Annotated in this window: 44 protein-coding genes (2 of these 44 running past the window's edge); 24 read left to right on the top strand and 20 right to left on the bottom strand. The window is 56.8% G+C overall.

Translation table 11 applies throughout. The features are described 5' to 3' along the window. The 4 genes from Pan97_RS16000 to Pan97_RS15985 all read left to right on the top strand — a co-directional run. A protein-coding gene (locus Pan97_RS16000; protein WP_144974238.1) for a phytoene desaturase family protein crosses the window boundary here: on the top strand, nucleotides 1-405 show its 3' portion. It extends 1,047 nt beyond the left edge of the window; the window shows 405 of its 1,452 coding nt (coding positions 1,048-1,452); its start codon lies off the left edge, out of view; it ends in the stop codon at nucleotides 403-405. Between the two features lie 13 nt (nucleotides 406-418). After that, entirely contained in the window at nucleotides 419-850 is a 432-nt protein-coding gene (locus Pan97_RS15995) for a 3-hydroxyacyl-ACP dehydratase FabZ family protein (protein ID WP_144974236.1), read from the top strand. A gap of 2 nt (nucleotides 851-852) precedes the next feature. Continuing rightward, nucleotides 853-1,662 (top strand): enoyl-ACP reductase FabI, encoded by an 810-nt coding sequence (locus Pan97_RS15990; protein ID WP_144974234.1) that lies wholly within the window; start codon nucleotides 853-855, stop codon nucleotides 1,660-1,662. A 1,088-nt stretch (nucleotides 1,663-2,750) separates the two neighbouring features. Beyond that, nucleotides 2,751-6,236 carry an Ig-like domain-containing protein gene (locus tag Pan97_RS15985; RefSeq protein WP_144974232.1) on the top strand — a complete coding sequence of 1,162 codons (3,486 nt, stop codon included), beginning with the start codon at nucleotides 2,751-2,753 and terminating at the stop codon, nucleotides 6,234-6,236. A 106-nt stretch (nucleotides 6,237-6,342) separates the two neighbouring features. On the opposite strand, the gene Pan97_RS15980 is transcribed toward Pan97_RS15985, so the two are convergent. Next, entirely contained in the window at nucleotides 6,343-7,245 is a 903-nt protein-coding gene (locus Pan97_RS15980; RefSeq protein WP_144974229.1) for an amidohydrolase family protein, read from the bottom strand. Between the two features lie 197 nt (nucleotides 7,246-7,442). Between Pan97_RS15980 and Pan97_RS15975 the strand changes: the two genes are divergently transcribed. From Pan97_RS15975 to Pan97_RS15965, 3 genes are all read left to right on the top strand, one after another. Continuing rightward, nucleotides 7,443-9,302, top strand: a complete 1,860-nt coding sequence (locus Pan97_RS15975; protein WP_241676311.1) for a sulfatase-like hydrolase/transferase — start codon at nucleotides 7,443-7,445, stop codon at nucleotides 9,300-9,302. Between the two features lie 90 nt (nucleotides 9,303-9,392). Continuing rightward, a complete protein-coding gene (locus tag Pan97_RS15970; protein WP_144974227.1) occupies nucleotides 9,393-10,730 on the top strand; it encodes an AI-2E family transporter in 1,338 nt (445 codons plus the stop codon). Between the two features lie 50 nt (nucleotides 10,731-10,780). Then, nucleotides 10,781-11,461: a DUF2293 domain-containing protein gene (locus Pan97_RS15965; protein ID WP_144974225.1), complete on the top strand. Its 681-nt coding sequence runs from the start codon at nucleotides 10,781-10,783 to the stop codon at nucleotides 11,459-11,461. Here the strand turns inward: Pan97_RS15965 and Pan97_RS15960 are convergent. Together Pan97_RS15960 and Pan97_RS15955 are read right to left on the bottom strand one after the other, a co-directional pair. Next, nucleotides 11,458-12,054, bottom strand: coding sequence for a zeta toxin family protein (locus tag Pan97_RS15960; RefSeq protein WP_144974223.1), 597 nt, complete (start codon nucleotides 12,052-12,054; stop codon nucleotides 11,458-11,460). The genes Pan97_RS15965 and Pan97_RS15960 overlap by 4 nt on opposite strands. Beyond that, a complete protein-coding gene (locus tag Pan97_RS15955) occupies nucleotides 12,051-12,449 on the bottom strand; it encodes a TA system antitoxin ParD family protein (protein ID WP_144974221.1) in 399 nt (132 codons plus the stop codon). The genes Pan97_RS15960 and Pan97_RS15955 overlap by 4 nt, the downstream gene beginning before the upstream one ends. Before the next feature lie 297 nt (nucleotides 12,450-12,746). Between Pan97_RS15955 and Pan97_RS26675 the strand changes: the two genes are divergently transcribed. Genes Pan97_RS26675 through Pan97_RS15940 form a run of 3 tightly spaced genes read left to right on the top strand, consistent with a single transcriptional unit; the run spans nucleotide 12,747 to nucleotide 14,285 of the window. Then, nucleotides 12,747-13,316, top strand: coding sequence for a DUF1559 family PulG-like putative transporter (locus tag Pan97_RS26675; RefSeq protein ID WP_144974219.1), 570 nt, complete (start codon nucleotides 12,747-12,749; stop codon nucleotides 13,314-13,316). Then, nucleotides 13,276-13,779 carry a DUF1559 family PulG-like putative transporter gene (locus Pan97_RS26670; protein ID WP_144974217.1) on the top strand — a complete coding sequence of 168 codons (504 nt, stop codon included), beginning with the start codon at nucleotides 13,276-13,278 and terminating at the stop codon, nucleotides 13,777-13,779. The genes Pan97_RS26675 and Pan97_RS26670 overlap by 41 nt, the downstream gene beginning before the upstream one ends. Nucleotides 13,780-13,808: 29 nt before the next feature. After that, nucleotides 13,809-14,285, top strand: a complete 477-nt coding sequence (locus Pan97_RS15940) for a carboxypeptidase-like regulatory domain-containing protein (protein ID WP_144974215.1) — start codon at nucleotides 13,809-13,811, stop codon at nucleotides 14,283-14,285. 94 nt (nucleotides 14,286-14,379) lie between these two features. Here Pan97_RS15940 and Pan97_RS15935 read toward each other — a convergent pair whose 3' ends face one another. Then, nucleotides 14,380-14,907, bottom strand: coding sequence for a CAP domain-containing protein (locus tag Pan97_RS15935; protein ID WP_165698795.1), 528 nt, complete (start codon nucleotides 14,905-14,907; stop codon nucleotides 14,380-14,382). 477 nt (nucleotides 14,908-15,384) lie between these two features. On the opposite strand from Pan97_RS15935, the gene Pan97_RS15930 reads away from it, so the two are divergent. Together Pan97_RS15930 and Pan97_RS15925 are read left to right on the top strand one after the other, a co-directional pair. Then, nucleotides 15,385-16,584, top strand: a complete 1,200-nt coding sequence (locus Pan97_RS15930; protein ID WP_144974210.1) for a trans-sulfuration enzyme family protein — start codon at nucleotides 15,385-15,387, stop codon at nucleotides 16,582-16,584. 15 nt (nucleotides 16,585-16,599) lie between these two features. Further along, nucleotides 16,600-17,745 (top strand): trans-sulfuration enzyme family protein, encoded by a 1,146-nt coding sequence (locus Pan97_RS15925; protein WP_144974208.1) that lies wholly within the window; start codon nucleotides 16,600-16,602, stop codon nucleotides 17,743-17,745. Between the two features lie 267 nt (nucleotides 17,746-18,012). Here the strand turns inward: Pan97_RS15925 and Pan97_RS15920 are convergent, their stop codons facing one another. After that, complete coding sequence (locus Pan97_RS15920; protein WP_144974206.1) at nucleotides 18,013-18,576, bottom strand: hypothetical protein; 564 nt, start codon at nucleotides 18,574-18,576, stop codon at nucleotides 18,013-18,015. A gap of 364 nt (nucleotides 18,577-18,940) precedes the next feature. On the opposite strand from Pan97_RS15920, the gene Pan97_RS15915 reads away from it, so the two are divergent. Together Pan97_RS15915 and Pan97_RS15910 are read left to right on the top strand one after the other, a co-directional pair. Continuing rightward, the gene (locus tag Pan97_RS15915; protein WP_144974204.1) at nucleotides 18,941-20,230 is read left to right on the top strand and encodes a DUF6666 family protein; all 1,290 of its coding nucleotides are present in this window, start codon (nucleotides 18,941-18,943) and stop codon (nucleotides 20,228-20,230) included. A gap of 333 nt (nucleotides 20,231-20,563) precedes the next feature. Then, nucleotides 20,564-22,000, top strand: a complete 1,437-nt coding sequence (locus Pan97_RS15910; RefSeq protein ID WP_144974202.1) for a hypothetical protein — start codon at nucleotides 20,564-20,566, stop codon at nucleotides 21,998-22,000. A 15-nt stretch (nucleotides 22,001-22,015) separates the two neighbouring features. On the opposite strand, the gene Pan97_RS15905 is transcribed toward Pan97_RS15910, so the two are convergent. From Pan97_RS15905 to Pan97_RS15855, 11 genes are all read right to left on the bottom strand, one after another. After that, nucleotides 22,016-22,501, bottom strand: a complete 486-nt coding sequence (locus Pan97_RS15905; RefSeq protein WP_144974200.1) for a hypothetical protein — start codon at nucleotides 22,499-22,501, stop codon at nucleotides 22,016-22,018. Nucleotides 22,502-22,666: 165 nt separating this feature from the next. After that, nucleotides 22,667-23,275: a Tll0287-like domain-containing protein gene (locus Pan97_RS15900; RefSeq protein WP_144974198.1), complete on the bottom strand. Its 609-nt coding sequence runs from the start codon at nucleotides 23,273-23,275 to the stop codon at nucleotides 22,667-22,669. A 69-nt stretch (nucleotides 23,276-23,344) separates the two neighbouring features. Then, nucleotides 23,345-24,700 carry a cytochrome c3 family protein gene (locus Pan97_RS15895; protein WP_144974196.1) on the bottom strand — a complete coding sequence of 452 codons (1,356 nt, stop codon included), beginning with the start codon at nucleotides 24,698-24,700 and terminating at the stop codon, nucleotides 23,345-23,347. Between the two features lie 4 nt (nucleotides 24,701-24,704). After that, a complete protein-coding gene (locus tag Pan97_RS15890; RefSeq protein WP_144974194.1) occupies nucleotides 24,705-26,705 on the bottom strand; it encodes an FAD-dependent oxidoreductase in 2,001 nt (666 codons plus the stop codon). Between the two features lie 230 nt (nucleotides 26,706-26,935). Next, a complete protein-coding gene (locus tag Pan97_RS15885) occupies nucleotides 26,936-29,161 on the bottom strand; it encodes a molybdopterin oxidoreductase family protein (protein WP_144974192.1) in 2,226 nt (741 codons plus the stop codon). Between the two features lie 12 nt (nucleotides 29,162-29,173). After that, a complete protein-coding gene (locus Pan97_RS15880; RefSeq protein ID WP_144974190.1) occupies nucleotides 29,174-30,784 on the bottom strand; it encodes a DmsC/YnfH family molybdoenzyme membrane anchor subunit in 1,611 nt (536 codons plus the stop codon). A 15-nt stretch (nucleotides 30,785-30,799) separates the two neighbouring features. Beyond that, the gene (locus tag Pan97_RS15875) at nucleotides 30,800-31,663 is read right to left on the bottom strand and encodes a GAF domain-containing protein (RefSeq protein ID WP_144974188.1); all 864 of its coding nucleotides are present in this window, start codon (nucleotides 31,661-31,663) and stop codon (nucleotides 30,800-30,802) included. A 24-nt stretch (nucleotides 31,664-31,687) separates the two neighbouring features. After that, the gene (locus Pan97_RS15870) at nucleotides 31,688-32,590 is read right to left on the bottom strand and encodes an ABC transporter ATP-binding protein (protein ID WP_144974186.1); all 903 of its coding nucleotides are present in this window, start codon (nucleotides 32,588-32,590) and stop codon (nucleotides 31,688-31,690) included. A gap of 20 nt (nucleotides 32,591-32,610) precedes the next feature. Further along, nucleotides 32,611-33,456 carry an ABC transporter ATP-binding protein gene (locus Pan97_RS15865; protein ID WP_144974184.1) on the bottom strand — a complete coding sequence of 282 codons (846 nt, stop codon included), beginning with the start codon at nucleotides 33,454-33,456 and terminating at the stop codon, nucleotides 32,611-32,613. A 39-nt stretch (nucleotides 33,457-33,495) separates the two neighbouring features. Continuing rightward, on the bottom strand, nucleotides 33,496-35,199 hold the full coding sequence (locus Pan97_RS26530) for an ABC transporter permease (protein ID WP_196782118.1): 1,704 nt from the start codon (nucleotides 35,197-35,199) through the stop codon (nucleotides 33,496-33,498). A gap of 107 nt (nucleotides 35,200-35,306) precedes the next feature. Then, entirely contained in the window at nucleotides 35,307-36,800 is a 1,494-nt protein-coding gene (locus tag Pan97_RS15855) for a CmpA/NrtA family ABC transporter substrate-binding protein (protein ID WP_144974182.1), read from the bottom strand. A gap of 461 nt (nucleotides 36,801-37,261) precedes the next feature. Between Pan97_RS15855 and Pan97_RS15850 the strand changes: the two genes are divergently transcribed. The 6 genes from Pan97_RS15850 to Pan97_RS15825 all read left to right on the top strand — a co-directional run bounded on the left by Pan97_RS15850 (nucleotide 37,262) and on the right by Pan97_RS15825 (nucleotide 47,856). Beyond that, a complete protein-coding gene (locus Pan97_RS15850; RefSeq protein ID WP_144974180.1) occupies nucleotides 37,262-38,845 on the top strand; it encodes an alginate export family protein in 1,584 nt (527 codons plus the stop codon). A 286-nt stretch (nucleotides 38,846-39,131) separates the two neighbouring features. Further along, a complete protein-coding gene (locus Pan97_RS15845; protein WP_144974178.1) occupies nucleotides 39,132-40,619 on the top strand; it encodes a sigma-54-dependent transcriptional regulator in 1,488 nt (495 codons plus the stop codon). Nucleotides 40,620-40,624: 5 nt separating this feature from the next. After that, the gene (locus Pan97_RS15840; protein ID WP_144974176.1) at nucleotides 40,625-42,895 is read left to right on the top strand and encodes an ATP-binding protein; all 2,271 of its coding nucleotides are present in this window, start codon (nucleotides 40,625-40,627) and stop codon (nucleotides 42,893-42,895) included. Between the two features lie 214 nt (nucleotides 42,896-43,109). Further along, nucleotides 43,110-45,842 carry a c-type cytochrome gene (locus Pan97_RS15835; protein ID WP_144974174.1) on the top strand — a complete coding sequence of 911 codons (2,733 nt, stop codon included), beginning with the start codon at nucleotides 43,110-43,112 and terminating at the stop codon, nucleotides 45,840-45,842. A 53-nt stretch (nucleotides 45,843-45,895) separates the two neighbouring features. Continuing rightward, nucleotides 45,896-47,362, top strand: coding sequence for a PQQ-dependent sugar dehydrogenase (locus Pan97_RS15830; protein WP_144974172.1), 1,467 nt, complete (start codon nucleotides 45,896-45,898; stop codon nucleotides 47,360-47,362). A 263-nt stretch (nucleotides 47,363-47,625) separates the two neighbouring features. Beyond that, the gene (locus Pan97_RS15825; protein ID WP_144974170.1) at nucleotides 47,626-47,856 is read left to right on the top strand and encodes a carbon storage regulator; all 231 of its coding nucleotides are present in this window, start codon (nucleotides 47,626-47,628) and stop codon (nucleotides 47,854-47,856) included. Between the two features lie 8 nt (nucleotides 47,857-47,864). On the opposite strand, the gene Pan97_RS15820 is transcribed toward Pan97_RS15825, so the two are convergent. The 3 genes from Pan97_RS15820 to Pan97_RS15810 form a co-directional block, all read right to left on the bottom strand. After that, the gene (locus Pan97_RS15820; RefSeq protein ID WP_144974168.1) at nucleotides 47,865-48,755 is read right to left on the bottom strand and encodes a cell division protein FtsQ/DivIB; all 891 of its coding nucleotides are present in this window, start codon (nucleotides 48,753-48,755) and stop codon (nucleotides 47,865-47,867) included. A 260-nt stretch (nucleotides 48,756-49,015) separates the two neighbouring features. Further along, nucleotides 49,016-49,894 (bottom strand): UDP-N-acetylmuramate dehydrogenase, encoded by an 879-nt coding sequence (gene murB, locus Pan97_RS15815; protein ID WP_144974166.1) that lies wholly within the window; start codon nucleotides 49,892-49,894, stop codon nucleotides 49,016-49,018. A gap of 159 nt (nucleotides 49,895-50,053) precedes the next feature. Continuing rightward, entirely contained in the window at nucleotides 50,054-50,764 is a 711-nt protein-coding gene (locus Pan97_RS15810) for a YkgJ family cysteine cluster protein (protein ID WP_165698793.1), read from the bottom strand. A gap of 358 nt (nucleotides 50,765-51,122) precedes the next feature. Here Pan97_RS15810 and Pan97_RS15805 point away from each other — a divergent pair, with 358 nt between their 5' ends. Further along, nucleotides 51,123-52,304, top strand: a complete 1,182-nt coding sequence (locus Pan97_RS15805) for a CinA family nicotinamide mononucleotide deamidase-related protein (protein WP_165698792.1) — start codon at nucleotides 51,123-51,125, stop codon at nucleotides 52,302-52,304. On the opposite strand, the gene aat is transcribed toward Pan97_RS15805, so the two are convergent. Next, nucleotides 52,293-52,991 carry a leucyl/phenylalanyl-tRNA--protein transferase gene (gene aat / locus Pan97_RS15800; protein WP_144974160.1) on the bottom strand — a complete coding sequence of 233 codons (699 nt, stop codon included), beginning with the start codon at nucleotides 52,989-52,991 and terminating at the stop codon, nucleotides 52,293-52,295. The two genes, Pan97_RS15805 and aat, sit on opposite strands and share 12 nt — an antisense overlap. Before the next feature lie 484 nt (nucleotides 52,992-53,475). Here aat and dnaG point away from each other — a divergent pair, with 484 nt between their 5' ends. From dnaG to Pan97_RS15785, 3 genes are all read left to right on the top strand, one after another. Beyond that, complete coding sequence (gene dnaG, locus Pan97_RS15795; protein WP_165698791.1) at nucleotides 53,476-55,344, top strand: DNA primase; 1,869 nt, start codon at nucleotides 53,476-53,478, stop codon at nucleotides 55,342-55,344. A 101-nt stretch (nucleotides 55,345-55,445) separates the two neighbouring features. Continuing rightward, entirely contained in the window at nucleotides 55,446-57,119 is a 1,674-nt protein-coding gene (locus Pan97_RS15790) for a sigma-70 family RNA polymerase sigma factor (protein WP_144974156.1), read from the top strand. Between the two features lie 170 nt (nucleotides 57,120-57,289). After that, nucleotides 57,290-57,671, top strand: partial view of a zinc ribbon domain-containing protein gene (locus Pan97_RS15785; protein ID WP_144974154.1) — the 5' portion only. The gene runs 326 nt beyond the window's last position; only the first 382 of its 708 coding nucleotides appear in the window; the start codon lies at nucleotides 57,290-57,292; the stop codon falls past the right edge of the window.

Raw genomic sequence — 57,671 nt, 5'->3', positions numbered from 1 at the left:
GTGGTTTCCAGCACGAACGCTCGGTTTGAAGACTGGGCGAACCTGTCGGAAGACGAGTACAAAGCGAGCAAGGACGATCTCGCCGAGACCACGCTCGACGCGCTCGAGAAGTACGTTCCCAACGTGCGTGAGCGAATCGACCATGTCGAGGTCTCCACACCGAAGACCTTCCAGCGGTACACCAAGCACGCGCTCGGATCCAGCTTCGGGACCAAGTTCGAAGGGCTGTCCGTCAGTCGAGCGATCCCCGAGCAAATCCCTGGTTTGTATCACGCCGGCAGCGTGGGCATCATCATGTCGGGCTGGCTCGGGGCGATTAACTACGGCGTGATCGTCTCGAACGACGTCGACTCGTACCTCATGAAGTCTTCCGCCGGATCGCAACTGGCCGATAGCACCAAGTAACGCAGGACACACCATGACGAAATTCGCCATCGAAGACGCCATTCCGCATCGCGGTCCGATGCTGTTGGTCGACGAAGTGGTCGAGCAATCGGAAGACCACATCCTCTGCCGCAAAACGTTCACGCCGGACGAGTACTTCTTTCAAGGTCACTATCCCGACTACCCGCTGGTGCCGGGGGTGATTTTGTGCGAAGCCACCATGCAGGCCGGGGCCATCTTGCTCTCCAAGTTCGTCACCGAAGGCGAAGGAGTCCCGGTTGCCACGCGGCTGAACGACGTGAAGTTCAAGAAGATGGTCCGCCCTGGCGACACGATCGAAATGAACGTGAAACTCAACGAACGCATGGCCGACGCGTTCTTCATGACCGGAAAAGTAACCGTCGGTGGCAAGCTGGCCATGCGGTTCGATTTTGCCTGTACCGTAGCGAAGATGGAAAACGCGTAATCGTGACCGACTTTCTGAAACTTACCGGCAAGAACATCGTCGTCACTGGGGTCGCCAACCGCAAAAGCGTGGCCTGGCATATCGCCAAAACACTAGAAGAAGCAGGGGCCACGGTCGTTTACGTCGTACGTAGCGAGGCCCGCAAGGAGTCGACCGCCAAGCTATTGGCCGATCGCCAGGTGCTGGTCTGCGACGTCGAGTACCAGGATCAGATCGATAAGCTACGCGATGACCTGACCGCCCAGGGGATCACCATCCATGGACTGGTTCATTCGATGGCGTTTGCGGACTACTCGGAAGGGATGAAGCCGTTTCACGAAACGACCAAGGCCCAGTTCCTGCAAGCGGTCGACATCTCTTGCTTCTCGCTGGTGAAGCTTTCCAACGCGCTGAAGGACGTGTTCGATCCGGATGCATCGGTCGTGACGATTTCGATCTCGACGACGACGATGGCCAGCGAAAACTACGGCTTCATGGCCCCGATCAAAGCGGCGCTCGATTCGTCGCTCGCGTTCCTGACCAAAAGCTTCAGCAGCTTTTCACGCGTGCGGTTCAACGCCGTGGGGCCGAGCCTGTTGAAGACGTCGGCCTCGGCTGGCATCCCTGGGTATGTCGATGCGTATTTGTTTGCCGAGCAGGTCATTCCCCGCAAGAGTGCGGTCACGACTCAGGAAGCGGCCGACGTAGCGGTCTTCCTGCTGAGCCCTCGCTCGAGCGGCATCCAGGCCCAAAACATCGCCGTCGATGCCGGGATGAGCATCAACTACTTCGACAAAGACATCATCGCCGGTGTCCTCAAGCACGACTCTTAACGTGCGTTTGCGTGCGGAATATCCACGCTAAAAAAATTCCGCGCGCACTATCTCACGGAAGCGCTCTGCCTATAAATTGCACCTACGTCCTGCGAGTCACTCTCGATTTCAGGGATCACGCCCACCTTTGTTGGGCGTGCCTATCAGGTATCTACCAGGTATCGGCTTAACCTCTCACGCATATCCATCAACGAGTACTGTCATGTCGCACGCAACGGCACAACCCGATCCCCATGGAGTGAACGCTACCTGGGTTGTCGTACGCGCAGGCAAGACATTCGTGTGCTCGGCATGTGGCGTGATGGTAGAAGTGCCAGCAGATGTCGCCTGAGTTGGTGACGCGAAATGCCGAGGAGGTTTCGAGACAACATCAGTACGGGCCGATGCAATCTGCCAAGCAAACGCACCTTCAAACCGACTTGGGCGTGGCACTCAGTTTGGACAATGAAAGCAAATTCAACAACGAGAACAAAAGAGGGCCTCCTAGAAATCCTATCTCCCTTGCAGACGGTGGAGAGGGGATAGGAAGGTGCTGCGCAGCGCACACCCAACCGCATTTCTCGCTGAAAACTGAGCACTGAAAACTTCCAACGGCCGCCGCGACTTACCCGTCTTCTACTGATCGTCACTCAGTCGAACAGTTGATCCAAGCCAACGGCGGCCCTGCTATCACTAGACAGTTGGACTGGGGAAGTAAAACTTGAGTCGAATTGCCAAGATTTTCTTCATGCTACCTGCATGCATCGACGCGTGTCATGGTGTTGATTAGCAATAGATATCAACGTGTTGATAAAGTGCAGTGAAAGTATTCAAGAGTTGCGTAGGCGTTGCACTTACGTCGCATCGGCAATCTTTGCCGGTAGCGTGAACAAAAAGTTGCGGCTGATGCGTCGGCCGCGAATGCATCGAGACGTAACCATAACTCGGCAATTCTTGCCGCAGCTTTGATAACGCTATCGCTGATGGAAGTTCCCGAAAAACTTTTCTGACCGTGGAACTTTCTCAAGTCGGACGCACAATGCCACTCGAACCGGCCGCGCATGGGAGCGTGGTCGAAACGATTGCCCATCTAAAAACGGAGATTCTCAATGCGGTTCAAACGCCCCAGGTTTCAAGCTTCTCTCGGGGAACAACTGGAAGATCGCAGTATGTTGAGTGGAACTCCGCTGGACTTGGATTTGTCAGCGGTTCCCACGCAGACCGTGTTCGCCGGCGAGACACTGAGCTTCAACCTCGGTGAACTTGGCGCTACGGTCAGCGAAGGGGAAGATGGGCCAAGGACGGTCATGTATCAGCTCGACCCCGACGGTGACGAGCGACCCGAGGGAATGTCGATGACGTTCTCCGGCGATTTCCAGTGGTCCCCCACTGCCGAGCAAGAAGGCCTTTATAGCGTGAAGATCATTGCCGTCGAGAACGGCAAGCCTTCCAGCGCTGACGTGGAAGAACTGATGATCGACGTGCGCGTCGGTCGTCCCGTCGTCGACCTCAATGGTGAAGACCAGGAAGGGATCGACTACGACGCCGTCTTTCAGGTTGGTCACGGTCCGGTCAGCGTCGTCGATAGCGACTTGACGGTTTCGGACGAAAACGACGACATGCTGCAGTCGGCGAAGGTCACCCTGACCAACCCGCTGGATGGCGCCGAGGAATCCCTTTCCATCGACGTGGAAGGGACCAATATCAGTGTCGAATATGCCGATGGCTCGATCATCTTGACCGGTGAAGACACCGCCGAGAATTATGCGAGCGCCTTGAAGACGCTGACCTACAACAACACCAACGCCGATGCTGATCCGACCTCGCGTCTGGTCGAGATCACCGTCAGCGATGGTGAGTACGACAGTGCCGTCGCGACCAGCACCATCGCGGTGAATCACGCACCGGACCTGCTGCCGATCGCGGATCAGGCCGTCGAGATTGGTCAGGCCGAAGAGTTCCTGATTACGGCGACCGATAAGAACGAGAGCGACGAGATTTACATGCTGCTCGACGTCGAAACGCCGGAATACGTCACGCTGACGCAGGAGGCTGGCACCCGGGAAGCGACCCTTTCGATCGCCCCTGGCGAAGGAGTCGAGCCAGGCGAATACACGATTCGTATTCTCGCGGTCGACCAGTACGGATTGGCCGATGCCCAGTACTTCACGCTGACCGTTTCGCAGGCCGCCAACACGGCACCGACCATCAGCCCTGTGGAAGACCAGAGCATCGATCAGGACACCGCCACCGATCCGCTGGCTTTCAGCGTGGGTGATGCCGAATCGGCAGCCGCAGACCTGACGGTCAGCGTCGAGTCGGACAACCAGGCATTGGTGGACGCAGCCGGACTGGTCATCACCGGCGACGGTGCTGATCGCGAACTCGTGGTCACGCCGCTGGCTGGTATGACCGGTTCGGCCAACATCACCATCAGTGTGACCGATGGGGAAATGACGACGACCGAGTCGTTCCTGCTGACGGTCAACGAAGTGATTGCCGAGAACTCGGCGCCAACCGTTTCGCCGATGGACGACATGGAGATCGATCAAGATTCGGCGACCGATCCGTTGACCTTCACCGTCGGTGACGCCGAAACGGCGGTCGAAGATCTGATCGTCAGCGTCGAATCGGATAACCCTGCCTTGGTGGATGCCGCAGGTATTCTCGTCGCCGGTGACGGCGCCGACAAATCGTTGGTCATCACGCCGCTGGCCGGTGCGACAGGCTCGGCCAACATCACCATCAGCGTGAGCGATGGCGAGCTGACGACGACCGAGTCGTTCGTGCTGACCGTCACCGAAGTGGTCGCCGAAAATACGGCTCCGACGGTAAGTGCGGTCGAAGACCAAACGATCGAGCAAGACTCGGCGACCGATCCGCTGGCGTTCACCGTGGGTGATGCCGAGTCGGCGGTCGAAGACCTGATCGTTAGCGTCGAATCGGACAACCCGGTTCTGGTCGATGCCGCTGGCATCATCGTCGCCGGTGACGGTGCCGATAAGACGTTGATCGTCACTCCGCTGGCAGGTGCATTTGGTACCGCCAACATTACCATTAGTGTGAGCGATGGCGAGGAAATCACCACCGAGTCGTTTCTGCTGACGGTGACCGAACTCGCGGGGGAGAATACTGCCCCGACGATCAGTGCGGTCGAGGACCAGGTGATCGACCAGGACTCGGCGACTGCTCCCCTCGAGTTTTCCGTTTCCGATGCTGAGTCGGCCGCGGAAGGCCTGGTGGTCAGCGTCGAATCGGATAACCCTGCGTTGGTCGATGCCGCCGGCATCATCGTCGCTGGTGACGGTGCCGACAAGACCTTGATCGTCACTCCGCTGGCGGGCGCATTTGGTACGGCCAACATCACCATCAGCGTGAGCGATGGCGAACTGGTCACCACCGAGTCGTTCGTGCTGACCGTGAATGAAGTGGTCACTGGACCAACAGCCGAGGCGGATAGCTTCGCCACCGATGCCGGCACGCCGCTGGAAGTCGAAGCGAGTGGTGTTCTCGCGAACGATACTGGTGACGCACTCGTTGTTTCCGAAGTCAATGGCGACGCAGCCAACGTCGGTGCGGCGGTTGAACTGGCTTCCGGAGCGACGGTTGTCATCAATGCCGATGGCAGCCTGAGCTTCGATCCGGTTGGCAAGTACGATGGTTTGGCCGAGGGTGAGTCGGCAACGGAAACCGTTTCGTACACGACCTCCGATTCGGCAGCGGGCACCGCTTCTGCGGACGTTGAAATCACCATCGCTGGTGTGAACGACGCTCCGGTGGCCCAGGACGATGCGTTCGCGACCGAGTCGGACACCGCGCTGACGTTGACCGTGGCTGGCGTTCTGATGAACGATAGCGACGTCGACAACGGCGACACGATGACCGTTTCCGCGGTCAATGGTGAAGCCTCCAGCGTCGGTCAGCCGATCGCCCTGGAAGGGGGCGGCATGCTGACGCTCAATGCCGATGGCAGCATGACCTTCGATCCTAACGGTGAGTTTGAAGACCTGGTCGAACCAGCAACGGTTCAGTTCGGTTACACCGTTTCGGACGCCTTGGGTCTGACTTCCGATGCGACCGTGACGATCACCGTTTCCGCTCCAAGTGGTGTAGAGAACGAGAACGCGGCACCGATCAACTCGGTGCCAGGCGAGCAGTCGACCGACTCGGCAACCCCGATCGTCTTCGACCAGGCCAACGGTAACGCCATCTCGGTTTCCGATCCGGATGCGGCCGATGCGATGGTTCAAGTGACCATCAGCGTCGATAGCGGGATGCTGACCCTTTCCAACGGTTTCGAGAGTGACCGCCACAAGCTGTTGGGTTCGATCGATCAGATCAACTCGCTGCTGACCGGCCTGGTTTACACGCCAGACGCAGCCTTCGAGGGCACCGCGACCCTGACGATCGTGACCGACGACCTGGGTAACACCGGCTTCGGTGGTGCCAAGGCTGACGCCGACAGCATCCTGATCGCCGTCTCGGCAGCCGCCGTGACCGGCGTGGAAGGTCAGCCGGAAGGAGAAGGGATTGACGTGATTGCCGAGGACGAAGACGAAGTCGACGACCTCTTCAATCCATGCCAGATGGCATAGTCGCGACTGCCATATCGCCGCTTGATCGCGGTGACAAGTCAACCTGAACGGCAAGGGCACCTCGTGAATCGGAGTGCCCTTGCTTCGTTGGATGAGGCAAGCCGAACTAGGCAAGCTTGTAGATCGACTTCGCGTTCTCGCTCCACAGACGCTGTTGGGCTTCGGGAGACCAGTCGGAAGTGATCTGCTGAAGTGCCTTGACCCACTGGCGAGCGGTGCCCCCCGCGTTGCACACCGGCCAGTTGGTGCCAAAGACGATGCGTTGGTCTCCGAACGCTTCGAGGCAGTGCATTACGACGGGGCGAAGGTCATCAGGCGTCCACTGTTTGGGCACGCGAGCGATGATGCCGGAGATCTTACAAACGACGTTGGGGTGACCGGCCAGTTCAGCCATGTCCTTTTTCCAACGGGCCACGTCGTTGGGGTTCGACCCGCCGCGTGGGTCGTTCGGGGCGAAAAAAGCCTTGGGATCGATGTTGCCGCAATGATCGAGCACGAAGCGGGTATCGGGACAGGCGTCGGCCAGGCGAACGGCATCCTTGAGTTCCGCCGGTCGCATGCAAAGATCGAATGTCTTCCCGCTCGATCCGAGATGTCGGCAGTTGTTAATGAACCGGGCCTTAAGGCAATCGCCCGGCGGAGTCGCGCCGCCATGCAGCACCTGGCGATACCCTTTCACCCAAGCGTGGGATTCGAATTGATCGACGAAGTCGCGGAAGTTCGGACTGCCTGGGTCGGCTGAGAGGATGGCCGCCGAGGTGACGTAAGTGCCAGCGTCAATCAGTTGACGAACCAACTTGGCTTCCTTCAGCTTTTGATCAGGGGCCGCGTTCACTTCCATGTAGATCGCCGAGGCAATCGGCAGGCCCTCGACCGCCGCGTTGTACTCCTCGATGGCGTTCTTTCGATTCAGATGGGAGCCTGCACCCTCGAGCCAGGGCAGGTTCAGCCGTTTCGGATCCCACAGGTGCTGGTGCGTATCGACGATCGGGTATTCAGTTTTTGGCATGCGTAAGGCGGGGTTAAAGAGGTGCGGAGGCTAGAACTGAGCCCCATTTTCATGAAATTGGCTCAATTCAACAAGGAAATTTCGTGATTCGTGAAAAATGACAAACGCCTGGGGAAGAGGTAATATAGAGATTCTCGATTGAGAACCTTGTCCTCTTCTTGCCAGCCCCCAACCTACTTCAATAAGAGCTTTACCTCATGATGCGATATCTACTACTGATCACGGTCAGCAGCCTGCTTGTCTTTTCCGGCACGCTGCGCGCAGCGGATCTCCCAAACATTTTGTGGATTACCAGCGAAGACAACGGCCCTGAACTGGGCTGCTACGGCGACACGTACGCCGACTCGCCGAACATCGATTCGATTGCCGCCAAGGGAATGAAGTATAAGCGAGCGTGGTCGAACGCTCCGGTTTGTGCTCCGGCCCGAACGACGATCATTTCCGGCATTTATCCACCGGCACTTGGGGCCGAGCACATGCGTAGCCAGACCGTGCTGCCAGAGGACTTCCACATGTTCCCGTACTACTTGCACGAAGCTGGTTACTACTGCACGAACAACTCGAAGGAAGACTACAACCTAGCCAAAGAGGGCTTCGTGTGGGACCAATCCAACGGCAAGGCCCATTGGCGGAATCGCAAAGAGGGCCAGCCGTTCTTTGCGGTCTTCAACTTCACGACCAGCCACGAAAGCCAATTGCGCAAGCGTCCGCACACGCCGGTGCATGATCCCGCGAAAGTCCGTGTGCCGGCGTATCACCCCGATACGCCGGAAGTGCGTCGCGACTGGGCCCAGTATTATGACAAGATCACCGAGATGGATAAGCAGGTCGGCAAGGTGCTTGCTCAGTTGAAGGAAGACGGCCTGGAAGAAGACACCATCATCTTCTACTATGGCGATCACGGCAGCGGCATGCCTCGCAGTAAGCGTTGGCCTTACGACTCGGGCTTGCACGTGCCGATGATCGTCCATGTGCCGGAGAAGTTTAAGAAGTTGGCTCCGAAGGAATATGAAGTGGGCGGAACTTCTGAGCGACTGGTCGGGTTCATCGATCTGGCCCCAACCGTTTTGAGCCTGGCTGGTATCGAGCCGAAGGATTGGATGCAGGGGCACGCGTTCATGGGTCAGTATGAAACGAAGCCGCCGAAGTATATGTTCGGTTTCCGTGGCCGCATGGACGAACGTTACGACATGGTTCGCTCAGTCACCGACGGACGGTTCGTCTACATTCGCAATTATATGCCGCACAAGATCTACGGCCAGCACATCGACTATATGTTCCAGACGCCGACTACTCAGGTCTGGAAGAAAATGTACGACGAGGGCAAGTTGAACGAAGCCCAGAGCCACTTCTGGGAAGAGAAACCGTCAGAGGAACTGTACGATCTGACGAGCGATCCGGACGAAGTGAACAACCTGGCCGGCGATCCGAAGTACGCCGAGCAGCATCTGCAACTGAAGAACGCTCTGCACAGCTGGCAGTCGGTCATCCGCGACGTCGGCTTTTTGCCGGAAGATGAGATTCACTCGCGTGGCGACGGTCTTTCTCCGTACGAGATCGGTCATCAGAAGCCTGCGTACCCGATGAATCAAATCATGGGAGCGGCCATCATCGCCTCGAGCCGTGATCCGAAGATGCTGCCGGTGCTGATCAAGCAGCTTTCGTCGGAGGAAAGCGCCATTCGGTACTGGGCAGCGCTGGGCATCTTGATGCAGAAAGAACCGGCCGTGGACCAGGCTCGCTCGCAACTGCGTGCGGCGCTCGAGGACAAGTCCCCCAGCGTGCGCTGTATCGCGGCCGAGGCGCTGGGCTGCTATGGCAACCAAGAGGACGTCAAGCTGGCGCTCGATACGCTCGGCAAATTGGCCGATCCGACCGAGAACGGCGTCTACGTGTCGATGCTGGCACTCAATTCGATCGATGCCATGGACGAAAAGGCCAAGCCGCTGGCCCCAGTGCTGGCGAAGCTACCCGATGGCGCCAAACAGGCTCCGCCACGGACCGGCGGCTATGTTCCGCGGCTCTTGCAGGACCTCAAGAAAGAATTGAGTAAGTAATTCATCGCTTTCCGTCCCATTGCACGCCGGGGTAGGTCGCGGAGATAATGAACCGCGACACCGGCGAGTTTTGCGAACAGGGGAGAATCGATGAATCAAGAAGGACTGTCGGTCAAGAAGCTCACCGAAGAACAATCGTGGCTTCAGACAGGCGCGCTTCTCGTGTTGGCCTTCATCGCGTTTTCGTTCGGGCTCATGTATGCCCGAGCGGTTCTGGTGCCGTTCACGCTGGCATTGTTTCTGAATTACCTGGTCGCGCCGATCGTCGACTTTCAGATGATCCGGCTGAAGTTCAGCAAGTTCATCTCCGTGACGTTGACGCTGCTGCTGGTTGTTCTCGTGCTGGTGTTGATGAGCTTTCTGGTGACGACCGTCATTCAAAACGTCACGACGGTTGCCAACGATAAGACCTTTATGGCCAAGTTCGAGCGGCGTCTGGAAGGTCCGCTTGAGGCCGCCTCGAAGCTAATGGACCGTATCAGCGGTTTGGACGAAGGAGATAAGCCGCCGTTCGTTGGCTCGCCAGACGCTACGCCGGATGGTTCGGGAGAACTTTCAACCGAAGACGCAGTTACCGACGACCCCATGGCCGGTCCAGACGATGTTGGTGAGCCCTTGGTGACCGATGACGAGTCTATGGACTCTGAAGGGGAACCCAATCAGCCATTGGAGGAGCAATCGGACGATGTGGTGGAAGGCGAATCCGGCTCGCTGGCCATACCGGTAGCGCCTCGTAACGACATCAACCGAACGCAGCAACTATTGCGGACGCTCGTCGCGCAGATTCGCCAAGAGTCGCCTCAACTGGCGACCCAAGCCGGGGCGACCCTTTTGAATTTGATCAGCAGTACGGTGCTGACTTCGATCTTCGTCGGCTTCATGCTCGCCGGTCGCGACCCGTACAAGGTTTCCAAAGGGATCTATGCCGAGATCGATCGCAACGTTCGCAAGTACATCGCCACGAAGTTCTTCATTTCGGCAATCACCGGCCTTCTGGTTTGGGGTTGCCTGGCGATGATCGGGATGCAGTTCGCTTCGATGTTTGGCCTGATTGCGTTTTGCCTGAACTTCATTCCGTCGATCGGTTCGATCATCGCGACGCTGCTGCCCATTCCGATTGCCATCGTGCAGTTTGATTCGGCCCTGATGATCACGCTGGCGATCGTGCTGCCGGGGGCGGTCCAAATGACGATGGGCAATGTGATCGAGCCTAAAATCATGGGAGATGGGCTGCAGTTGCATCCGGCGACCATTCTACTGGCGTTGGCATTTTTCGGGATGCTGTGGGGACCGGTTGGCATGCTGCTTGCCGCCCCGATTACCGCGATCGTGCGAATAGTGCTGATGCGATTCAAGACCACCGAGCCCATCGGGCGTCTCATGGCAGGCGTCTTGCCGGAAGAGGAAGATCACCTGCACCACGTCTAAGTGGGTAGTTTGTCCGTACGAAGGATCCGCGAGTCGTCGAAAGGAAATCGATGCCCCAGTCAGCTTATGCTCCTGGCCCCAGAGAACGCACCGTCCGCGATACCCAAGGTAACGTGCTTCAGGTGCCGGCCGATTGGTCTCTTTTGCCGCCAGGCGATGCCGGCCTGACGCGGCGCGTGAAAGCTGCCGGCAAGTATTTGGCCGTTCAGGAAAAGAAGGGACGCCGGATGTTCTCGCGCGGCGTCTGGGCGCCGACGGCTACGATTCGCAAGATCAAAAGTGAACTCGATGCCGAACGTTCGACCGACGCTTATGCCAAGAAGCAACAAGCGGCCGCCGCGCGCCGCGACAAACAACAAGCGGAATACGTCGAAGACTTCTTCGGAGCCGTGGTTGCTTTTTTGGACTTTCACCCCGACTACGCCGGCCTGTCCAATCGTTTAGCGAAAGCCGTGACCACCCATGCCACGCCGGTCGGCAGCGGGACGGTGGCACGAACCCAGCGGATACCGATCGAGCGAAGAGCCGAGTCGGCGGTGATTGCCTGGATGCGGCATCAAACGACCGCCTACGACACAATGACGATTCCCCGCGTCAAGGGAAAGCGACGCGAAGTCCGCCGGATGCTGGCCCAAAGGTCGAAGGAAGTGCTACACCAATATCGGGTGGGAAGAGAGATCTCGCGAAGTTGTCCACTTCGCGCGGCGCTGTCGGCCCAATCTGTTCGCTAGGTTTCAGGCAAGGCGTTACGTAGCCAGTTAGCTAGCTCTTCGGTCGAATCGATCAACTTGCCCGATTCAAGGTGTGCCAGGAATCGAAAGGGATATCGAAGATCGCTTTGATCGAAGACGAGCACCCGGGGCAGTCGCTGGATCGCCCGTCCCAAGTTTTCAAGCGTGCGTAGATAACGCGACTTGAGTTTGTCGATCGGCACATCGTGGCCCCCCTGCGAAACCCTCATGCTCACGCGCTCAATCGATTGTTCCGCAGATGACAAACCGATATAGCAAAGCGTGACGTCATATCCGTCCGCAGCCGTGTCGAAGAGAAACTGCACTTTGTCTCCGATCGGATCCGAGAAGACGGTCTCGAACACGAAACTTTCCCGCTGACGGACTAGCAGCCGACGGATACGATCAGCGACGCTGGCAGCAGCGTAAGGATCGAGATTGAGTTGGGCTGCAATCACATCCGCGTTCACCCACCGGAGACCGGAATGCGATAGTTGGGATTGGTAAAAGGTCGACTTCCCGGCACCGTTTGGGCCAGCAATGGCAACCAAGTGCGGCGGTGATCCAAGTTGGAGTTGAAATGGATCACTCACGATTGCTCGGCGCGGTTTTCGTGATTCGCTGGCTGCTCGGTAACGAACGTTCCATCGACGAATTGGCCGGTGGTCTTCGTTCCATCTTCATCAATACGAATCAGATAGCCCGGCTGGTCAGCCGCTTCGAAGTGAGGAAAGGGTATCTGGTCTAGGTGCTTTTTCAGCCGCTCGCGCCCCTCAGGGGAGTCGACGGTTTGCAGAATGTGAGCCAGCGAAAGTTGGTCGCCGCTTTGGCGAAGCTTGAGGACCTGGTCGCCGTCGAGGATCGGCTCGATCGCCTTGCCGAGCCGGGCCCAGAACTCGATCTGACCGGCGATGGAACGCTCGGCTACCGCGCTCGTCGCTCGGGCATCATTCACTAGCGCATCGGAAAGTTTGACAGGCTGACTCATATCTAAAGGGTAGCACGGCGCTACCCGTCAGGCAATCAAGTCGATTGGGCCGCAATGTCCTTCCGATCTGGATTCAGCTAAGCGAGCCGTTCTCATGGGGCTCTCGCAATCGCTCTGGTTGACAAGGAAATTCATGGAGATAGAGAATTTTGTTATTGTTAAATATATTAGTAGACGAGAAAATGCCGTAATGGCTGGCTTACGGATATAAGGGTTTCCAAAAACTCTGGTTACGCTCCGTCTTGGCTTCCCTCCCATATTTTTCCCTATCATCATCTCTAGCGAAGGTCAGGCAAAATGTTACGCGCTCGTCGAGGCCGTTGGGGCTTCACCTTGGTCGAATTGTTGGTTGTGATTGCGATCATTGGCGTTCTCATCGCTTTGCTTCTTCCCGCCGTCCAGCAGGCCCGCGAGGCTGCTCGCCGGATGAGTTGCTCGAACAATTTGAAGCAACTCGGAATCGCAATGCACAACTACCACGATACGTTTCTGGCCCTTCCTCCGCGGCAGGGTGGCGCCGATTGGACAACCGTGACGGCGGCTCCGGCAACCCGGCACAGTGCGTTTGTGAACCTATTGCCGTTCATCGAAGCGAACACGCGCTACGATCAGATTGTTGCCAATACGCAAATTGCCTGGAGCGGCAGTGCGACCTCAGGCTACGTGGGGGAAATTGATGCATTTATTTGCCCGTCCGATGGCCTGTTTTCGCCATCGGGAGCGGATCGTAGTGCCCAGTATTCGCCCCTGAATTACGGTTTGTGCATGGGGGATAACTTCAGTTTCGGTGGATCGTCGACCGCAGTCGATCCCGAAACCAACGTGCGTGGCATCTTTGGTTATCTTACTCTACACACGCTTCCGTGATATTACCGATGGGCTGAGCAATACGATGGCCATGTCGGAAATCATCGTCGCGCCGGCCAGCGACCAACTGGGCCGGGCAGTTGGGGCGTCGACCAACAATCCGTTGGCCTGCCGAGCGTATCTGACCGGCAACAATTACACGTCCGGCACGCTCATCGCGCAGTACCGCTGCCACGGACAACGCTGGCAAGATGGTCGTCCTGGCTATTGTGGGATTACCACTGTGTTGCCGCCCAACAGTGCGACCTGTAGTTCGCAAGCCGGTGCCGGCGTTTACTCGGCATCGAGCCGGCACCCAGGTGGCGTGTTGTCGATGTTTGCCGACGGATCGGTACGGTTCGTCCCGGAAACGATCGACACCGGTAACCTGTCGACGGCCCCGGTCACCTCCGGCATCAGTCCTTTTGGGGTCTGGGGAGCGATTGGATCGAAGGCCGGCGGCGAAACGAACGCCTCCTTGTAACGCGTTGGATCCCAACAGGAGGACGTCTTATGAACCGCATTTCACATGCCCTCAAGTGCCTGGTCATTGCTGCCGTCGTATCCGTCTTGCTGGTCGGCTGTAGTGGCAAGCGAGAAGACAAATGGACGCGCGGGCGACCGCCGGTCTACGAGGTCACCGGCCAGGTCACCTATCAAGGCCAGCCAGTCGCCGACGCCGTGGTTACCTTTCAGCCGGTCGAAGCTACCGGCCGAGGTGGTTCGGCGATTACCGATAGCAGCGGCTACTTCGAAGCACAAACGTTCGACCCAGGTGATGGGCTTACGCCGGGGACGCATCGTGTCGCGATCCACAAGGTGCAACTGGTCGACGCCAGTGGCAATGTCGTGACCGAGATCCGCGAGCCAGGCGGACTGCGCGAAAAGAACCTCGTGCCCAAACGTTACGCCGACTTCAAGAAGTCGGGAATCGAAATCGTCGTGAAAGAAACCGACAACGATGTCGGTGTGATCGAACTGGTCGATTAGACCGAATGACGGTTCTCTTTTGGAGACGAAAAAGGGGCACCGAAACTATGGCTTCGATGCCCCTTTTCATTGGTTTGTTTAATCGCCAAGCGTGTTAGTTGCCAAACACGCCAACCCAATAGGCGGTGCCGTTGCGTCCAATGGCGTAGCCGTAGCCAACTTCTCGCGCCCCGCTGAGCAGGATGGCTCGATGGCCTGGGCTGTTGAGCCAGCCGTTGAAGCATTCGGAAATGCTGGGCGAACCGTACAGGATGATCTCGCCGTACGGCGAGCCTGGGTAGTGGTGACGTCGAGCACGCGAGACGAAGCCACCGTTGACCGAGTGGCTGAACTGGCCGGTACGGGCCATGTACCAGGCATGGTCCTGGGCGGCTTTGGTCAGTTCCGGGCTGATTCGCTGGGCCGGCAGTTGATACCGGGCACGAACCTGGTTCGAGTGATGCCACATCTTTACCAGGGTGGGGTGCTTGTGGAGAAAGTTGTCGCCGGGTGCTTGGGCGTCTGCTTTCTTGGTTTCCACTTCCTTCTTCTCGTCGGCTTTGGACTCGGTGGTGGTCGGTGCGGCAACGAGCGACGCGGACAAGGTCAGCGTCAACAATAGGGCTAGGGGCAATCGGGTCATGGGGGAGAACAACCTCCGTGGGCGGGAATGGAAGCGGGCCTTACCATCCGAAATCCGTGTCGGGGACGGTAAACGAATCACCGGTTTTAAAGGCATTCATGCTCGCTCGCAAGTAGTTGGATTTGACGATTAGGTAAACTTTCATGCTGATACTCCCTGACCCTTAAGGGGGACTCGCCTCGGATTCATGGGAGTTTATGGGACGATGTTGAAATGCGTAGACCCGCGACAAAATAGAGAAAGCAGCCCGTTGCGGGGCAGATTGCGCTCGGTTACACTCTAAGCTGGTTTAATAGGGATTTGTGGCCGCTTGCAGCCTATCTGCTAAAGTGCCGTTGTCGCTCCTCCCAGCGGCAATTTTTCTTAGAACAGATCACATGCTGCGGCCCTATCGAACATTTGGGATCCGTGGCGTTCTTGCAAGGCGTGCTGCCTTCGATCTGCCACGTACCCGCATCGCTTGCGAGAACACCCGTCATGTCAGTGGCTCCAGAACAAAAAGCAAACGTAGGCACCTCCACCATCGCCGTCCAAGGGGGTGAGGCCCGCATGAAGCCGGGTAACGCGATCACCGATGCCATCTTCTGTGCGTCGACCTACACCTTCGACAATACCGAGGCGATCATTCGCTATATCGAAGAAAACCAGGTCCGCGAAGAGTACGGCCGTTACGGCAACCCCGGCGAGAAAACGGCCGAAGCCAAGTTGGCCGCTATTGAAGGAGGCGAATCGGCCGTCCTTTACTCGTGTGGCATGGCGGCATTCGTCGGGCTGTTGATGGCCAAGGTCAGTTCCGGCGACAACGTCGTCTTCTTCGACGAGTGTTACCACCGTAGTCGTGAGTTCTGCGGCAAGCACCTGGCTCGCTTCGGTGTCGAAACTAAGACCGTGAAGACCGGCGATTATGACGCAATGGAAAAGGCCATCGACGCCAACACCAAGATGCTGATCAGTGAGTCGCCGACCAACCCGCATTTAAGCTGTGTCGACCTGGAAAAGTTTACCGAGATTGGTAAGAAGCACGGCGTGGAAACGTTGATCGATGCCACGCTGGCCACGCCATACAACCTGCGTCCGCTGGAGTATGGGGTCGACTACGTGTTGCACTCGGCCACGAAGTACCTGGCCGGCCACAACGATCTTCTCGCCGGGGCGATTATCGGCAGCGAAGAGAAACTGGCCGACGTGCGTCAGCTGCGCGGCGTGATGGGGGGCATTAACGCTCCGCACAACTGTTACCTTTTGCTTCGTGGCCTGAAGACGTTCTCGCTGCGAATGGAACGTCACAACGCCAACGGCATGGCGGTCGCCCAGTTCCTGGAAGATCATCCGATGGTCGAAAAGGTCTATTACCCTGGGCTTCCCTCGCATCCCTATCACGAAATCGCAAAAGCCACGATGCGCGGCTACGGCGGCCTGGTGACGTTCAACGTGAAGGACGCCGACTGGCGAAAGACGGCCAACGTGGTCGACAATGCCAAGATCTTCAAGATCGCTCCGAGCCTGGGGGGCGTGGAATCGTTGATCGAGCAGCCGCTGGTGATGAGCTACTACCAGCAGACGCCTGAGAACCGAGCCAAGTTCGGCATCTACGACAACATGATCCGCATCGCCTGTGGTATTGAAGACACGGAAGATCTGATCGCAGACCTGAAGCAAGCGTTGGACAACGCATAGAAGGGAATCCACCTGATGCATTTTCGAACCAAGGCCATCCACGTCGGCAACAAGAAGGATCCGCAGACCGGGGCGGTTGTTCCACCGATCCATGTCGCTTCCACCTTCGTCCAGCCTGGGGCGGGGGAGTGGGGCGAGTTCGATTATTCGCGGAGCGGCAACCCGACTCGCAAGAACCTGGAGACCACCCTCGCCGAACTGGAAGGGGGCTGTGGAGCCCTGGCGTTTGCCTCCGGCATGGCCGCGACGCACTGCGCGACGATGCTGCTGGAAGCGGGCGATCATATCGTCGCCGGCACCGACATCTACGGCGGCACCTATCGCCTGCTGCATAAGATTACGCAGAAGAACAATATTGGGATCACGCTGGTCGACGCCACCAATCCCGAAAACCTGGCCGCGGCGGTTCGCCCCAACACGAAGATGATGTGGGTCGAAAGCCCCGGCAACCCGCTGATGTCGATCACCGACTTGGCCGCGTGTGCCGAGGTGGCGAAGAATGCCGGCGTGCTGCTAGGCGTCGACAGCACGTTTGCCACGCCGGTGCTGACGCGACCGCTGGAACTGGGCATCGATATCGTGCAGCACTCGGTTACCAAGTACCTGGCCGGTCACAGCGATGTGCTCGGCGGGGCGTTGGTCGTGAAGGATAAAGAACTGTACGATCGACTCTACTTCATTCAAAACGCGACCGGGGCCGTACTCGATCCATTTGGTTCGTTCCTGGCTTCACGCGGGATTAAAACGCTGGAACTGCGCGTCCGCGAGCAATGCCGTACGGCTCAGAAGATCGCCGAGTACTTGAACGAGCACCCTAAGGTAACCCGCGTTCTTTACCCTGGCCTTAAGACCCATCCCGGCCACGACATCGCCGCCAGGCAGATGGACGGCGGCTTCGGGGCCATGATGAGCTTTGAGGTCGAAGGGGGGTTTGCCGCGGCGAAGAAGGTGTGCGACGACACGAAGCTCTTTCAGCTTGCGGTGAGCCTGGGCGCGGTCGAATCGTTGATCGAGCAGCCAGCCTCGATGTCACATGCCAGCTACGACAAAGCCGACCGCCTGGCGCATGGGATCAAAGATGAACTGATCCGAATTTCGGTGGGCCTGGAAGCTGCCGAAGATTTGATTGCTGATCTGGGCCAGGTACTCGATCAGATCTAGAGATAGGAGGGTGACCCAGAGAGCATTCTCTGGGTGGCCACAGGCCACAAGCGGCTCATGGTGCCGGCGTGGATCAAATGGCATCTTTCTATCGAATTCAACGTCCATGCATGAGCCGCTTGTCGGCAAGCCGACCCAGAGAATGCTCTCTGGGCTACCCGTTAGTATCGAGGTACTAGTACCCACGCATGCAAAAAAGGGGAGTCCCATCGGACTCCCCTTCTTTTAGTTTGGCAGGACGCCTTCTCGCTAACCAGGTAGGGGCGATTACTTGGCTGGCGTGGGAGCGTAGTACGTAGCAGGTCGCGTCGTTGGTTTCGCTGCGACTCGCTTCGAGTAATGGGAGACCTGGTTGGGCGATCGGTGGGCCTGGGTGCCGACCGGTTGCCATTTGCCAGGTTCACGCATTGGGGTGGGTTCGGCGGTTGGAACCATCGGCGGGCCGGGAATCGATGGGGCGGTAGGATGACCTTGTTCGATGTATTCCACGCCGGGGTGATGCGACTCGTAGCCATCCCAGTTCGATCCACATCCGCAGGTATCACAGCCGCACGAGGGAGTCGTGTCGCAGCCGCAGCCGTTGAAACGGATCGGATGGAACAGGCTATGAACCGTGCGTTTTACGGCACAGGCACCATGCTTCAGGGTAAAGCCAACCCCTTGGACCAACTCGCCCAGTGGATTAAAGCATGGCGTGCAGCAGCGATCGCACCCGCAGCTAGCAACGTGGTGGTGGGAGACAACATGATTGCTTTCGCAGCCACACGATTGGCCGTAGGCCTGGATGCTGGTAGCCAGCACGACGGCGGCAGCCAGAAGTTGCGTTTTCATGGGTTGAGATCCTTCTCGAAAGTTGAAGCGTCAGGTCGACGCGGCATGTCGGATATCAAATTTTCGTTGACGGTAGTGTTTATCGAGCCCCTACCACACAAAAAAACAGAATAATCCGATCAACCGGCAATCCCCTGCCATTTTATCCATTGCCCCAAAATCTGGTTGACTGGGAGATATGCGACAAGTGTATAGCTGCTGTCGAGGCTTCTGAGCGGAAGACTGGGAAAACTTTGCGGATTATCTCGACTTTTCTGAAAGTGCTGACTTTGCCGGTGACGATACCAGAAATGGACAGCGCCCAGTTGCGCGTCCACTGACCGTCTCCCCCCCGGTGTTTCAATTGTCGAAGGAAGGAAAGGCCATGCGAGTCTTCCCCTGGATTCTGACCTTGCTGACCGCGTCATGCGGTAGTGTGTTTGCGGATCTCGCGACCGCAGCAGAACCGCGTGAACCTGCTAAGCTGCAGCACGTGGTTTCGGATGACTACAATCTTCCCCCTTCGCCCACCAAGGCGATTCGGAGCCTGTTCTCGACCGATCAAGATCGCGTCTTCGCTGCTCGGCAACGCGTTGCCCGGGCAAGCTATGTCGCTTCGAAGGTGCAAGCCGGCGACATTGATACGGTCGATTATTCCGTCTTGAGTGAAGCTTCCGGCGAAATGCCTATGGAAGGTGAAATCATCATGGAAGGCCCCGCCGTGGCTGGCATTCATGATCCGGCGACCTACCACGGCGGCCCTGGCTGTTCGTCTTGCCAGGGTGGTAGCCACTGCGGCGGCGGGTGTGATTCGTGTGGTGTTTGCGGTCCCTGCGAAACGATCTGCTTTCCGCTTTGCTTCCGTCTGCCGCTGGAAAACCTTTCGTTCCGAGCCGGCGTCGAAGGCTTTAAAGGGCCTTTAAATGCAGGCATGGATGGCAGCTTTGGTTTTCTGTACGGCGTGAACTGGGGGGCCCCGCTGTTTTCGCGAGACCACGGTTTCGGCGTTCAGTTGGGCGCCAACGGCAGCAACGCCAATTTGCATGGAGCCAGCTTCACCGATGATAGCCGCGATCAGTTCTTTTTGACGGCCGGTATCTTCCGTCGCGTTGACTGGGGCTGGCAAGGCGGTCTGGTTTACGACCACATGAGCGATCACTGGTACTACGATATCGATGCCAGCCAGATCCGCGGTGAACTCAGCTGGAAGTTCCAATGCAAGGGTGAATTCGGCTTCTGGTTCACGGCTTCCGACGAAACGAGCGATATCAACGAACAAATCCTGCTGCCAGGTGCTTCGGCCCCGACCATCGTCAATGGTTCGTACCAGCCGCACAACATGTTCGCGTTCTTCTACCGAACTCCGTTGGAAGTTTGCGGCGGTGAAATGCGATTCTCCGGCGGTTGGACCGACAACGAACTCGGCTTGGTGGGCGCGGACCTGAACGTGCCGATCACCAAGTGCCTGGCCGTGGAAACGAATTTCCTATACCTGATTCCGCGCAACGACAACGAGGACATCGGAGGGGCTTACACCTCCGAAACCTGGAATATCGGAATCAATTTGGTTTGGTACCCCCGCGCATGCAGCTCAGCCAGTGCGGGCAAGAACTACTATCGCCCACTGTTTAATGTGGCGAATAACGGTACGTTCTCGATGTATCCGACCGAGTAATCGGCAATCCGTTGGGGGATTTAGCAAGTCGAGTCCTTTGCGAGGGGACTCGGCTTGCTGTCGTTCTTGGGGGCTGCGAGGCTTGTGCGGGCTCGCCTGAGCGTGTCGTATCTTCAAACAGCGAATCACCTTCCCAAGATTCTACGGCCGCGGTATGATAAGCAAGACTATGCAAGCATCCCCGCCATGAGGGTTGGCGACCACAGAAATTGTCGTAGGTAGCGTGAGGTCGCCGCGAAGAGCCGTCTAATGGCCCGCAATCACCCAAAGCGGGGGGGTCCCCTTTATGCAGGAAGGCATGGCCCGTAATCCGGGCAATCGTTGACTTAATACATGAGCAATTCGAACAAAGCTGGGCATTGGCGATCTCTCGCCGCCGAAATTGGCGCCATCTCGAAAGAAGAACTGGAACAGGCCGAAGCCGCCGAAGCCGCTGCGAAAGAGGCCGAGCAAAAAGCCGCGGAAGAAGCCGCCGCAAAGGAGGCCGCTGAAAAGGCAGCTGCCGAAGAAGCAGCCCAAGTAGAAGCCTCGCAGCAGTCGGCCGAACAAGCAGCGGAAGACGCCGCTTCCGACATCGAAGCTGCCGAAGACGCGTTCCAGGACGCAGTCGAACCGGAGGACGAACTTTCACAGGTTTCCGACGGCCCTGTCGACAATCAAGAGATCGTCGAGCCGCCGCACGAAGAGCCGGTCGCCGCAACGGAAGAAGTCGTCGCCGAAGAACCTCCGAAGCCCAAAAAGAAGAAGCCGAAGAAACGCAGCCATTGGGCTTCGCTCTCTTCCATGCTCGGACTTGCCTCGCCTGAGGAAGAGGAAGACGAGGAGTACGAGGAAGAGGCTCAGGCCGACGAAGACACCCAGGTAGAAGATAAACCGGTAACGGCCAAGGCCGAAAAGCCACAGCCGGCGAAAGCCCAGGAGAAGGAAGAAAGCCCTCACCTGGCGGCTTTCAAGCAGCCGCTGGAACGTTCGCCGGAAGAAACCCGAGCTTCCGAGATCATAGGCAGCCCGGCAGCCAAGTTGCGTCCGACCAGTGATGACGACTTCGAAGGCTTTGACGGCATCTTCCTCGACGAAGGAACCCGCGAAAGCGACGTGATGGACGCCGATGTCGGCGATGACGATCAAGAGGAAGACGAAGAACGTGCACCGCGCAAGGAACGTCGCGGCCGGACGCGTGGTCGCCGTCGTGGTCGACGCACGCGCAGCGATGAAGAAGTGAAGGTTCGCGAAGCAACGCCGGACGACGATGATCAGGACGATGACCTGAACGACGAAGTCGAGAGCCGCGATTCTCGTTCCGACCAGGATGATACCGACGAAGAGCAACGTCCCACGCGCCGCCGTCGTCGTCGCCGTCGTTCGCGTAAGGCCTCCGAATCGGAGTCGACGCAGGAAGAAGCTCCTCGCGGTCGTCGGCCGAGCCGCTCGGAAGATGACTACGACGATGACGATGACGACTTGGATCTTGATAGCGATCTCGATAGCGATATCGATATCGACAACGAAGACGATCTCGACGAAGCACCACGCGGTCGTCGTCGCCCCTCACGTCGCCGTCGCGGCGATTCCGATGAGGAAGACAAACCGAAGGACAAGCACAAGAAGATTCCTTCGTGGACCGATGCCGTGACGGCAATGGTCGACAAGAACATCGAGCGTCACGAGAACGCTCCGCCGTCCCGGCCTCATGAGCGAGGCGGCCGCAACAGTGGTGGCGGTCGTCGCCGCCGCGGAGGCAGCGGCGGTGGTGGACGCGATCGGCGCTAGGCCGATCCTCGGAGACTAAGTAGAAACGACCTCTTCCTGATGGCAGGAAGAGGTTTTCTTTTGGCTCGTGCTGGAAGCGGTCTCCAACTCTTCCAGACGCAAGGCAATTCGATTGAACTGGTCGGCCAAGGTCTTCCAGCAATCCCCGTCCCGGACGATCAAGGGGCTTGTCGTTTCTCCGTCAGCTAATCGCTGCATGGCATTTCGAAAGCGGGCCACCGATCCGACAAGACGGTTGCTATGTCGAATCGTGTCGAGCACGATGATCGGCAGCACCAATAGACTTACCAGCACGGCCGGAACAAAGTAGTCGAACACCATTCGCATTACCGCGCTGACCGGTGCATGCAGGTCACTAAACGCCGCGCCCACGACCAGCACCGTGCCGACGCTCAACAGGCAGATGCCCCAGTGCATGACCGCACGCAGGACGAGACCGCCTTGGAGTTTCGGGTCTACCCAAAACAGCCGCCGTCGTTCGTGCTTCTCTCGCTTCGACATTGGTTTGCTCCCAAGGTCCCAGTAGGTGTCCTTAGGAAGACTACGATTTCTCGGCCAGGTCGCCACCGTCAAGCCCGGGCAGAGGACATTGCTTCGCAAACAGTTCCGCCGCGTATCGGGTCGTGTGGAACATAGTGATTGTGACGACGTGGCCTTCGCTGTTTCTTAATCCAAAGGAATGCGAACGACGACGCCTCCCATGACGTCCCCTTCTTTGAATTCGGGGTAATCGTCGCCGCGATCGGCGTGGTTGTTGTGGCAATCCCAGCATGCTTTCGCGACGGCTTTGTCGGCGTAAACGGCGGTGAAGTAGGTCTTGTCTCCCAGTTTCTCTTCGCCGTAGAAGTTCTCGCCTGGGTGATCGACGATGTATTTCAGCCCCTCGATCTCCTGCGGAGACTTCGGTTCATTCTGCGGATTGAGCGGCCAGAGCGATTTCAGCGCGTAGGTGAAACCTGCTTCCTCGTTGCCGTCGACGATCTCGGCGCCCATGCGAAACATTTGCGCGGGCAAGGGAATCGTTCCTTCTTCGTCTTGCCAATACTCGCTGGCACTGACCTCGCTTCCTTGCTCCTTCAGGCGGGTCACGATGTGCTTGGCGTAAACCGTACGGTCAGCCATCATCACCGCGTGCACGGCGTTGGCGAATTGCCTGGGCGTGATTCCACCGTCGGCTTCTACGGGCTGTGGTGTGCTGTTGCCGCAGCCTGTCAGTGCCGCGGCGGCACCCCCGCCGATGATCACTCCACAGGCCAAAGCGAGGAACTTGCTCATAGATAGACTCCCAAATTCAAGGGTTGCGTGGCAAAAGGGGAACAACAGTTAGCGATGGGTCGGAATGAATCATGGACGTCGCGACTTCCGCTCGTCGAACCAGCGGCGAACCATCTCCAGACTCTCGACCGACGGCTGTTGCGGCGTGGAGCTGAAGTTGCTTTCGATCTGGTGTGGATCGTGCATCGCGTCGAGACTGTACTGAAGGCTGTGGCAATGCATGCAGACGCCACGGACCATCTTCTCGTTGGGCTGTAAGTTGTCGTTTTGATTGTGCTGCACTTTGACCTTAGGGGCCTTGCTACTGCCGTGCTCTTCGCGCGGCATGTGACAGGTCGCACACGAAACGCCGCTGCCAGGCGGCAGATCGCCTGCTAGTTCGTCCCGCCAGAGTCGAGCGTGAGGGGACTGCTGATAGGCCAGCGTGTGTTCGTCGTTGTGGCACTTCACACACGAGTCAACCGCCGCGACGCGCACGTCGGCATCGTGAGGCGAGTGGCACGAACTGCACGTCAACTCGGCATGCACCGAGGAGTGCTTCATCGGCAAGCGTGCATCACCTGGCGACATGGGGGAAAGCCCTTGGGACAGACGCATTCCGTGCATGCCGCTTAAAAAGCCGCTCGTTTCGTCTGCATGGCACTTTTGACAGGTTTCGTGCGTCACGTGGTTCTGCCACGTCTCGGGCTTTTGATCCTGGGTATGGCAATCGTTGCAGTTCACGCCGACTTGAGCATGCACGGAGCCGGCCCAGGCGTCGATCAATGCTTCGTCTCTGGCGACGCTCGAATGGAAGGCCGCGTCTTGCGCCTGCAGCGGTTTGACAGGCTCGTCCTGGCTGGCCAGGTAGCGGGCTAAAGCGTTGCGCTCGGGGACGACTTGCTCGACCAGATGATCAGGCTGGTCGAGATTCTTGTGGAGGAAGTTCTCGTTGAGCGTGCGATTGTCGTGGTAGTTGTGACAGCCGCTGGTCTGGCAGGTGTGGAAGTCGAGGTTCTTATGGCTGGGACGCTCGTCGGCGATCTCTTGATGGCAATGGAAACAAAAGTCTTGCGGCAGCGTGACTCCCATGGGGTGTGTCTCGTGCGGGACGTGTTCCTTGTGACAGGCAATACAGTTCTGAGCATCTAGGACGGCCAGTCGTGGGGCATTGGTTGGGTCGTTGAATTTGCTGGCCGGATGGGTGTCCAACGCTTCCCGCAGTTCGTTTTCGTGACATTCAAGACATGATTTGCTGGTGACGCCCAGGTCGGGATCGTGACAGGCCGAGCATTTCATTTCGATTTGATAGTGGCCGTGCGTCGTCTTGCCAGGCAAATAGGTCTGCTTCAGGGCGCTGTCGTCCGACAACAGAACAACCCCCAGGCTACTACCAACCAGTAGCGAGAGAGCCAGCCAGACGAGGGCGTAAATCCAGGACGACATGAGCTTAAAAGTAATAGACCGTAATGACGTGAAACAGCAGCAAGACCGGCAGCGGCCAAGACAACATCAGGTGCAGCCACACCAGGCGCGGACGCCAGCGGCGAATCCAAATGCCCAGGACCCCCGTAATGCGGTTCTCGAGCGAGACAAGCATCCCGGTCAGGCTGCCGGTGAAGTTGACCGCCACGAAGGTGACCGCCAGCGCGAAGTTCAAGTTGGAACCAAAGTGAAACCCGGTGTGCAGCAGGAGCCCCACAACGGCAAGGGTCGCTAGAATCGCGTGCGCGACACGCCACCAGGCAAAGTCACCCCAGGTAATTCGGGCAATCCGTTTGCGCAGTGAAAAAGCCAGACCCAGGGCCGTTAAACCGAAGATCGTGTAGCCGGTGATCTGTTTCGGAGTTTCGCTGCGCCACAGGGCATCAATCGTATGCCATGTCGACTGAACCGAATCAGCAAAGGGGAGGGGACCGAGCCCAAGCATCGCGATGATGAAGACGAAGGTCGCCAGGCTGCTGGCCAAGAGGATCTTCCACGACATCGTCTGGGGAGGAGCCTGGCGTTCGCCACATAGTTGTTGGACGAGGGGTCGGCACGTTCCACAGACGCTCGAGGCTCGGGTAAGTGTGGTCACCGCCGAAGCATCCGCGGCGCCGTCGCGAGTCACTTCGCCAATCTGTCCCTTGGTGACCCCCACGCAGCTGCAAATCACAGCGCTGTCGGGCCAGTCCCAGGGGCTGTTCAGGGTGTCTTCCGGCCAAAGTCTGCCGGTGCGGCGGAAGCGGGAAATCTGCCATGGCCACAAGCGACGCGCATGGGTGATCAAGTCGCGAATGCGATCGATTTCGTTCCACTCCCCCACGGATGTTGCACCAACAACGCAATTGCCAGCGAAAATGAGTTTGCGATAGGCGTCGTTCGTGCTGTGAGAGATGATGAGCGAGTTGGGCGTTTCACCCAGGGCATCGCCAAGGGCCGCGACGTCGACCCCCATTAACTTCAGCTTGGCCGACTGATCGCCGTAGAGGAACTGCTGGTTTTCCCCGCAGCAGTTGGCCGCCAGGACCTCGGCCATTTGGATACCGGGACCGACGAGCCCGTAATGCTTCTCGCGATGCACGGCGCACTCGCCGATCGCATAGATGTGAGGATCGGACGTGCGAAGCTGATCGTCGACCACGATCCCGCCGCGATGGGCAATCTCTAGTTCCGCTTCGCGTGCCAGTTCATCGCGGGGGAGAATGCCGGCCGAAATGATGAGCATATCCACATGAAGCGTCTCGCCGTTAGTGAAGTGGAGTTGCAAGCCTTTGCTACAGGGCTCGATGCGTTCGCAGCGACATAGAACATGGACGCGCACGCCCAGCGATTCGACGCGCGATTTCAAAAGTGCTCCACCGGCCGTATCGAGTTGCCGCGGCATCAGAGTCGGAGCGACCTCCAGGACGTGTGCTTCCAGTCCCAGATCGAGTGCCGCCTTGCCGGCTTCCAAGCCCAATAATCCGCCACCCATGACGGCGGCCGAGCGGCAGTTCTCGGCGTAATCGCGTATCTTCTGCAGGTCGTCGATCGTGCGATAGAGAAAGACGCCTGGTAGATTCACACCTTCAATTGGGGGAACAAAGGGACGGCTGCCGGTTGCCAGCACGAGACGATCGTAGGGATAACGCTTACCGTCTTGGCCAAGGACCTCTCGGTTGATCCGATCGATCGCATTGATCTTTTGCGAGGTAACCAGGTTCAGTCCGACTTGTTCGTACCAGACCTTGGGGGAAAGGGTAAGGGAGGATTGGGTGTCGCTAAACAGTTTGGTCAAGCGGACGCGGTCGTAGGCGACGTGCGGTTCTTCGCCGAAGATATCGACCTGCCACTGTTGCATCGCACCGCGACGAACCAGCGACTGACAGAATGCGTGTCCCACCATGCCGTTACCAACGACCACCATTCGGGCCGCCTTGGTAGAGGCCAACGTGGGGCTGTCGTTTTGTGGCTGTAACTTGTGCACGTGGAGTCTTTCCCGGCGGCATTCTCGCAGCGATGAATTGAATGAGCGTGAATGCAAAGAATGTGCCACTTGATCAGCGGCGAAACCTGAAGCAAGTCGATTCGCCTTTAAAATAGGACCATGTGGTCCTATTTTATTTTGTTGGCCTCCCAATTGACGTGGTCATTTTGTGTTCAGTGCAAAAGGCAGAGGCAAAACGCTGCCTGTCTTGGTGGCAGAATGCCCAATTCCTAGACGCTTTTGACGATGCGAACGGCTGCGTTTTTGTAAGACGGCTGACGCGAATAGGCATCGAATTGAGGGTACGTCAACTGATTGGTTACCTCGTTATGCATCGGCAGAAAGACGTGCCCTGGCTGGACGCTGGAGGTGACGTTGGCGCGAGCGCGAATCTCACCACGAGCCGATTGCACCTGGACCCAATCGTGCGGCTCGATCATGAGGGCATCGGCATCTTGCGGGTTGATATCGACGAGCAGGGTGGTCGAGTAAAGCGTTCGCAGCACGGCCGACTTGGACGTCTTGGTTTGCGTATGCCACTGCGCTGCCGTACCACGACCGGTCAACAGATGTAGCGGGAAGGCATCATTAGGCACCTCGCCAGGGGCTTCCGGTTGTTCGAAGATAAAGCGTGCTTTGCCATCTGGGTGGAAGTACTGACCATCTTCAAACAGGCGCCGCTGCGGCTGAGGCATCCAATCGTCGCCGCTACTTTCTGCCTCTTTGGTGGGCCATTGAATGCCGCGGGCATCGTCTAACATCCGATAGTCACGAATTCCGGTGATATCGCAGGGCTGTCCTGCCGAGCACTTTTTCATCACTTGAAACACGTCTTCCGGTGTCTTCCAGTCGGAAAACATCGAATCGCAGCCCCAGTAGTGAGACACCAGGCGGAAGATCTGGAAGTCGGCCAAGGCCTCGCCCGGCGCTGGTACCACTTTCTTATGCAGACCATGGCGACGCTCGGAGTTGATGAACGTTCCTTCTTTCTCTCCCCAGCCGGCCGCGGGCAACATCAGATCGGCAAGGACAGCCGTTTCGGTCGAGTGGTACATGTCTTGAACCACGAGGAAGTCGAGCTTTTCGAGTGTTTCCTTGGCTTCCTGTTGATGAATCCATGAATGAGCCGGATTGGTGGCGATCACCCACAGGCCCCGTATATCGCCGCGCCGAATCCCTTCCATGATGCCGTCGTACGACCAACTGTTTTCGGTCGGGATGTTGACGACCGGGATGTCGAGAATGTCGGCGATCTTCTGCCGGTCTTCTTCCTTGGTGAAGTCGTGACCGCCGACCAGGTTGGTCGTGTTGCTGAACAGACGAGACCCCATCGCGTTGCATTGCCCGGTGATGCTGTTGGCACCGGTGCCAGGGCGGCCGATGTTGCCGGTCATCAGGGCCAGGTTGATGATCGCCTGGGCGGTGCGGACTCCTTGGTGGCTTTGGTTGACCCCCATGGTCCACCAGAAAGAGACTCGCTGGCCATCGTGAATGGCCTGGATGACTTCCATGACGGCCGAAGGTTCGAGCCCGCAGTTGGCCAAGCTGTCTTCCAGTTGGTACGGTGCGACATGCTGTTTGAACTGGTCGAAGCCGTTGGTGTGGCTGGCGATGTACGACTCGTCGATCCAGCCTCTTTGGATCAGTTCATTGGCGATCGTGTAGAGCAATGCCATGTCGGTCTTGGGACGCAGCGGCAAGTGGTGCGTTGCCGCAACCGCGGTCTCGGTGCGGCGGGGATCGATGACGATGATCTTCGGATCGTGCGGATTGCGGAGAACCCGTTCCCACATGATCGGATGGGCGATGCAGAGATTGGAACCGACGAAGACCAGGACGTCGGATTCTTCAAAGTCGGCGTAGGTAAACGGTGGCGCGTCGAAGCCGAAGGACTCTTTGTAGGAGACCACAGCGGTGGCCATGCATTGCCGAGTGTTGCCGTCGCCATGCAGCATGCCCATTCCGAACTTGGCGAGCGAGCCCAGGAAGAACATCTCTTCGGTCGCGATCTGCCCCGTGCTGAGGAACGCCACCGAATCGTTGCCGTGTTTGGCTTGAATGTCTTTGAACCGCGCGCAGAAGGTCTTCATCGCCTCGTCCCACGAGACAGGAGCCAGCTTCCCATCGGCACCCTTGAGCAGCGGCTGCGTGGCGCGGTCGTGGGCTTTGAGAACCGTGATCGATTCCCATCCCTTGGGACAAGCCATGCCCAGATTCACCGGCCAGTCGACCGCTGGGCTGAGATTGACTGCCTGGCCATCCTTCATGTGCAACTCGAGTCCGCAGCCGGTCGAGCAGAAACCGCAGACCGAGGTCGTTGTGCCGTTGGGTTTCGCTCCAGCGGGAACCTTCCCCAGGCCATATTCCCCAGGGTAGAGCAGCAAGTCGCGAGTGAGACTTCCATCCTTGGCGTAAATCAACTGCTGTAGCCGGCTGGGTGGAGTTACGGTCGACATGTTGGCCTCTTTCTACTTAGGTAAATTGGGCATGGCTGGAGTGGATTCAGCAGCGAAGTAGAGCCCGCGATCAATCAGCTCTGCCGCGGCCAGGCTGGCCAGCGCGACGGCCGCACAGATCACTGAAGCGGGGCTTGCTAGGGCCATGGTTACTGCCGGCAAGATGATTCCGCCGAGTATCCACAACCCGATCCGTGCCAGGTGCCATGCTTTGAGTGGGCCAAGTAATAACCGCGCCGAGCGGGCAATCGGATCGGTCGTCGGACGCGAGACGTGCGAAAGGACTTGATATTCCAATGCTAGCCGGGCCATGGTTACGGCGATGATCAGGGCCAAGCTGATGATCGAAGGGGATTGGTCAGCCAGCGCACTTTCCAAGTTCCAAACGGCCAGACCCGACAAGACGATCGTCGTGCCGAACTTGCTGAACGTGAGTGAGGACTGCCAGAACGGACGCTTCGTGACGATGTAAATCATCGCAGAACAGAAGATCGTGATTGCCCCGCCGCCGATGGCCGCCAAGGCCATCATGCCTTGGAATGGCTCTAAAAATGGAATGAAGTACGACGCCGTGTAACCGACAAGTGGGCCTGCGAAAGCCGGCATGAGGACGGCTTCGCGGCTGAGCCACGAGGTGCGTAAACCGAGGAACACTCGGAAGCCGTACATGGGTCTGCCGAGGTGAGCCCCCGAGGCCGCGAGGCCTGCCATGGCGGCAAGCGTCGCCAGCACCGCGCTGACCATGCCGCCAGTGCCTGCCCATTGACAAACCACGCTGGCGACAAGCATGCCGAGTGCGGCCTGGGTGAGGGTCAGCAAACCGACTAGCGGCAAGTGAGCATGGTTGGGGACGACCTCTTGGGACCCGGCCGAAACCATCTCGGCATCCAGGCGATGCTTGCCGACGTAACGTGTCGCTGGATTGGTGATTCGGGGATTCGCTGCTCCGCGGAGGAAGTGCCCGTCCTTCGCTTCGCTGCGGATGGCTTCCTGGTTGACGACGGTGATCTTGATGGCGCTGTTGGGGCATGACTGAACGCACGCCGGTGCTTCTCCTTCGGCCAGACGATGGCGGCACATGTCGCATTTGCGAACGATGCCTTTCGCTTCGCTGAACTTGGGGACGTCGTAGGGGCACATCAGCGTGCAGTACTTGCAACCGATGCACTGATCGTCGAGATGAACGACGATGCCTAGCTTTGGGTCTTTCTCGTAAGCTTGAACGGGGCACCCCGACAGGCAGCCTGGGTCGACGCAGTGATGGCAGGCGGTCGTTACGTGCTGGACGACTGGTTTGGAAGGAACCGAGCTTTGCAGCGTGCCGACGCGCCGCCAGGTCTCGGATTCTTCCAGGCCATTCATGTTGTGACAGGCGACGACGCACGCTTTGCAGCCAGAACAGGCGTCGAGGTCGACCTCGAACGCGTACTGCTCTCCGGGACCAGGTTCGGAGAGGGGAATCAGTTCGCGATAGGTCGGAGCCAACAGGGGATCCGCGTGTTGATCGTGCCGCTGCGAGAATCGCTCGACGGCCGTCAGGTCGCGTTGTTCGGACAGCAGCATCTCGACCAGGTTGAATTCTGGTGCAATTAGCAGCTCCGAGTTTTGTTCGCCAATGGCCATGCGAATTCCGTTAACTTAGCCAAAGAGAGTGAGAACTTGGACCAATCGATCGCCGTTGAAGATCGGCAACGCCAAGGCAAAGCGGGTCCCCTGGTCGAACAGCGGGACAAGCGATGCGTCCTCATCGGCATTGTGCATCATCACGGGAACACGTGACGCATAGCACCTGCCGACGATGCCGTCGCCGTAGCTGACGTTTGATCGCTGGGGCGAGGAAATGCCCACGGCATAGCTTGTTTGCACCAGCGAAAGCTCGGTTTGGTCTTCACTGGGAAGCCACGTTTCCATGGCTTGTTGAAAGGGGAAGTCGACCGTGCTGAGGATGACCAGCACGCATTCCAATTCGTGCTCGGTGGCCATGACGGGAATGCCCAGGCCGTAACGCAAACCTTCCTTGCGAGCCCCTGCGGCACGCATGAACGCTTTCGCTTGATCGATCCGCGCGATGATGCGACACTTGCGATCGTCCCAGGTTTCGCCCGGCAGGCCCGACCCGCGCGGAAACTTGACATAGGGGCTGATCGTTTCAAAGTGCGCCAGGCCACGGTAAGCCGATTCGGCGAGCCCCAGTTCATCGCGATCGGTACGCGACCAACGTTCGAGCGCGATCTTGCAGTCGTCCGACGTGTGGACGGTAAACAAAACAGCAGCGACGACTTCGCTGGTGATTAGAATCGGCAAAGCAATCTCGAGCGTGCCGTCGTCGACGCTACGAATCGCCGAACGCCTGTCGTGGATTGACGTTTGAATCAGATCATGGGTTAGTGGGCCTTCCGGTGCTGCCGGGTAGCCGTAAGCAGACGTCAGTTGTCCGGCGGTTTCGTTATGAATCCAGACCGATACGCTCGTCAACACCGAAGGTGCCATCGTTGTCGTCATGTTCTTTTTGTACCTCTTTGAAGACTAAGCGTTGGCGGTGACGTTTTCGGATACCGGCGCATCCTCTTCGTCGCTCAGGGTAACGTTCAGCTGTTGTGCGGGCTTCTCTGGCTCTTCCGTCTTCGGTTTGTGATGCTTGTGGCGTTCCTGTTCCTCCAGGAAGGAAACAAGCGAGCCGCGGAGTTCGTAATACAACGGATGCTCGAGCGTCTCGGCGCGATTTCGTGGACGCGGCAAAGGAAGCTCCAGCACCTGACCCACCTTGGCGGCGGGGCCGTTGGTCATCATGCAGATGCGGTCGGCCATGTAGATTGCTTCGTCGACGTCGTGCGTGACGAGCATGGTCGTGATCTTTTCTTTATCGAGAATGCCTAGGATGACGTCCTGCAGTTCCATGCGGGTGAGCGAATCGAGTCGCCCAAACGGTTCGTCCAAAAGCAGCATGTTGGGCTTCAGGGCAATCGCGCGGGCGATGCCGACGCGCTGCTGCATGCCGCCCGACATTTCGCGAGGGTACTTGTCCATCGAATCGGCTAGGCCGACGACGCTCAGGTAGTATTCGCAAATCTGGCGGCGCTCGCTACGAGTCGCATGCGGGTAAACACGGTCGACCCCCATCCGTACGTTTTGCATGGCCGTCATCCAGGGAAGCAGGCACGGAGCTTGAAACACCACACTGCGATCCGGACCAGGGCCGGAGATTTCCTTGCCGGCCACGACGACGCTGCCGGAGGTGATCGGATTGAGCCCCGATACCATGGTCAGCACGGTCGACTTGCCGCAGCCTGAGTGGCCGATCAGACTGACGACTTCCCCCTTTTTCAAAATCAGGTTGAAGCCGTCAACCACTTTCACGTCATCGCCGAACGGATTGGGGTACGCCTTGACGAGGCGGTACATTTCGACGAAGCGGTTCTCTTGTGACATGACGTTTCCTTGGGTGAACGTTAGGCGACGCCGATACGAATGGGCTCGACATCGGGAAGGACCACATCTGAAGCGACGCGAAGCTGCTTCGCCTCTTCGTTGATCCCCATCATGTAGCGTGTAATCTCGTTGCGGAGCTTCTTGAACTCGGGATTGAAGTTCAGCGTGGCACGATCGCGCGGTCGATCGAGCGTGACGGGAAACTCCCGCCCTAGCCTGGCCGAAGGTCCCGGGGTTAGCGGAACGATGCGGTCGGCCATAAGGACGGCTTCGTCGACGTCGTTGGTCACCATCACCACGGTCCGGCGATCTTCTTCCCAGAGACGAATGATTTCGTCTTGCAGAACGCTTCGCGTGAGGGCATCCAAGGCGCTCAGCGGTTCATCCAGCAGAAGCACTTCCGGCTGCATCGACAACGTTCGCGCGAGAGACAATCGCTGTCGCATCCCGCCGGATAGCTCGGAGGGACGCTTTCCTTCACTACCGGTCAGGCTGACCATGTCGATGTAATGCTGGACGTAATCGCGTCGCTCACCCCGTTTCATCTTCGGAAAGACCTGCTTCACGGCCAGTTCGATGTTGCCATGAACGGTCAGCCAGGGAAGCAGAGAATAATTCTGAAAAACGATCCCGCGATCAGGACCCGGCCCCTTCATCTGCTTACCTTTGAAGCGGGCTGCCCCTTCATCAGGCAGAAGGAGCCCTGCCAGCAGGGAAATCAGGGTCGACTTCCCGCTGCCAGAGAATCCAATGATCGCGACGAATTCATTTTCACGAACCTGTAAATTGGCTTCTTCGAGCACCGTATAGCGACGGTGCGATTCGCCAAATCCGACGGTGGCATTGTCGAGTTCGAGGATTGCCATGTGGCGTTTTCCTTCAGGTATGGCGTTGGCAATCATGGTTTACAGGGCCGTTGGAGCGCCGTCGAAGCTGACCATCCGTTGGAAGACGATCATGATTCGATCGAGCAATAGCCCAATGACGCCCACAAAACCGCAGGCAACAAACATTTGGGCGAACGTTGCCGACGACCCGTTATTGAACATGTCCCACACGAACTTCCCGAGCCCTGGGCTACTGGAAAGAAGTTCCGCGGCAATCAGCACCATCCAGCCCACGCCCAGCGAGATTCGCAGACCGGTGAATATTAGCGGCAGGGCGGAGGGGATGATGATTTTGGTCAGGCGATCCCAGAGCCCGAGTCGCAAAACTCGCGCCACATTCAGGTGGTCCTGGTCAATTGCCGAAACACCCAGGGCCGTATTGACCAGCGTGGGCCACAGCGAGCAAAGTGCCACGGTGATGGCCGAGCTAAGAAACGACGGTTGAATCCACGCTTCGTCCGGCCGGGTAATGAAGGCCCCCACGATGAAGAACACGATTGGTAGCCAGACGATGGGGGATACCGGTTTGAACAGCGAGATCAGCGGAGTCATCGAGGCCATGAACACCCGACTCATACCGCAGCAAACGCCGATCGGAATGGCGATGGCCGTGGCAATGAAGAAGCCGGTGAACACACACTTGAGGCTCGTCCAGATCTGATCGAAGAAGGTCGGCGGCTTCGCGAACTCGGAGCCGGCAATCGTGTTGATTCGTTCTTCACGCTGAATCAACTGCTGAGCCAAGGCGAACATCTCTGGACCGCTGGCAGTGGCGTACTTCCGCTTGAGGCCTTCCATTTCAGACGACGCCTTGGCGACCTTTTGCTCGCGGTTGCCTTCGGTCAGCAGGTTGACGCGCGTTTTCAGGAACTCGGCCTTCTGGCCAGTGGCGCTGATTAGTTGTCTCAATGACTCCACTTCCGGCAGCGATTTTCCGCGTCGCTCGGAAAGCTCCGAACGGAGTGCTTTGAGGTGTTCGTTCTCATCATTGGTCTTCTGCAAATGCTGATTGACCAACTGAACGTACTCGACCTTCTGTTTGTAGTCGTCCGCGGGAATCTTACTGGCCAGGGCGACCAAGGCCTTGGCTCGTGTTTGTTGTTCCTGCTTGTAGGCTTGCTCTTGCGAACTTACTGCGTCGGCAAGTTTGGACAGGCTGGCCGAAACGAATTGAGCGGATATCCCTTCAACGAAGGCGAACTTCTGGCGAGCCTCGTCGGTCGCGGTCGCCGTGGCTGCGGCCAGATCGTCGTTCAGCTTCTTCCAATCGTTTTCGATGGTTGCCTTCTCGCTGGAAGCGGCTGCGGGAATCTTGGCGATCAATTTGTTGAGCAGCGCTTCGCTTTCCTGGCTGATGGCTTCCCAGTCAGCGTCCAACGATTTGATTTCTTCCTGGGTCGCCGCCAACGCTTTCTCTCGACCTTCGCCTGCTTCGTTGTAGTCGCTGACCTTGGTGTATTCTCGATTGTGGAAATCGGCGATGCCGTCGTACGCTTTGACGACCTGACCTGGCGTGGGAACCTCGCCGGCACGCGTTTTAATGCGCGGGCCGATCTGGTCCCAGGCGACTACGCAGGCAACCATCACCAGGATGGGAATGGCGATGTAGAGGCCAATTTGTTTGAGCTGCTGCTTCGGATCTTCGCCGTAGCAAAGCAGCACGACCGGCTCGAAGACGCGGAGTCCGGCGACGTCCAGAATGCGGATGATTTTGTACTTCATGCGAATCTTTCGTACGGTTTGATCGATGTCGTGGGTATCGCTGGCGTCGTGGTAACGGGCCGGAGGTGGCTTCCGCCTGCGCCTCCCCCGGCCACCCCACTACGCGGTTAGTTATCTTTGTTGCCAATGGTGTGCGAGTTGAGATAACCAATCGGATCATGGCCGTCGTAGACGATGCCGTCGATGAAATCTCCCTTTTCGGTTGGTGGCTTGTAGCCGTCAGTGTCCTTGGGTGGGATCTCGTCTGCGGTCATTTGACCTGCGGTAACCAGCGTTTCGGCGGCCTTCCGGTAGACGTCAGGTCGGTAGATCTTCTTGGCCGTTTCGTCATACCACTGGGCCGATTTGGGCTCGGTGATCTGTCCCCAGCGTCGCATCTGCGTCAGGAACCAGACGCCGTCGCTGTACCAAGGGTAGGTGCAGTGATACTTGAAGAAGACATTGAAGTCAGGCATCGGACGCTTATCCGACTTCTGAAAGTAGAAGAAGCCGGTCATCGAGTTCTTAATCACGTCGTAGTCGGCACCCACGTAGTTTGGTTTGGCCAGGATGCGGCAGGCTTCTTCGCGATTGACCAACTTGCCGTCCGCATCGGTTTCGTCCAGCCACTTGCCAGCACGAATCAGTGCTTTGACGACGGCGATGTGGGTGTTGGGGTTTTCGTCGTTCCAGCGTTTGGTAACGCCAAACACCTTTTCCGGATTGTTCTTCCAGACGTCGTAGTTGGTGGTCACTGGAACACCGATCCCTTTGGCGACCGCTTGCTGATTCCATGGTTCACCGACGCAGTAGCCTTGGATATTGCCGGCTTCCAGTACGGTGGGCATCATCGGAGGGGGCGTCACCGAAAGCAGGACGTCGGCGTTGGTCTCACCGACGGTGTCGGTTTCGGTATACATGCCGGGGTGAATACCCGACGCGGCGAGCCAGTACCGTAGTTCGTAGTTATGCGTGGAAACGGGAAAGACCATGCCCATCTTCAGGGGCGTTCCGCTGGCCTTGTACTCGTCGACGACCGGGCGAAGGGAGTCGGCCGAAATCGGATGGGGCGGGGTAGGGCTTTTCAGCTTGGCATCGTTTTCTTGCATCTTCTGCCAGATGTTGTTCGAGACGGTGATGCCGTTGCCATTCAAATCCATCGTGAAGGCGGTAATGATGTGGGCCTCGGTGCCGATGCCGATCGTCGCGGCGATCGGCTGGCCGGACAGCATGTGGGCTCCGTCCAGTTCGCCGTTGATCACACGGTCGAGCAGCGTTTTCCAGTTCGGCTGGGCTTCCACATCGACCTGAAGGCCTTCGTCGGCGAAGAACCCTTTTTCTTTGGCGATCACCAGCGGAGCGCAGTCGGTCAACTTGATGAAGCCCAACTTCAGGTTGTTCTTTTCCGGGGCGGCAAGCGTGGCCACGGTTTCCGTTTCCGTTGGCTTCGCGTCGTCTGTCGATGTTGTCGCTTCAGCGTCGACGGTCGCCGCCAAGGCACTTAGATCTAGCTCATCCAAGCTGGGGCCAGTCGGTTTCGATTCCGCGCAGCCTGCCAACAGAACAACCGCTAGCAGTCCAGCGGTAAGAGCGTGGCGATTCCAAAGTCCAGTCCAGTTCATGCTCGATTCCTGCAAATGATTCGGAGTAAGGGAGGGGCAAGGTTTCTGACAATGGTGCAATGAGCGGCATTGATGCGCAGTGCAACGTGGCTGACGTGGCACTGGTTGGAATCGCAACGAGTGTGCCAAAACAAAACGACCACTTCGTAACACTTTGTTTTGCATAGGGTTACGCTTGTATTGTCTTTCTCCGAAGAGAAGAAAATGACCGCGCTACCATGCAACCCCAGTCAGCATGTGCGGCATTCATGGAGCGCATTATTTGCGCGGCCACCTCAGATGCGCGGTCATTCTGACACCACCTGCGGACAAAGGTTGCTCAGCCCAACCACCAAAAGAACGTATTTGCAACATCCTTCCCAAATCCCCTGGAGAACCGCAATTGGTGAGGACGAAATCTGCAATACCCCACGAAACGGACTGACCTGCGGATTGACTATTCGTTGAAGGAACAACGACCAATGACCCATTCCATGACTTCATGGCTGACTGCTTTGGCAGTTTGCTATGGTGGGGCTACGCCATTTCTACTTCATGCGCAAGACTTGGTACCGCCTCAATCGGCACTTCTTGAGAACGCCCCGGTAACGCGTGTCTCGGACGAGACCATTGCCTCGCCGTCGGACATGATTCCGGCCGTGCCCATTGCCACGAGCACTTCCAACGTCGAATACGCTGAATCGTCGACGATGGACATGTCGGGCGTCCCTGGCTGTGATCCCAAAAAGGTCGCCGAGTTGAATAAGAAAGCAGCCAGCGCTTACAAGCCACTCTACTTCGACAACGACTTCACCTATCTGTGTGATCCGTGCTATGACGGTTGCCTGTTGGGCGAAGACCTCAAGCGAATCTGTGTTGGTGATTGCGGTGCTCTGGATATCGGTGGTGAATATCGTGCTCGATATCATCACGAACAGAACATGAAGCCCTTCCTGAACGGCGTCGACGATGACTTTCTGCTGCATCGCTTGCGTCTGTTTGCGAATTACGAAGTGAACGAAAACATTCGCGTTTATGCAGAAATGCTGCATGCCGTGAGTGAGTTCGAGACCGCTCCGCCTCGCCCGATCGATGAAAACTACTGGGAAATGAACAACTTCTTCATCGACGGGAAGTTGATGGAAACCTGCGATGGTGCCTGGTATGGCCGCGTTGGTCGTCAAGAACTGCTATATGGCAGCCAACGTCTCGTTTCGCCCCTGGACTGGGCGAACATTCGTCGACGATTCGACGGTTTCAAGGTCTACTACCGCAGCGATGCCTTGGACATCGACGGTTTCCTGACCCGTCCGCTGAAGAAGGACCTCCGCGACTGGGACTCGGAAAACCAGGACCAATCGTTCTACGGACTTTGGACTACCTACAAGAAAAGCGAACTTGGCACGATTGACCTGTACTGGTTGGGTTACGAGAACAATGCCGCACCGTTTCGTTACCAAACGTTCGGTAGCCGCGTGAACGGTGAGAAGCACTCGATTCTTTACGACATGGAAGGTGCCTATCAGTTTGGCGAGTTCATGGGTAACGATCACAACGCAGGGTTCTTTACCCTCGGGTTTGGTCACCAGTTCAAAGAGATGGCCTGGAAGCCAAAGGTCATGGTCTATTACGACTGGGCATCTGGCGACGCGATCCAAAGCAACGGCTTCAACCAATTGTTCCCACTGGGGCACGCCTACCTGGGCTGGATGGACTTGTTTGCTCGGAACAACATTGAAGACTTGAACGTCCAACTGACGGCCAAGCCTTGCGATGCGTGGACGCTGATTGCCTGGTATCATGTCTTCAATCGACAAGACTCGGATGACGTTCCGTACACCGTGACGAACAATCCTTATCCGAACACCACGCCGGCTGGTTCGCGTTACCTGGGTCAGGAAATCGACTTCCTTGCCAAGTGCCAACTAACGCCACGGTCGGACATCATCTTTGGTTACTCGCACTTCTTCACCGGAACTTACTTCCAGGATCAGAACGCGATTAATCCCGCCGTGTTCGACGGAGACGCCGACTTTTTCTGGACGCAGTACAGCCTGCAGTTTTAAGAGTTAGCAGCCAAAACGAAGATGACTCCCTAGAGGGATGGCGACCCGATCGCCATCCCTTTTTTCGTGCCTAAAAAGAGCGCACGCATCGCGTAAGAAATTGGGCACTGCGGAAAATTGTACACGAATGTCGCAAATGCATGTTTTGTAAGTTGTTTGCCAGAAAACAGATAGGCCAGTGCTGCGTTGTTCGTGTGAGCCGCTGGTACATGAGTTGCATGCTTTGCGATCAACCATTGAGTTGGACAGGCGGAACCTCTCTCTATTTCTTTGATACTGCAACAAATTGACAACGCAAAATTATCTCGGGACGAAACGTGAACGCCGCGTCTTGGTGATTGATGACGATCCCAGCGTCGCCACCGTGGTGAGTACGGCATTAAGCCAAGAGGACATTCGGGTCCAGCATGCGGAAACGGGAACCACCGGACTTCAGCAACTCGTGCAGTTTCGCCCCGACGTGCTTATTCTCGATCATCTTCTGCCCGATGGGGAAGGTCTGCAGATCCTTGGGCGGGTCAACCGAATCGATGCGCGATTGCCGGTTCTGTTCGTCACCGCGCGAAATTCGAGTGACTTGGCCATCGAGGCGATGAAGCAGGGGGCGTTTGACTTTCTTGCCAAGCCGCTTCAACTCGAAAAGGTGGCCGAAAAAACCCAGCAGGCGCTCGAAAGCCGCCGCTTGATGTTGATGCCGGTCCAACTGCCATCGCAGGTCGATCCGATGATCGATGGCGCGGACCACCTGATCGGCCAGTGCCCCGAGATGCAGGAAGTCTACAAAGCGATCGGTCGTGCCGCGGCGCACGATGTTCCGGTGCTGATCGAAGGAGAGATCGGCACAGGGAAAGAGCTGGTCGCGCGAGCGATCTATCAGCACGGACGTCGTAAAGACCGACCCTTCGTCAAGGTCGTGTGCAGCGACTTCAACGCCGAATGGTTGGAAAGTGAGTTGTTCGGCCACGAGCCGAATTCTTTGGCGGGAGCCGTCGAACGCCGCATTGGCAAGCTCGAGCAGTGCCATGGCGGGACCGTCTTGCTAGAAGAGGTTTCCGCGATTCCGCAGCCGCTGCAAAGCAAGTTGGTTCGCTATATTCAGGACAAAACCTTCGAGCGAGTCGGTGGTCACGAACCGGTTCAGGTCAATACCACGCTTATTTTCACTTCCAGCAGAAACGCCGAACGGCTGACTGCGGAAGGGGTGATTCGGCACGATTTATTTTATCTGCTGAGCGCCTTCATGATTCGCATTCCTCCCCTGCGCGAACGTGGTGCCGACCTGCCCAAGTTGGTGGATCACTTCGTCGGGCAATTTTGCCGCGTGGAACGTATCGCCCAGTCAGGAGCCGTCCGCACCTCGCCCGAGGCCTTGCGGCTGTTGACCGACTACCCTTGGCCAGGCAATGTTGCCGAGCTTCGTAGTGTCCTCCGTCGGGCACTCATTGAGTCTCGTGGCACCGTCATTGCCGGCGATTACCTGCGAAATGCCTTGCGGGACATGCCGCGAAGTGACGACAGCTTGGAAACCAAGGTGCTTTCCTCCCATGTTTGCGACTGGGAGGACTTCATTATGGAGAAAATGGAGGCCGGCTCGAATGATCTTTACGCCGACTCGGTGATGGAAATGGAACGTCACGTTCTAACCATTATTCTGCGGAAAACGTCTGGTAATCAGGCCAAGGCGGCCCGTATGCTAGGGATTACGCGTACCAGTCTCCGTAAGAAGATCCACTATCTTGGGCTGGCGATCGAAGAGTTCGTGAGCACGGTTTAATCCTCATGACCGATTCGGGAAAAGGCATTCCCACCGCAAGGTCCTCCGCTAATCGCTTGACCGTTCTATATGTGCTCGCGCTGAGTGCCGTGGCCCTGCTCACCATTTTGGGACAGGTTCTGGTTCAGCGAAGCTTAGAGCAGCAGTTGAGTGATTCGACCGTCATTAACATCGCTGGACGCCAGCGGATGTTGAGTCAAAAGATCACCAAACTGGCTCTGCAAATCGATATCAGCGACAACCCCTATCAGAAGGCCGAAGCCCGAAACGATCTTCGTGAGTCCCTAGAGCTATGGGAGACCTGCCATCTGGGGCTTCAGGTTGGCGATCAAGAACTGGGTTTGCCTGGTAATAATAGCGACACGGTGACAAGTTTATACGACAGGCTCGAGCCAAGTTATCAGGAGATCCGGGAAGCAGCGGTAACGATACTCGCTGAAGATGGCAAGGAACAAGACGATCAGAGGATCGCTTCTGAATTGGAAATCATTCTGGCGAACGAAAAGACCTTTCTTTCAGGCATGGATCAGATCGTTTATACGTACGATCAGGAAGCCGAAAGCCGTGTCGCCAGTTTGAAACAGGTAGAACGAGGGCTGCTGTTTATTACCTTGGTGGTGCTTCTGTTCGAGGGGCTATTCATCTTCCGGCCGGCGGTCAGTCAAATACAGCGGATGGTCACTCGTCTGCGAGAGAATGCCGAAGCGTTGGAAACGGCGAGGGATTCCGCCGAGGCGGCGAACCAGGAAAAAACACGTTTCCTAGCCAAGATGAGTCACGAACTGCGTACTCCAATGAATGCCATTCTGGGGCTATCCGAGGTGCTGCTTCGCGGTCGGCTGGTAGGTAACCAGAAGAACCTCCTGAACACGATCCATGATTCTGCTCAGTCCTTGATGGGATTGCTGACCGACCTTTTAGATATGTCGAAGCTGGAAGTTGACTCGGACTTTAAGCTTCGGCGGGATCCTCTTAATCCAAAGCAGACGTTGGATAAAGTTGTCGAGATGTTCAGCTACCAGGCCCGGCAACGTGGCTTGGAAATGGAGTTGATGGTCTCTGACGATCTCGATTTGTGGGTGCTGGGAGACGAAAACCGCTTGCGGCAGGTTCTGGTGAATCTGATCCAGAATGCGCTGAAGTTTACCGCCCAAGGGAAAGTGGTTGTCGAAGCTGAAGTGCAGCGACATCATGCCCATGAAATCCTCGCCATGATCACGGTGACCGACACGGGGCCAGGCATCTCGCCCGAGGACCAGAAGTCGATCTTCGAGCCGTTCAAGCAAGCCGAACGCGATCGTGACAAGCATGGCGGCGCGGGGCTGGGCTTGAGCATTGCCTATCGCCTGGTCGAAGCGATGAATGGCCGGATGCGGGTCGTCAGTCAACTGGGGGCCGGCACGACGTTCATCCTCGAGATTCCGTTTCAAAAGTCTTTCCGCGATATCGAAATGACCGATCAGTGGCGGCACGATAAGTCTGCCCCGGCGGAAGTCATGTTATCGTTGGCGAAATCGAACTTATTGGTCATCGAAGACGTCGAGGCGAATCGCCTGGTCGTTGGATCGATGCTCGACGAATTGGCAGTGCCTCATCGGTTCGCTGTTTCGATTGCAGACGGTTTCGACAAGCTCGACGAGCAGTGGCCTGAAATTATTCTGCTCGATCTTGAATTGCCCGACGGGACTGGTTTCGACTTCTTCCAGAAATTGATCGATCGGTGTCTCGCATCCGATCGTCCTCGCCCCACGGTAGTCGCGCTGACCGCTCATGCGACCGATGAGTTTCGTGAGAAAACGGAAGCCGCAGGCATGGATGGATTTCTGACGAAGCCGGTAACGCTCGAAGGGCTCCGATCGGTCCTCCAGTTGGTGAGTCCCGGCGAACATTCTCTGGAAGACGAGCCGATTACTCCAGCAGCAGCCGATAAGTCGTCCGTGATGGAGTTAGGTGAAGATAGTGAGGATCCACTGGCTTCCTATCCAGAAGAGCTTCGGGTGAAGTTGATGCTAGATTATTGCGAGCACTATCAGCAACAATTCGCCGAGTTGGTTTCCGCCAAAGAATCAAATGATCCAAAGCGATTTGCCTTTGCGGCCCACAAGTTGTTAGGCATGGTGGTTAATTTTGGAGTGAGTCCAGTCGTCATTAAGTTGCGAGAGTTAGACGACGAACAAATCGACCTCGCAGCCCCGACCCTGCCAGCCAGTTTAGAGTCCGTTCGTGATGACTTGGATGATTTGGCCGATCGAGTCTACAAGAAAACAACCCACTAGTTCGGCTTGCCAGCGGGTTGGTTTTTTGCGACGTAAAATGGTTCAACCGAATTGAATATCTGAATAATCTAAAGAATAAATATTGCTGCCTTAGTTGACACTCGCGATTTGTCGCGATGAAATAGGCCATGACCTTTCTGTCTGTGGTGCCTTAATTTCCTACCTATGCACCACGGATTCTCCCCTTCCATATTTTCCACTTTTGGCAACACGCATGATGAGCTTGTTTCGCTGGACTAGCATGGCCGCATGGATTTTGGCGGTCGTCAGCGTCGATCCTCTTTGGGCGCAGTCGGGTCCCATCATTCCTGGTTATCAGCAGTTTCATAGCCAATCGCCAGATGCTGCCGGGGGCGAAATTCTGTGGAGCGAACTGAATTGCGTCGCTTGTCACCAACAGTCCCAAGCTGAGCTTGGCAATCTCTCCGCCAAGGCCGCTCCTGACTTGTCGCTGGTTGGTAGTCGCGTACGACCCGAGTATTTGAGCGCTTACTTGAAAGACCCGCACCTGCTTAAACCGGGGGCGACTATGCCCGACGTGCTGGGCAGTCTTTCGCAAGCAGAGCGGGAAGAGGCGGTTGAAAACTTAACCCACTTCCTTGCTTCCACGGGGCGGCTCCAAGAGTCGCGCAAACGCTCGCGCGAGATCAACGAAGGCAAGAAGCTTTACCACGAGATCGGCTGCGTTGCCTGCCATGGCCCACGTGAGGGAAGCCCTTCCGAAGCGGCAAACTTGAAGCCGCTGGGAACGCTCGAAGCGAAGTACTCGATTCCCTCGCTGGCCGCTTTTCTGCAAGACCCACTCAAGGTCCGAGCCTCTGGCCGCATGCCGGCGCTGCGACTTGATACCGATCAGGCCACGAAACTCGCACAGTATCTGCTGCAGGAATTAGACGTCGAAGTGCCTGCCAACTTGCAGTACACGTATTACGAAGGCAACTTCAGCAAGCTGCCGGACTTTTCCAAGCTGAAACCCAAAGAGACGGGCGAGGCCATGTCGTTTGATATTGGTCTGGCGAAACGATCGGACAATTTTGCTTTCGTGTTCGAAGGATACCTGAATGTCACGCAGAAGGGAGATTACACGTTCCATCTCGATTCGGATGACGGTAGCCGCCTGGAAGTCGACGGGAAGCAGGTCGTCATCAACGATGGAATTCATCCCAAAAGTCGCCGCTCTGGCAAGATTCGTCTTGAGCCAGGCATGCACGAACTGCGAGTTGAATACTTCGAAGGAGGTGGAGAAGCCGAGTTCGATGTGATGATGGACGGGCCTAATGGCTTGCGAAATGCCTACGTTTCCGATTTCGTGTTTCTCGACCCTAAGAAGTCGGCGCCTGCTGAGAATTCGAATCAGTTTCAGGTCGATCAACAAAAAGCGGAGAAAGGGCGAATTCAGTTTGCTTCCCTGGGATGTGCCAATTGTCATCGCTTAGGAGACGTCAAGCCAGATGCGATGGCCTTGCATGGGCCAAGTTTGGCCGATCTCAATACCAGCCAAGGGTGTTTGGCTGCTTCGCCTGGGAAAGCCCCTGACTTCAAGTTGACGGATGGCCAGCGTCAGAGCCTGGCATCGGCCATCAAGCGGCGGCAACAGCCCAAGGTGGCAGCCTGGGAACCCGAGCAACGCGTTCGCCGTCATCTCGCTACGTTCAACTGCTATGCCTGCCACCAGCGGGACGAAATCGGCGGCGTCAATGCCGACCTGAACTCCTACTTCCATACAACGCAAGCGGAAATGGGGGACGAGGGACGCATTCCGCCGACGCTCGATGGCGTGGGGGCCAAGCTTACCGAGAACTGGATGGCCAAGATTTTGCGTGAAGGAGCCAAGGATCGTCCCTACATGAAGACCGTGATGCCGAACTTCGGCGGACAAAACGTGGGGCAGTTGAAAGATCTCTTTGCAAGCCTTGATACCTTACCCGAGCATCCCCCGATCGAAATTCCGGAAACGGAAGGGCGTATCAAAGCCACCGGTCGGCACATGGTTGGGGACAAGGTATTCGGCTGCATCAAGTGTCATACCTTTGCAGGCGAGAAAGCTTCCGGCGTTCAAGGGATTGACATGACCCTGATGACCCGGCGGCTGAATCACGATTGGTTCTTAGCGTATGTGAAAGATCCTCCTCGGTTCCGTAAAGGGACACGCATGCCAACGGCCTGGCCCAATGGCAAGTCGGTCATGCGAAGCATTCTCAGTGGTGACGCCGATCAGCAAATCGAGGCGATCTGGATTTATCTGAACGATCAGGAAAAAGCAGCCAAGCCCTACGGTGTGGGCGAGCAGCCGATCGAATTGGTGGCATGGCGAAAGGCCGTTATCTACCGCAATTTCATCCAAGGAGCCGGCAGCCGGGCGATTGGTATTGGCTACCCGGAGAAGGCCAACATCGCGTTTGACGCGAATGACTTGCGACTGGCTCTGATCTGGCAGGGTGCGTTCATGGACGCGTCGCGTCACTGGACGGGACGTGGGCAAGGATTTCAGCCGCCCCTGGGGGACAACGTCGTTCAGCTACCCGGAGGTGCTCCGTTCGCGGTCCTGGAAGATCCATCCGTCAAGTGGCCTGATGCCAGTGGAAAAGAAGCTGGTTACCAGTTCCTGGGCTATCGACTTGATGCAGCCAATAACCCGACGTTCCGTTATCGCTTCGACGAACAAACGATTTCCGATACGATCAAGGCCGAAAAGGTCAATGAGTTCCCATCGCTGGTTCGCGAGTTCACGATCGAAGGGCCATCCACCGCGAAGCCGGTCGTGTTCCGAGCCTTGTCTGGCGGTGGAATTCATGCCCTGGAAGATGGCTGGTACCAGATGGGCGAGGGACTCAAACTGCAAGTCGTCGGAGCCAACGCAGCGGTTCGACCTGAACAGAATGACTTGCTGGTCGAGGTCCCCACGGGCAGTCAACCTGCGACCTTCCAACTGAAGTACGTTTGGTAATCCACCCTGCAAATTCAAAGTCATTCATCCGTACGCATTAAAGGCATTGGCCGATGTTTCGATATAGCTCCACCTTATTGATCGTGCTTTTCTCCGCCGTGGTGGCGATCGCTCAGGACAGCGAGCAAGAGAAGTACTACAAGATTACGCCGCTGCCAATTCCCGATGGCGTGGTGTTGGAAGTGGGCGCGATGGAAATGATGCCGGATGGTAAACTGGCGGTCGCGACGCGACGCGGCGAAATCTATATGGTCTCGGACCCTAAGGCAAGCTCTCCGGAAACGGATACGACCATCAAACGATATGCTCACGGGCTGCACGAAGTGTTGGGGCTCGCGTACCGCGACGGATGGCTCTACGTCACGCAGCGCTGCGACGTCTCACGCATTCGAGATACTGACGGTGACGGAGAAGCCGATGAGTTTGAAGTGGTGTCCGATGGCTGGGGTGTCTCCGGCGATTACCACGAATACGCCTTCGGATCACGCTTTGATAAGGAAGGTAACATCTGGGTCACGCTTTGCCTGACCGGTTCGTTCTCGAGCCAGGTCCCGTTCCGCGGATGGTGTCTGCGTGTTAACGAAGATGGTACGACCACGCCGACGGTCAGTGGTGTTCGCAGTCCTGGTGGAATCGGCATGAACGCGGCCGGTGACATCTTCTATACCGACAACCAAGGCCCCTGGAATGGTACGAGCGGTTTGAAGCATCTGGTGCCAGGTCACTTTGTGGGGCACCCAGGCGGCAACGATTGGTATAAATTGGCGCCCAACATGGGTAAGCGTCCGCAAGACCCCGAAAGTAACAGCCGATTCCATATCGAAGCCAAGAAGATCCCCGAATACATGCCGGCTGCCGTTCTGTTTCCGTACGACAAGATGGGCAAGTCGGCCAGCGGCATCGACTACGACCGCTCCGAAGGGAAGTTCGGTCCTTTCGCCGGTCAGATGCTCGTCGGAGACCAATCACATAGCACGGTCATGCGTGTCGTCCTGGAAGAAGTAAAAGGACGATACCAGGGAGCCTGCATTCCTTTCCTGCAAGGCATTGGATCAGGGACGTTGCCACTTTGGATGACCCAAGATGGCAATCTGTTTGTCGGCGGTACGAACCGTGGCTGGGGGTCGCGGGGAAATAAGCCCTTCTCGTTGGAACGTATCAACTGGACCGGGACGACGCCGTTTGACTTGTTGGACGTAAAAGCCAATCCCGATGGATTTACCGTGCATTTCACCAAGCCGATCGACCCCGAATCGGCCACGAAGGCCGATGCCATTCAAATCGAAACGTATACGTATATTTATCAGTCGAGCTACGGCAGCCCCGAGGTCGATCATGCCAAGCCAACCATTAAAAAGGTAGAAGTGGCTGGGGATAACTTGTCCGTAAAGATCACGCTCGACGAGCTTAAAGAAGGGCATATCCACGAGATACATTTCCCGGGTATTCGCGAGAAAAGTGGCGATCCTCTCTGGCATGATGTGCTCTACTACACATTGAATCAAATACCAGATCGCTAATTATTTACGACTGCTGATGTCAATAGGCTCACCGCAAAATTATTAACTTTTTGCCACGAAATTGCGGTTTTCCCTGATTTTCCTGCGCGCGATTTGCGGTGAGATTTCTATACTCAAAAGAGAAGCTTTTACGCTTCCACCCCCTCTTCTTTTATCCTCCGCTACAAGACTACTTCGCTGCACGGAACCGGCGACAAGAGGCCATGGCACCTTCAAGTAGGCGCGTAGCTTCGCAGCAACACTCAGTATGAGGCAAGGACGCTATGTTAGTTCTAAGTCGCCGGGTCGGTGAGAAGATCGAAATCGGCAATGGGATCACGGTGACTGTGCTTAGAGTCACCGGCAAATCGGTAAGAATTGGAATTGAAGCACCCGATTGTGTTTCCATTCGTCGCTCAGAAATTACTCTCGATCAGCGTTGGCCAACTCCGCCGGCGATCTCGACATCTGACTCCGAGATGTTCAACTCGGCCGATCCGTCACGAAGTACTTAACGGATGCTTTATCGATGGACGGGATTCAGCCCGGTTACCGCTCTGCCGGCGGTGCGCAGGTCGAGCGATGGCTGTGCTTCATGACTCGAAAGAGACGATTCAGCCGCCTTCTGAAGCATGACCTGGACTTTATGCTTGGCAATCGTTTCTTGAGGTAATTCTTTGCCCGGAGGGCTTCCCCAGATGATCCGGGTTTGATCGGTCAGTTCCAATTCGTAATGTTGCCCCGAATCTTCCTTCAAAATGATTCGGTTAAGCTTGAGATCGCTCCAGTGCGGGAGCAACTCCGCAGCGATCAGGGCCGCTTCAGCCACACGTGGGTTGTCCCACTTCATGCCAGCCTCGACCATGGGGCGTTTAAGGTCGATCTGAATCCGCGGATAACGATCGTTGGCTTGAATGCGTGAGAAGTCGCCAGGCGGAAGTACGGTTCCTTCGATATCAACCGGAATCAAGCCGCGGCGAACGGCACCTTCGTCGACGAATTCCACCTCGACCATCGCTACCGGTCGGCGGTATTCGACTTCAACAAGCACTTTGGCAGGGTATTGTTTCACCACTTTTTGAACGCTGCGAACCCACGCATGTGCCGAGATCGCTGAAGCTACCTTGTTGGTGAGTTCACGGTCCCGCAGATCGAGTTGGTCGGGGAGATCCGCCTTTTCAACGGCGTCGGCTAAGACGTCCGATTGAATCCAAGCTGGAGGCGTACTAATTAAGATCTCGCGTGGGGAAAGCAGGAATTCCTCACGAACTGCGAACTGTTCCGCGTAATGATTCCATCCAGCGATCATCAGCAGCAAGAAGGCTGCCGTGATGACGACGCACAGCAATAGCTGACGCCCGGCTGGTGAACCCAAGCCCAGCAAACCCGACGGGGTTTGAGTGCTGCGACCCAATGGAATCATCCTTGTGAAAGTTGGCCAATCCTTGGCTGGCGGCGAGATACGCCGCTACGACTTCGAAGAGCATAATGAATCTTTCGATTCCAATAAACGCGTCTCTACTCGCTTTTATGGAATTCAAGACTTGCCCATTTAAATCAGATCGGCTGGTCAAGTCAGGCAACTTGACCAGCGATTGGGGAAACTTGATCTAAGGAAGAAACGCCTCCAAAGCAGCCCCTACGAGGGCATCCTGGATTGCTGGCAGGCAGGTGCTACCAAATGGTCAGCTGGCACTTAAGATCCATGCCAGTCACTTCTTTGACTCGGCTCTGCACGAGTTCGGCCAGGCGAATGACGTCGTTCGAGGTCGCATCTTTACCGGCGATGACGAAGTTAGCGTGTTCCGCGCAGATTTCGGCTCCCCCGACCTTCGTCCCTTTGAGACCTGACTGCTCAATCAACGAACTGGCCGCGAGCCCAGGAGGATCGAAGAACAGATATCCCACGCTTTCCGAGCCACCCGGTTGGGTTGCCTTCTGCACGATCCAGAATTTCTGCATCCGGCGTGTCAGCTCTTGCGAGTCGGCTGATTCCAACTCGAATACAGCGCTCAGAATGACCAACTCGTCAAGACTGCTTTGCCGGTAAGTGAATTGCAGGTCTTGGGCCGTCCGTGTCTGAACTTCCCCCGATCGCGTCATCACGGTGGCTTCGACGACTCGTTGACCCACGTCGACTCCATTTGCGCCGGCATTACCGTGCAGCGCTCCGCCGATCGTGCCTGGGATTCCGGCCAGTGCCTCTAGACCGGCCAATCCGCTGCCAACGGCGGTGCTTACCGCGTGAGATAGCTTTGCGCCACCTCCGACCGTCATCCGATTGCCACCGATACTGATTCCGCTGAATGTGGGATGGCTAAGCTGAATCACCAAGCCAGGCACACCCTCGTCGTGGACCAGCAGGTTCGAGCCCCCGCCCAGCACGCGAGCGGGGATTTCATTCTCGCGGCAACGTATTACAACGGCAGCCAACTCATCGATGGTCGTGGGTTCTGCGAAGTATTCGGCGCTGCCACCCAGTTTCAGCCATGTATAAGGAGCCAACGCCTCATCCGTGCGAACGAAGTGCTCAAAGCCAGCGGTGAATTCCATAGATCGATCGTTCCCAAGTAGTTTACCCCGAATACGCTTCGTTGTTGCCCAGCAGCAGTGGATCGCTCCTTGCGTGCCGACAACGTCGCGACGATTCCCCTACGGTACCAGCAACGATTTCCCTTTGACAACCTGGGATAAGAGCTTAAACCGAGCCGATCATGCTCGTCTGACAGCTTGCGACTTGAGAAAGTGAGGTTTACGGACAGCCCTTTTTCTGGGGGGCGAGTGTGCGTCAGTGCAGATGGCATCTCGAAACAGGTCTTCGCCCGCCAGGAAACGATTCAAGGCATTTTTTAGTGGCAAGGCAGTGAGAACGGCCGAGTTGAACTCGTATAAATTGCCGTCCAGGTCGTTTTCAACCAGGATTCGCTGCAAAGTTCCCGAGATTCCACCCGTGGCTTGGATGGCGTCATTGTCGAGGGGAATGGTGCTGGAGAAATCCCCGGCCTGGGCCATTTGTTCGGCATCCAGACATGCGTCGCGTCTGGTGGAAAAGACGCCGGAACAGATAATCGGACGAACGGGATAAACCATGCAGCGACCATCTTCCCCCAGCATTGAACAGGCAAGCGGTCGTTGACGGGTGACTCCCTGAATCTGTTCGATCCGGCGTTTGGTCACGCGCTGCAAGCGTGATTTGATCTGATTGAGCGTCAACGCATCGACACAGGTTCGCAGATAGTCGCTGACAGCGATCGCCTCGATGCCTGTCACGTCGACTTGAGCCGATAAACAGCACCCCGAGCAGCCAGCACGACACTCTCGGTCCCCCTTCTGGGAGCTTTCGTCGAGATAGCCAAACTGCAATTGACGCAATTCATCGACCCAGTCAAGGCTCTCTCCACCCTGAGCAACGAGACGTTGCACCAGGTTTCGTGCTTTCTGAGAAGCGTCACGAAAGATGGAGGTTATTGCAGGTGATGGAGAGTTTGAAGACATTCCTGATCCGAAGTTTACCTGAGTCGTCGGCACACAGGTCATTTGTGGGCAAGGTGTGGGTACTGTTCCCCCCTTGGTGAGATCGGCAGTCTTGGTGGCCGACATTCTGGTATGGGTTAAGCCGTTGATACGATTCGCGATTGCAACCCGTGAGTCGTAAGGAATGGGGCCACCCTAGTGCCTTGGTAAAGTTTCGGGGTCGTGTCGAAATGGCGAGGTTGGGTTATCGTAAGGGGGCAGAGAGACCTCTTCATCGTGGATGCACCTAGGAAGGACCAGACGCGGAATGATCGCAGAGATAATGGCCATCGGAGACGAATTAACTAGCGGACAGCGCTTAGATACCAACACGCAGTGGCTTAGCCAGCAGTTGGAGGCACTTGGAATCGAAGTCCTTTTTCATACGACGGTGGGAGACGATCTGGAGGCCAACATTCAGGTCATCAAGAATGCCTTGGCGCGGGCTAACCTGGTCATCTCGACCGGAGGTCTGGGCCCCACCGACGATGACCTGACCCGCCAGGCTCTGGCCAACGCAACCAGTACCGAGCTGAAGCTCGATGCCGAGAGCCTGGAGCATATTCAGCGGCGATTTACCATGCGGGGACGCGAGATGCCGCCGAAGAATCAGATTCAGGCCATGTTTCCCGTTGGCAGCCGTATTATTCCCAATCCCAATGGAACGGCCCCAGGAATCGATCTCGATTACAGCGTGGGGCTGCATCACTCACGTTTTATTGCCTTGCCGGGTGTGCCTGCCGAGATGAAGGAAATGTGGGCCACCACCGTCGTTCCTTCGCTGGCCGGCAAGGGAACCGCGAAGAAGATCATCCGGCATCACGTCGTAAAATGCTTTGGGGTGGGAGAAAGTCATATGGAGGCGTTACTGCCCGACCTAATCAAGAGAGGTAGGGAGCCTCGCGTCGGCATCACCGTGCATCAAGCGACGATTTCACTCCGAATTACAGCAACGGGACAGACGGCCCAGCAGTGCGAAGAAGCGATTGCGGATACGGTCCAGCAAATCCAGGCAGCCGTCGGTGATCTGGTGTTCGGGGAAGGGGAGCAAGAGCTCCAAGACGTCGTCATCCGTGATCTACTGGCTCGTGGAGAAACGTTGGCGACGGTTGAATCTTCGACGTCTGGCATGTTGGCATTCTGGTTAGGGACCGTCGACACCGACCGCCAGGCTTTTCTCGGTGGCACTATTGAGATGCCGGTCGAATTGGTCTCTCAAGAGAGTGTCGAGAAAGCCGCGGTCCAAGCCAGAAGTGTTGGTAACGCCACCTATGGATTGGCCTTGGGGACGCTGACGAAAGCTGACTCGGCCGACCAATATTACGTTGCGTTGGCATCGAAAGATGGCGTTGAATCGATCAGCAGCGGCTTGGCCGGTCATCCCGAGATCTGGGGACCGCGAATGGCGAAGCAAGGTTTAGATCTGCTGCGAAAGAAGCTAATCGGCTAAGGTAGACCCGAAAAACTTGATTTCGCAAAGCTCGTCCCCAAAGGTCACGGGAAGATCGACCACGTTCTTAAGAAGCGTCAGATAGTCGCTACGCGCGATCTCAATGGCTCCCATGCTGCCGGTGTGCGCGGTCCACTGCTGAATGTCGAACAGCTTGTATCCGCGTTGATTCAAGTGGGAGACCAGTGCCGCCAAGGCAACCTTCGAGGCATCTCGGACGGTGTGAAACATCGACTCCCCGGCGAAGAGTCCCCCAATCGCAACGCCGTAAATACCACCGGCCAGTTGTCCCTCGTGCCATACTTCGACACTGTGGGAGTGCCCTTCCTCGTGCAGTTTGCAGTAGGCCTTCAGCATGGCCGGCGTGATCCACGTGCCATCTTTTTTATGTCGTGGTTGCGAGCATCCCTGCATGACCTCGCGAAAAGCGGTGTCGCAAGTTACTTGAAACTTACCGCTGCGAATGGTTCGCTTCAGCCGCTTGCTCACGTAGAGGCCGTCGAGGGGAATAATGGCTCGCGGATCGAGCGAGAACCACGTCATTGGCATCCAGTCGCCCCACATCGGCCAGGGAAATATGCCGTGGCGATAGGCGTCTAATAGCCATTCGGAAGAAAGGCGACCACCTACCATCACCAGGTCGTTCTCGTCGGCTTGTTCGGCAGGAGGAAAAAATCGGGAAACCAAGTTGTCGCTCTAAGTTCAGTGTTCGATTTTTTGGGAGTTCGTATTCAGGTCGAAGTGTTCGGTTTTCGGTCGGATAAGGGGCAGCGAGTTGTCAAAAAACTTCGTGCTTCACCCTCAAGAATAGCGAGATTTTCCTTCGTTTGTGGGTGAAAGGCTCACAGATTGTGACTTTTCATTGGGGCGCGAGTACTACGCAAAAAGTCCCAAAATCGATATTGTAAAAGATATCTGCTAGCGTGAAACCAAAAGGTTGTCGGCAGGCGTCAATGCGAACTTGACCTAAAATTGGGAAATGGACTAAATTGCTCCCACGTGCTACGGAAGGCACGGCCCAAAATGTCGAACTCGGGCTGTGAGGAGCAAGATGGCCCCTCACCCTAACCCTCTTCCCCTCAGGGGCGAGGGGACATGAGACGGGGCGCAAGTCACGCTGACATTTCTCGGGCATAGGGTTCCCGCAAAACCCTGGAAGGAAGTCCAAAGGTTGGCTTTTCCCCCAGACAACGACGTAAAAGAACAGGTGCGAGCCGCTTCGGACATCGTGGATGTCCTGGGTGGATACCTGAACCTGAGACGGCAAGGACGTGGCTACGTCGCTTTGTGCCCTTGGCACGATGACAGCCGCCCTAGCTTTCAGGTCAATCCACAGCGCCAATCGTGGCGATGCTGGGTTTGCGGAATCGGCGGCGACGTCTTTAGCTTCGTGATGCGTCGCGAGTCCATCGAGTTTCGCGAAGCGCTCGAACTTCTGGCCGAACGAGCCAACATCGCGCTTCCCTCGCAAGGCCCGGTTGCCCCCGCTGGCAGTCCTGACGATAAAAAATACCAATACAACGCGTTGGCCTGGGCCGAGCGGCTGTTCCACGAACTGCTGCTAAACGACCCGATCGCCGACGAGGCCCGCCGCTATCTGCATGATCGAGGGATGACGAAGGAAGCGATTCAGCGTTTCCATATCGGCTTCTCTCCCAACGATTGGCAGTGGCTCTGCAATAAGTCGAATCAAAGCCAATACACGCAGCCGGTGCTGGAAAAGGTCGGGCTCATCGGCCAGTCGCAAGGCGGCCGGATGTACGATCGCTTCAAAGGACGTGTAATCTTCCCGATTCGCGACGTCCAGAGCCGTCCGATCGCTTTCGGCGGTCGCATTTTGCCGGCCTATGCGGATGAGAAGTCGGCGAAGTACGTGAACTCGCCTGAGACCCGGCTCTTCTCCAAGAGCGACAATGTCTACGCGTTGGACCTGGCACGCGACCATATCACCAACAGCAAGAAGGTGATCGTCGTCGAAGGGTACACCGACGTGATTGCCCTGCACGAAGCGGGCGTGAAGAACGCGGTGGCCGTGCTGGGGACTGCCCTCGGGCCGCGACACATTCAACTGCTGCGTCGCTATGCCGACACCGTTTACCTGGTGCTCGACGGCGATGATGCTGGCCAGAAGCGAACCAGCGAAGTGCTGGAACTGTTCATCGCTCAGCAGGTCGACCTGCGGATTTGCACGCTGCCTGAGAAGCTCGATCCATGCGATTTCGTCCAGCAGCAAGGAGCCGAGGCGTTTCGTGCTCACCTGGCCAAGTCACTGGACGCACTGGAACACAAGATTCGCATTGCCACTGCCGGCATCGACCTGGCGAACGACTTGCATAGTGCCAACGATGCCCTTGAGGACGTGCTGAACACGCTGGCCAAGGCCCCGAACCTGGCGGCGGAAACGTCGTCGGAAGTACGGCTTCGCGAGCATCAGTTCCTGGCCCGGATTGCCCGTCAGTTTCAAGTTGCCGAATCGGAACTTCGCACGCGGTTGTCTTCCTTGCGGAAAGCAACAAAAACAAACCACCATGGTTCGGCAGCGCCGGTCTCGCATGGACAAAAGGTTGGTGTGGCTGATCGAATTTATCGCATTGGCGATCTAGATAATTGGGACAAAACCTTACTAAAAATGATGTTGGCGTTACCCGAGACGATCGAGTGGTGCCTTGAAGAAATTGGCCCTGACGAACTTCGTAGCGAGACCGGTCGGGTTATCTATAGAATTTTCAAAACCCGGAGTGATGCCCATCAGGATTGTGGGTTCCCCGGAATTTTGGATTCAGTCGAAAGCGAGTCTATTCGGTTCCTTTTGATTGAACTCGATGAGTTGGCAACCGAACATAAGTTTGGTGATCCAAGTGAAGAATTAAAGATGATCATTAATGCATACCGAGGCGATCACGAGGATCGTATTAGCGGTAATCAACAATCATCAATGATTCAAAAAGAGATTCCTGAAGAGGACGAGCTCGACGTCCTCAAAGAAATTGTCGAGCAGAAAAGAAATCGCCAGGGTATTTCCTTTCCCACGGATGGGTAGAGGATACCGCTTGACGTCGCCCCGGTTGGTATGACCCGCATCCCGATCGCAGGCGAAAATGACCAAAGAGAATTTTATGGGAAGGCAAGGAGGTCTTCACTATGGAATTTGCCGATCAAGAATTGGCCGTACTTCTGGAAAAAGGCAAGTCGCAAGGTTGGTTGACTTATGATGAAGTCAACAACTATCTCCCCGATGAAGCCAGTGGCAGCGAGAAACTTGACTCGCTACTGACCGAACTCGAAAACCGCGGCATCGAGTTGGTCACCGATCCTCCGGAAGACGATTTCGATGATGCTCCGGCCATCAAGGCTCCATCGGCTCGCGAATTCGCGGAAGCTCTGGACGAAGATGGCGGCTCCGAGACCTTCGCTTCTGAGGAAATCACCAAGAGCAGCGACGATCCGATTCGGATGTACCTGTCGCAAATGGCTTCGATTCCTCTGCTTTCCCGGGTGGAAGAGATTGCCCTGGCCAAGAAGATCGAAATCACCCGCAAGCAGTTCCGCCGGCTGGTACTAGGTTGCGATTTCGCGCTGCGTCATACGGTCGAAATCCTGGAAAAGGTCCACCGAGGTGAATTGCCTTTCGATCGGACGATCAAGGTCTCGCTGACCGAGAATCTGACCAAAGAGCAAATCCAAGGGCGCATGCCGCACAACCTGAAGACGCTGCGCGTGATGCTGGAAGAAAATCGTCGCGACTTCCAACGTTTGCTTCGCAAAAGTACCCCACGTGAAGAGCGTTTGGCTGCCCGTAAGCGATTCATTCGCCGCCGTCAAAAGTGCTTGCAGTTGGTCGAAGAACTGTCGCTGCGAACTCGCCGCGTGATTCCGGTGATGAGCCAGTTGGAAGACTTCGCCGATCGCATGGAAGAAATCCGAGCACGTTTGAATCTGATCCGTGACGAGCCGGCCGCTAAGGATGAACGAGCCAACCTGCGTAAGGAACTTCGCGACCTGATGCTGCTGACGCTGGAAAGCCCACGCAGCCTGCGAACTCGTTGCGATAAGTTCCGCAAGCAGTTCGATCAGTACGAAGGGGTCAAGCGAGAACTGTCCAGCGGCAACCTGCGTTTGGTCGTTTCGATCGCCAAGAAGTACCGCAACCGCGGCCTGAGCTTTCTGGACCTGATTCAAGAAGGCAACACGGGCCTGATGCGTGCGGTTGATAAGTACGAATATCGCCGCGGCTTCAAGTTCTCGACGTATGCCACTTGGTGGATTCGTCAGGCCATTACGCGGGCGATTGCCGATCAGGCTCGTACGATTCGAATTCCAGTTCACATGATCGATGTGTTGTCGAAGCTGCGTAACGTGCAGAAACGCCTGCTGCAGGAACTTCGCCGCGAACCGACCATGGAAGAAATCTCGCGCCGTAGCGAAATTCCGGTTGAGGAAGTGCGCCGCGTGATGGACATCGGCCGTCATCCGGTTAGCCTCGATCGTCCGATCGGCGAAAGCGAAGACAGCTCGTTCGGTGAGTTCATTGAGGATGGTCACGAAGAGACCCCAATTCGTAAGGCCTCGAACGAAATCTTGCGAGACAAAATCGGCGGTTTGCTGAAAACGCTGACCTATCGCGAACGCGAAATCATCAAGCTGCGATACGGCCTGCAAGACGGGTACACCTATACCCTGGAAGAAGTCGGCCGAATTTTTAAGGTCACCCGCGAACGTGTCCGCCAGATCGAAGCCAAAGCGGTTCGTAAGCTGCAACATCCAGTTCGCAGCCAGCAATTGGCCGGTTTCCTGCATACGGCCGACGCGGCGTAATTGAATTCATTGTGGAAAGTGTGAACCCGGAAAGCCCGGAGCCTGTCATCAGGCCCGGGCTTTTTTGTTTGACCTATGGGGTAAAATGAGGTGGTGGCGTGTGCTAAAGCCCACGCTGCTGCTACATTGTTTGCATTATTGAAAACTGATCATTTCCGAGTGGTTCACCCATGTCCGAGCGACCCTACAGCGAAGTTCTGCAGGAACTTCACCGAATCCATCGCCAATTGAGCGACCTTAGGAGTCGTCTGGCGCGATGTCCGATTCGCGTGAATGCTGCTCGAAATCGTGTGACGACCGCCCAGCAGACCGTCGCCGAGGTCAAAGAGTCGATCCAAAGCACCAAAATGACGGCAGACCGCAAGCAGCTTCAATTGCGGGAAAGTGAAAGCAAGATCGAGGTCATCGAAGGAAAGCTCAACGCAGCCAAGACGAACGACGAGTTTCAGATCTTCAAAGAGCAGATCGCCGCGGCCCAGATGGCCAATAGCGTCATGTCCGACGAAATTCTGGAAGCATTAGAAAAGGTCGATCAGCTGGAAATCAAGCTGG

It is taken from the genome of Bremerella volcania, assembly GCF_007748115.1.
Lineage (GTDB): Bacteria > Planctomycetota > Planctomycetia > Pirellulales > Pirellulaceae > Bremerella > Bremerella volcania.
Note: the sequence above shows the minus strand (reverse complement) of the source record. Positions and strands in the feature narration are given on the sequence as shown.

Bases quoted from the DNA above. Each gene is read 5' to 3' on its own strand.
- Pan97_RS15905 (WP_144974200.1), bottom strand. From the start codon at position 22,501: ATGTCGAAGCGAGAGAAGCACGAACGACGGCGGCTGTTTTGGGTAGAC.
- Pan97_RS15955 (WP_144974221.1), bottom strand. From the start codon at position 12,449: ATGAGTCAGCCTGTCAAACTTTCCGATGCGCTAGTGAATGATGCCCGA.
- Pan97_RS15875 (WP_144974188.1), bottom strand. From the start codon at position 31,663: ATGACGACAACGATGGCACCTTCGGTGTTGACGAGCGTATCGGTCTGG.
- Pan97_RS15935 (WP_165698795.1), bottom strand. From the start codon at position 14,907: ATGACCCGATTGCCCCTAGCCCTATTGTTGACGCTGACCTTGTCCGCG.
- Pan97_RS15870 (WP_144974186.1), bottom strand. From the start codon at position 32,590: ATGTCACAAGAGAACCGCTTCGTCGAAATGTACCGCCTCGTCAAGGCG.
- Pan97_RS15855 (WP_144974182.1), bottom strand. From the start codon at position 36,800: ATGAACTGGACTGGACTTTGGAATCGCCACGCTCTTACCGCTGGACTG.
- Pan97_RS15805 (WP_165698792.1), top strand. From the start codon at position 51,123: ATGATCGCAGAGATAATGGCCATCGGAGACGAATTAACTAGCGGACAG.
- Pan97_RS15925 (WP_144974208.1), top strand. From the start codon at position 16,600: ATGCATTTTCGAACCAAGGCCATCCACGTCGGCAACAAGAAGGATCCG.
- Pan97_RS15880 (WP_144974190.1), bottom strand. From the start codon at position 30,784: ATGGCCATTGGCGAACAAAACTCGGAGCTGCTAATTGCACCAGAATTC.
- Pan97_RS15995 (WP_144974236.1), top strand. From the start codon at position 419: ATGACGAAATTCGCCATCGAAGACGCCATTCCGCATCGCGGTCCGATG.
- murB (WP_144974166.1), bottom strand. From the start codon at position 49,894: ATGGAATTCACCGCTGGCTTTGAGCACTTCGTTCGCACGGATGAGGCG.
- Pan97_RS15970 (WP_144974227.1), top strand. From the start codon at position 9,393: ATGAATCAAGAAGGACTGTCGGTCAAGAAGCTCACCGAAGAACAATCG.
- Pan97_RS15840 (WP_144974176.1), top strand. From the start codon at position 40,625: ATGACCGATTCGGGAAAAGGCATTCCCACCGCAAGGTCCTCCGCTAAT.
- Pan97_RS15835 (WP_144974174.1), top strand. From the start codon at position 43,110: ATGATGAGCTTGTTTCGCTGGACTAGCATGGCCGCATGGATTTTGGCG.
- Pan97_RS15895 (WP_144974196.1), bottom strand. From the start codon at position 24,700: ATGTCGTCCTGGATTTACGCCCTCGTCTGGCTGGCTCTCTCGCTACTG.
- Pan97_RS15910 (WP_144974202.1), top strand. From the start codon at position 20,564: ATGAGCAATTCGAACAAAGCTGGGCATTGGCGATCTCTCGCCGCCGAA.
- Pan97_RS15900 (WP_144974198.1), bottom strand. From the start codon at position 23,275: ATGAGCAAGTTCCTCGCTTTGGCCTGTGGAGTGATCATCGGCGGGGGT.
- Pan97_RS15940 (WP_144974215.1), top strand. From the start codon at position 13,809: ATGAACCGCATTTCACATGCCCTCAAGTGCCTGGTCATTGCTGCCGTC.
- Pan97_RS15850 (WP_144974180.1), top strand. From the start codon at position 37,262: ATGACCCATTCCATGACTTCATGGCTGACTGCTTTGGCAGTTTGCTAT.
- Pan97_RS15985 (WP_144974232.1), top strand. From the start codon at position 2,751: ATGCGGTTCAAACGCCCCAGGTTTCAAGCTTCTCTCGGGGAACAACTG.
- Pan97_RS15930 (WP_144974210.1), top strand. From the start codon at position 15,385: ATGTCAGTGGCTCCAGAACAAAAAGCAAACGTAGGCACCTCCACCATC.
- Pan97_RS15915 (WP_144974204.1), top strand. From the start codon at position 18,941: ATGCGAGTCTTCCCCTGGATTCTGACCTTGCTGACCGCGTCATGCGGT.
- Pan97_RS15865 (WP_144974184.1), bottom strand. From the start codon at position 33,456: ATGGCAATCCTCGAACTCGACAATGCCACCGTCGGATTTGGCGAATCG.
- Pan97_RS15830 (WP_144974172.1), top strand. From the start codon at position 45,896: ATGTTTCGATATAGCTCCACCTTATTGATCGTGCTTTTCTCCGCCGTG.
- Pan97_RS26530 (WP_196782118.1), bottom strand. From the start codon at position 35,199: ATGAAGTACAAAATCATCCGCATTCTGGACGTCGCCGGACTCCGCGTC.
- Pan97_RS15980 (WP_144974229.1), bottom strand. From the start codon at position 7,245: ATGCCAAAAACTGAATACCCGATCGTCGATACGCACCAGCACCTGTGG.
- Pan97_RS26675 (WP_144974219.1), top strand. From the start codon at position 12,747: ATGTTACGCGCTCGTCGAGGCCGTTGGGGCTTCACCTTGGTCGAATTG.
- Pan97_RS15965 (WP_144974225.1), top strand. From the start codon at position 10,781: ATGCCCCAGTCAGCTTATGCTCCTGGCCCCAGAGAACGCACCGTCCGC.
- Pan97_RS15790 (WP_144974156.1), top strand. From the start codon at position 55,446: ATGGAATTTGCCGATCAAGAATTGGCCGTACTTCTGGAAAAAGGCAAG.
- Pan97_RS15975 (WP_241676311.1), top strand. From the start codon at position 7,443: ATGATGCGATATCTACTACTGATCACGGTCAGCAGCCTGCTTGTCTTT.
- Pan97_RS15825 (WP_144974170.1), top strand. From the start codon at position 47,626: ATGTTAGTTCTAAGTCGCCGGGTCGGTGAGAAGATCGAAATCGGCAAT.
- Pan97_RS15920 (WP_144974206.1), bottom strand. From the start codon at position 18,576: ATGAAAACGCAACTTCTGGCTGCCGCCGTCGTGCTGGCTACCAGCATC.
- Pan97_RS15885 (WP_144974192.1), bottom strand. From the start codon at position 29,161: ATGTCGACCGTAACTCCACCCAGCCGGCTACAGCAGTTGATTTACGCC.